We start from the raw sequence: 57,671 nt of genomic DNA, 5'->3' as shown, positions 1-57,671 counted from the left end.
GCGCGTCCAGCACGGTCACCGTCGTATCCGGCCGTTCGGCGACCGTGTGCTGGACGAAGTTGGCTCCGATGAACCCGGCTCCACCGGTCACGAGTAGGCGCACCCATTCACTCTACGTCCTGGTCACCAGGCCGGGCGGCGCTCGGTGGCACCCCGGCGCTCCCGGCCCGGCGGCCGGCCCCGTGCGCCGCGTCGCAGGGTGCTCCGAACTACACCGAGGGTCGATCAGGAACACGAGATTTTCCGAAAGAGCAAGAGTGCGACGGGCTTTCGGTACCCCCTCGGCCAGAGGCCGCTACCGGGCCATTAACCTTTTTGTCTGGATTCGACCGGGCCCCACCGGGCGGTCGCTTCCGTTCGATTGACACGTATCTGTGCCCGCACTCCCATATGAGGTGAATACATCCATGCTCGTCAGGAGTTTGACCACGATGTCGACGCTGCTCATCGCCGCGCTCGGTATCGCATCCGGCAGCGCCCACGCCACACCCACCGCTCGGCCGGCGCCGGTCGGCTTCACCGCGGAGGTTGTGGACGGGCGTTCCGTCGTCACCACCGATTCGGGGTCCATGGTGGTCGAGGACGGTACCTTCAAGATCAAAGCGGCCGATGGCACGGTGGTGGCCGGCACACCGCTGAAATTCCGGCTCGACGATTTCGAGTTCCCCATCGCGGCGGCGATCTCCGGCCACACCGCGACGCTCACCCCGCAACTCGACCCGGACCGAGCGGTGTACCGACCTGCCGCGCTGCCCCATCAGGAATCAGCGCCCTGGAAGACCCCCTACGACCGTGAGGTCGCCGCCTTCACCCGGCTCAAGGACACCATTGCCACCGGAGCCGCGGTCGGCACCGCGGTCGGCGGACTGGGCGGCGCCGCAGTCGGCTGTGTGCTCGGGGGCATCGCCGGCGCGACCGTGGCCGCGGCGACCATCGTCGGGCTCTTCGGTCCGTTCGTGCCGGCCGCGGTGATCGGCTGCCTCGGCGGAATCGTCGCGATCGGTGCCCTGGGCACGGTGGCCGGCCAGCTCTTCGTCACCGCCCCGGTGATCATCGGCGCGGTGATCCAGTACGTCACCACCGTCAACGAACCGTTCCCGCCGACCGGCTCGACTCCGGCTCGGTAACCTGCGGAAATTCTCGTCCGCCACGGTGTCCACCCGCGAAATATTCGCGGGTGGACACGGCGTTCGTCTTGTCATGAGGATCGGCGTCAATACCTTCCTGACCGATGAGGGAATCAGCGGGACCGCACTCGGGCCGGCACTCGAGGAACGCGGTTTCGAATCGCTGTTCCTCGCCGAGCATTCGCATATCCCGGCGAGCCGGGAGTCCCCCTACCCCGGCGGCGGCGACCTCCCGCGGGTCTACTACCGCACCTTCGATCCCTTCGTCGTACTCGGCGCGATCGCTGCGGTCACCGACCGGCTCGTCCTGGGAACAGGGGTCACGCTGCTCGTTCAGCGCGACGTCATCCACACCGCCAAGGAGGTCGCCACCCTCGACCACCTCTCCGGCGGCCGTGCGGTCTTCGGCGTGGGTGTCGGCTGGAACCGCGAGGAGATGGCCGACCACGGCACCGATCCGCGCACCCGCGGCGCCCTGCTGGACGAACAACTCGAGGCGATCATCCGCATCTGGACCGAGGACCTCGCCGAATACCACGGGCGATTCGTCGATTTCGACCCGATCTACGCCTGGCCGAAACCGCACCGGCAACCCCATCCGCCCGTATTCATCGGAGGTGGCGAAGCCGCGGCGCGGCGCGCGCTCCGGCACGGCGTGGGCTGGATCCCCAACGGCGTCTCCGATCCCGCCGCGGTACCGGCCCAGCTCGCGGAGTTCACCGCGAGTGGTCTGCCCGTGACGGTCACCCCGGCGCCGGCGGACCCGGCGGTACTGGACGCCTACGCCGAGGCCGGAGTGGAACGGGTGACCTTGAAGCTGGAAACGCGGCCGGAAGCGGAGTCCCTGCGCGATCTGGACGAACTCGCGAAACTGCTGGAGCGGTACCGGGACTGAACGCTCAGGCGGGCAGCCGGTCGGCGCCCCAGCTGCGGTGCACATAGCCCACCACCCGATCCAGCTCCTCCCGGTCCACCGAGGCCAGTTCGCCGGGCTCCAGCGGATCGAAATGGAAGATATAGAGACGCGAGGCGAACTGTTCGAACGGCAGCGATGCCTCACCGAACCGTTCGCCGTGCCCGGCGGTACCGACCACCACGCCGTCTCCCCAGTCCTGCCCGCTGTCATTGTTCGGGTTGTAGAAATAGACCCGCATCCGCTCCTGTGGGTCCAGCGCAACCCGCAGCACCGTGATCGCATGCCAGCCGACGAATCGGGCGGCGCTGTCGGTCACCGCGATTCCGGCCGGCTGCGGGTGGATCAGCGGCTGGTTGCCGTTGTGGAAGGGGTGGTAGCTCGCGTAGAAGTGCCGCAAGAACTCGTCGAGATCGGTCAGGTTGCCGGTCGCCACGTCGACATTGATCCGGAAGCCGCGCCCGGACCACCACCCGTGGAATTCCGGGTTGATCCAGCGGTGCGGGTCGCCCTCCCGATCCACGCAGCGGCGGCCCATCTCCGCGTAGATCCGGTCCAGATGGGGCACGACCAACAGCGATACCGGGTCAAGGTCCACCGGCAGCTCGGTGGCGACCCCGCCGGCACTGTCGCGCGAGGAGATCGGCTCGCCCTCGAAATGCATGACGACCTCGTCGTCGCGGGCGGCCCAGGCCAGTGTCTGCAGCAGATAGTCGGGGTCGTTGTAGGCCCACATGGACAGCGCTCGCGCGGACTGACAGGTCGGGTTGTCACCCTGGCCGATCCCGAGCGGCAGCCCGAGTACCGACAACATGCCCGCCAGCAACCGGGCGCGGGGAGCCGGGTCCGCTCCGAACGCCTGCGTCAGGCGCTGCCGGGCATGCGCCGACAGTTGCAGCGCCAGCTGCCGCCACAGGGCCGGGGCCACCGGGGGCTGGTACAGGATGCCGCGTTCCAGCATCAGCGCCAGCCCGTAGATACACTGCGCCGTCTCGACATGCACGGCCTCGTCGATCAGCTGCCGCACCAGTTCGTGGTAGCAGAGCAGGCATTCACGCCCGGTGCTGGACAATCCCAGTGCCTCGCCCAATAGGTACTCGCCCTTGTTCAGCAGGAAGCGCAGCAGGACGGCGTGGTACGGCGACACCAGGCCCGTATCGTGCATCGAGCGCGCGAAACCCGCTGTCTCGTACTGCAGGGCGCTGTCGTCCATGGTTTCCAGCCGGGTGCGATACACCTCGACACCGGGATCCTCACGGCAGGCGTCGGTGGTGCCGTACAGACTGCTGATCAGCCGGTCCGCGCCCAGCCCACCGGCGCCCAGATCGATATCCGGATTGCTGCGCGCCACCGCGATCTGGGTGATCATCCGTTTCACCGAGTCGACCTGGATCGGACGCTGCCGCAGGATCCGCCAGATCTCGTCGACCAGATTCTCCAGGACCTTCTCGTAGCCCACCTCCTCCACCAGGTGGCGCAGCAACTCCCGGGGCACCTGGGCCATCCGTCCCTGCTGTGTCCGCTCGGCCTCGGACGGCGGGGTGAACAGCAACGACAGGTTGATGGCGAGCACCTGCGACACATGGTGGTGGGCCTGCTCCGCGGAGATCTGCGGATGCACATACGCCCCCTTGGCGACCTCCAGCAACCGTAGATTGCTCACCGTCTCCAGGACGACGGTGTCCGGATTGGTGCTGCGCAGCGAGCCGCTGCTCAGCGACGGGATGAGGATCTGCGGGCGTGCCCAGTCGGTACCGAGGAACAGTCCGGCGGTATCCAGCCGCGCCGCGCGTGACCGCACCGCGGCGCAGCCTTCGGGCAGCAGCAGTACGCGGCGCAGCGCGCCGAATACTCGCGACAGCTTGACCTGCTTGCCGAAATCACCGGCATCCGCAAGTGCCTGGGTGGCCTCGTCCAATCGGGCCATATGCCTGTCCATGGACTCCCCGCCGCTGTTGAGTGGACTCAATCGCCGAACCTCCCCGACGAACCCGTTGCCGACAACGGATCAAATATAAAAATCGAGCTCTTCCTGCCTTTTCAGCAGGTCCCGGAGAGTGTACGGGTCCTCTCCGAAGAAGTACAGAAGACCCCAATGGTTTCCGAAAGCCGTACGCTTCATCACTTTTTCGGTCAGCGGAGCGGTGAGCTCGTGTGTATCGAAATATTCGTGATCTTCGGTCTCCTCCGGCACCGACAATCGGCTGACCACCCGGCGGCGTGGATAGACTCCGAAGGTACCCGCATGCCCCTTGGCGTCGACCACCTCCTGCGGGAAGAATTCCGTGATCTCGTCTTCCGTCGTCTTGGGGTCGAATGCGAGCACCAACCCGTGGTAGGCATTGAAACCGTACGCTCGCTCCAGCAACTCGAACACTTTGAATCCAGGCGGCCGGTAGGCGACCTCACCGAAATACATCTCGCCGTCGCTGGTCACGAAGTACTCGGGGTGGACGAACCCGAATTCGATATCGAACGTTTTGATGAGCCGCTCCACCTGGCGGGTTATCTCCGGCCTGTACTTCTCCAGTTCCGGGGTCGCCGGGACGAAAACGGAGTAGCCGAGTGTCACATATTCCGAAATATTCAGAAATCGTATCTTACCGTCATGAATCCACGCCTCGACCGCGAACTCCCACCCGTCGAGATGGGATTCCATCAGCACCGGGAATTCGTCGTCGGGGATGGTCTCGATCTCGTCGGGCGTCCGGATGACCCGGTGGCCGAGGCAACCGGCCTTGTCGAAAGCCTTGATGTGGATGGGGTCGTTGGGGTCGCCGTCGAGTTTCATCAAGGTCTGGTTGACCCGTTTCAGGAAACGGATCACGTCATCGCGCTCGTGCGCTTCCTCGAAGATCCCCACCCTGATACCGCCGAGCTGCGCGCGCCGTTTCATCAGAGCTTTGTCCCGCAGCAGCATGGCCTGACCGAAAAGCCGCGGATTGTCCATCAGTACGGAATTTATGGCTCCCGCCCATTCGACGGTTTCCTCGAAGATCGGGATGGCTACGTCGACGCCCATGTCACGTAATGTCTCGGAGATTTCCACCGAACGCTCGTTCAGCCGTTCGAAATTCCAGGGGATATATGGTATCCCGTGCTCCGCACAGTATGCCTCCGCCCATTCCGGGGCCACCACCACGTAACGCCTATCGAAACGATCTATCGCCTCGACCGCATTGAGACTCCAACCCAAAAGCGCTACATACCCCTTCTCCGGGTTTCGTTTTCTCGCGTCCACAGCCGGAACCGACAAAGCCTCTCCCCTCTCAATCCCGTTTCGCACCTATCAGATCTCGAGGGCGCAATATCACGGCCGTACACGGAAAACCGCGGCGGCACAGAATTCGGGCGGATACTCGACCGAATCCTCAACAAAATATCGAGACGGATCTGGATCGGACCCCTGTATCGCCCTCATTGTCGGTGAGTACCCAGAAAGCGCGCCACCAAACGGTGCCGAGGACGCGGTGGACCGGGCCCGCCGCGCGGTCCCGGCCCACCGCATCCGGCGGCGCGGCGAAGTACGCCGCACGCACCCGCTCGCACCCGGGCTGGCACACTGACCGAACATGCGCGGAATCATTTTGGCGGGCGGCACCGGGTCGCGTTTGCATCCGATCACGCGCGGGGTGAGCAAACAGCTGGTCCCGGTCTACGACAAACCGATGATCTACTACCCGTTGTCCACTCTCATGCTGGCCGGGATCCGGGACATCCTGGTGATCACCACACCCGAGGACGCCGCGTCCTTCCAGCGCCTACTGGGCGACGGGGCCCAGTTCGGTATCGCGATCGACTACGTCGTGCAGCCGGTCCCCGACGGTCTGGCCCGGGCGTTCGTACTGGGCGCCGACCATATCGGCCGCGATCCGGCCGCACTGGTGCTGGGCGACAACATCTTCCACGGCCCCGGCCTCGGCACCGGCCTGAGCCGGTTCGCCGCGATCGACGGCGGCGCGATCTTCGCCTACCGGGTATCCGATCCGACCGCCTACGGCGTGGTCGAATTCGCCGACGGCAAGGCTATTTCCATCGAGGAGAAACCCAAGCTGCCGCGATCCAACTATGCGGTCCCGGGACTGTATTTCTACGACAACGACGTGGTGGAGATCGCGCGCGGGCTGCGCCCCTCCGCCCGCGGCGAATACGAGATCAGCGATATCAACCGGGCTTATCTGGAGGCGGGCAAGCTCAGTGTCGATGTGCTGGCCCGCGGTACCGCCTGGCTGGACACCGGCACCTTCGACTCACTGCTGGACGCGGCCAACTATGTCCGCACCATCGAGGAGCGGCAGGGTCTGAAGATCGGAGTGCCCGAGGAGGTCGCGTGGCGAATGGGCTATATCGACGACGAGCAGCTGTGCCTGCTCGCCGACCCGCTCACCCGCTCCGGCTATGGTAGATACCTGCTCGATCTGCTCGAGCGCGGACGAAGTTGGTGAGTGGGTAGATGCGGATCAGTGAGATGTCGGTCCCCGGCGCCTGGGTTTTCACGCCGAAGATCCACGGCGACGACCGGGGCGCCTTCGCCGAGACCTTCCGGGCCTCGGAGTTCGAGAAGGCCACCGGCCGGTCCTTCGATCTGCTCCAGGTCAACACCTCGGTTTCGGCCGCCGGCGTCCTGCGCGGCATCCACTACACCGATGATCCGCCGGGTCAGGCCAAATACGTGACCTGTGGCCGCGGCGCCTTCCTCGACGTCGTGGTGGATCTGCGGCCGGGCTCCCCCACCTTCGGCCGCTGGGACAGCGTGGTGCTCGACGATGTGGACCGCCGGTCGGTGTTCCTGTCCGAGGGGCTCGGACATGCGGTGCTGTCACTGCAGGACGATTCGGTCCTCACCTATCTGTGCTCGCTCGAGTACAGACCCGAGCACGACCATGATCTGGACGCCTTCGATCCGGACCTGGCCATCGACTGGCCGGAGACCGGCCGGGACGGGCAACGGCTCACCTTTCTACGCTCCCCGAAGGATGCCGCGGCGCCCCGGTTGCGAAACCGCTGAAATACCGGCCGGGCGACCCGACCCTTCTATCCGGGAAGCGGCCGAGTTATTCGGCCGCCCGGCGGCAGTGATTTGCCCTACCGCGAGAATTCGACGCTATTACGCGAGTCGCGGTGTTATTTGCGCGACCCACGGCGGAAACGCCAGAACTGCACCGCCCGCACATCTTCGGAGAGCTGGTTCACCGGTTCGGCCACCTCGGACAGCACCTGGAACAGGTCGTCGCGAGATCGCCGATGTGTTCCATCCGGGTCGTCGGCCGGGAGGCGTTCACCAGGAACTCCAGGAAGAGCCGGACCGCGGCGGCGATCGTCACCGCGAAAGGCAGCGCCAGCAGGGCCGCGAGTACCCCGAGCAGCGCCGAGACCCGCTAAGCCGGCACGGTCAACGCCACTGGCACAGTCACCGCGAAGACCAGTCCGAGCAGGTAGACCAGCAGTAGGTGGCGGGCCGGCGGAACTGCACATCCAGCAGTCCGCGGACGGCGTCGGCGCCCCCGTGCCGGACCGTCCGAGCGCCGGCCTCGAGCAGGGCTTCGTCCTCGGCCGCGGCCGCGTCGGCGAAGCGTTGCGCGGCTTCGGCGCGCCAACTGAGCTTCCGCCGGATTCGCCGACCAGACGAATCCGCAGTATCGTCCTCCTCCGGCGGTCTCACTCCCGCGCCGGCCGGGAGAGGAACCGCCGCCTCAGGTGCTCCGGCCGCCGCCGGACCGGTTCTCGGGGATTCGTCCGCTGCCTCGCTGGCCATAACGGAATACTTCCCGGATTGCGCGCGCGAAGCCAACCAACATCCCGACGATCGTCCTGTACCAGTGAATGTCGACTGCTGCCACAAATGAGAGGAAGCCGACAGTCGAAAAAAAATCGCTGGAACGGCGTAACGCCCCGGGCACCCGGCACCGATACGACCCATGAAAGCCGGAGCTTATCTATACCGGGGAATGGAGATGACAGTGCGTACGACGTTTCCGACTTCCGTCTCGGCGGCCGCCAAGTCCGCTGCCGCGCGGGATTACGCCCAGCGTGGCTGGACGGTCGCCGAAACGACCAACGGCCTGTGCCTGATCACCGACGCAGACCTTTCCGCCGTCGAGGTCACCGGGGAGTTGGCCGCGTCGGTCCGCCGGTATCTGCGAGCGAACAACATGACCGGTCCGGTGATCGAGATTCCGGGCGCCGAGCGCCGGGAGATCCATCTGGTCACCGGGATGCGCAAGGCCGGACGCGCCGTCGCGGCGCTGCGGGCCGCCGGTGCGGTCGTGCACACCGACGGCGACGGCATCCCGCTGCCGCCCACCCACCTCTCGGCCGGTTCGGCCAGCTGGAGCGTGGACCCGGAGGAAGCCCGCTGGATCCCGCCGGTGGTCGCGATCGGCGCCGCCGTCCGTTCCGTGCGTGCCCGCCGGCCGCAGCGCCTGGCCAGCGTCGCCTGCGCCTGAGGCGCCGGCCGCGACCACCGCGGCCTCGGGTAGTACCCGACGACAAAACAATAGAAACCCATAGCGATGAGCCCCGGAAGTCCGCGACGACCGGGGCTCATCACTGTGCGCGGGGAACTAGCGGATACGGAAGATGACCAGGCGCTGGACGACGAAGTTGATCACCGTGGCCGTACCCTGCGCGATCACATAGGCCAGCGGAACACGCCACCACAGCCCCTCGTCGAAGGCATGGTAAAAGACCCAGTTGATACCCACCTGGACGCAGAAGGTCAGCGCGTAGAGGATCACCACCGCGGTGAAACGGGCCCGGCTCGGGGCCGCGTTGAAGGTCCACCGGCGGTTGATCAGATAAGCGGTCGTGGTGCCGGCGATGAAACCGATCGCCTTGGCCGGATTCACCGGCAGCCCCACCACCTCGAGCAGCAGCACGTAGAGCCCGAAATCGACCACGGCCGACAATGCCCCGGTGACCGCGAACCGCACCAACTGGGTCACCAGACCGATCTGCGCACCCCCGGATCCGGCATCGTCCGGCTCGCGCACGGCGACAGCCGGATCCTCGGCCGCGACGGGAACATCCCCGGTACCGCCCGGCGTCACCCGGGGGCTCCGGCTCACTGCGTTGCTTTCAGGGCCCACCGACGGAAATGTACTTGTCCGGAGCCGCCCGTGGGCCCGCGGGTGCAGTTGGCCGTCCATAGATCGGCGACCATTGAGCACCTACAGAGTCGTGAACCTACCCAGGTCGACCATGTCCCAGGTCCCCGTGCCGCTCTATCCACTCCGCACAGCCGGCACCCGAGGTCGGGGCCCGCCCCGGTTCTGGAGCGTGTGCGAGTACGGTCGACCGCCCATGGGACGGCGACCATCGAGCACTTACAGTGCCGTGAACCTACCCATGCCGGTCGAGGCGCACATCGGCGCACACCTCTTTATCTACTTCGGATCGTCAGCGTCCGTGGTCGGGGCCCGACCCCGGTTCTGGAGCGACAGAGCGAAGCAGCGTAGCGACTGAGCGTGTGCAGTCGACAGTCCACAGAGCGGCGATCATTGAGCACTTACAGAGTCGTCAACCTCCCCAGGCCGGCCCAGGCGCACGACAGCACCCACCTTCCGCCTACTCCGGATGGTCTGCGTTCATGGTCGGGGCCCGCCCCCGATTCTGGACTGACGGAGCGAAGGAGCGCAGCGACTGAGCGGAGGAGGGAAGAAGCGGGGTCACAGGGCCCGACCCCCGCCGGCGCCGAAGGCGCCGCAAATGAATACAGCCTGTAGCCTCTAAGCCGATGTCCACGAAAGCTCCGACCTCGACTCAGGCGTCCGGTACCGAGACCCCGCCGGCCGGCGATCCAGTTAGCGCCGGTACGGGGTTCACGCTACCCACGCGAACCCGGACGCTCACCGGGTGGGCCCGTACGGCGGCCACCACCGCCGAAGTGCTCTCGACGAGCGACCCCGAACTCATCGCCCGCGCGGTCGCCGCTGTCGCCGAGGACAACGACGGCAAATCAGAGCACCTACGGCGCGGTGTGATCGCCCGCGGGCTCGGCCGCTCCTACGGCGACAATGCGCAGAACGCGGGTGGGCTGGTCATCGATATGACCGCGCTCAACCGGATCCACCGGATCGACCAGGACACCCGGCTGGTGGATGTCGACGGGGGTGTCACGCTCGACCAGCTGATGAAGGCCGCGCTGCCGTTCGGCCTGTGGGTCCCGGTTCTGCCGGGCACTCGGCAGGTCACCGTCGGCGGCGCCATCGGCTCCGATATCCACGGTAAGAACCATCACAGCGCGGGCAGCTTCGGCAACCATGTCCGGTCCATCCAGTTGCTCACCGCGGATGGCGAAGTACAGACCATCGGCCCCAAGAAGAACGCCAAGTTGTTCTGGGCCACCATCGGCGGCTGCGGCCTGACCGGCATCATCCTGCGCGCCACCATCGAGATGACGCCGACCGAGACCGCGTACTTTATCGCCGACGGCGATGTGACCTCCGGCCTCGACGAGACCATCGCGTTCCACAGCGACGGGTCCGAGGACAACTACGAGTACAGCTCGGCGTGGTTCGACGCGCTCAGCCCGATGCCCAAACTGGGCCGGGCGGTGATCTCGCGGGGTTCGCTGGCCAAGCTGGATCAGCTGCCGAAGAAGCTGCGCAAGAACCCGCTGGGTTTCACCGGGAAAACATTCCTGACGTTCCCCGATGTGTTCCCCAACGGTCTGCTCAACAACAAGACGTTCACCCTCGCCACCGAGGTCTGGTATCGCAAGGGCGCCACCTACCGGCAGAAGCCGCAGAATCTGACGGCGTTCTATCACCCCCTCGATATGCTCGGCGAATGGAACCGGGCCTACGGGTCGCGGGGCTTCCTGCAGTACCAGTTCGTGGTGCCGCCGGAGGCGGTGGAGGAGTTCAAGCAGATCCTCATCGACATCCAGGCGAGCGGGCACTATTCGTTCCTGAACGTGTTCAAGTACTTCGGCGAGGGCAACCAGGCGCCGCTGAGCTTCCCCATGCCGGGCTGGAACGTCTGCCTGGACTTCCCGATCGCGCCCGGTCTCAACGATTTCGTCACCGAACTGGACCGGCGGGTACTGGAATTCGGTGGACGGCTCTACACCGGTAAGGACTCGCGTACGACCGCCGAGACCTTCCATCAGATGTATCCCCGGATCGACGAGTGGATCAAGGTCCGCCGCAGCGTCGACCCCACAGGCGTTTTCATGTCCGATATGGCGAGAAGGCTGGAGCTTCAGTGATCAACGCGGTAGGCAATCCGCAGTCCATTCTGCTGTTCGGCGGGACCTCGGAAATCGGCCTCGCGATCGTCGCGGAGTACCTGAAGAAGGGTCCGGCCCGGGTGATCCTGGCCACCCTGCCGGGCGATCCGCTGCGTGATACCGCGGTGGCGCAGACCAAGGCCGCGGGCGCGAGCCAGGTCGATGTGATCGATTTCGACGCGCTCGACACCGATAGCCACCCGAAGGTCGTCGACCAGGCCTTCGCCGACGGGGACGTCGATGTCGCGATCGTCGCGTTCGGACTGCTCGGCAATGCCGAGGAATTGTGGCAGGACCAGCGCAAAGCGGTGCAGATCACGCAGATCAACTACACCGCCGCGGTCTCGGTCGGCGTGCTGACCAGCGAGAAGATGAAGGCGCAGGGCTTCGGCCGGATCATCGCCATGTCCTCGGCGGCCGGCGAGCGGGTGCGCCGCTCCAACTTCGTCTACGGCTCCACCAAGGCCGGCTTGGACGGTTTCTATCTGGGCCTCGGCGAGGCGCTGCGCCCGCACGGGCCCCGGGTGCTGGTAATCCGGCCGGGTCAGGTGCGCACCACCACCACGATCGAGCACTGGAAGGCCACGGGCGCCAAAGAGGCGCCGTTCACGGTCGACAAGGAAGAGGTCGCCGCGTTGGCGGTGGACGCCTCGGAGAAGGGCAAGGAGCTCATCTGGGCGCCGGGCGCGTTCCGGTACGTGATGATGATCCTGCGTCATATCCCGCGGCCGATCTTCCGCAGGCTCCCCGTCTAGTTCCGCTCCGCCGGCTCTGCCAGCACCAGCGGGCAGGGCCGGTGAGCCTGCTCACCCCCGCACAATGCTCGAGGGCCGTCGCGCACCGATTCGATCCGGTGTTCGACGGCCCTCGTCGTATTCGGGTACTTCCGGCGGGCCACCGCGTACAGCGGCCGCAGCCACTGTCACACGCGTGTCATTCGCTGGCCCAGCTCGCGGCGCAGCACCTCCTGGGACGGCAGGCGCCCGAGGACGCGCAGTACCGACGGTCGTAGTTCCCTTTGCTCCTCATCGGTGAGCAAGCCGACGAGATCGCGCAATTCCATATCATCGAAGGCCGAAGTCATGTGAACCAGCCTACGGGCCGTGCTGCGGTTCGTCACCCGTTCGACAATTCCCTCACATGGAGATAAACCGATATGTGAGCCATAACACTTGATAGACGAGTCTCGATGTAGCGCAACCTCGTTCAACTCACTTTGATCGGATCGTCGGTGCTCATACCGCTTCGATCCGCCTCGGTGACGGTCGTTTCGGCCGGTACCGCGTCGCGACGATACGGAGCGAAACGCTCCAGCGAACCCCAGTCCCGGCCCCAGTCGTCGGACAGATAGGTCGCCACTGTATCGGCTTGCAGCAGTAGCTCGGTCCAGCCGAGCGGACCGCCGCCGATACGGTCCTGCCACGCGTTGGAGGCATCGGAACCGACGCGGTCGGGCAGGATCCGCCAGCGCGGCACCTCCGCGACGCCGTGGCTGTGGTCGAACGGCCGCTGGCAGCCGAAGGCCAGTCCGACATGCCAGTCCAGCAGCACCGGGTCGGTGTGTCCCACAACGGAATCCAGCGTGGCCAGCCGCGGCAACCGCGGCGGCGTGACGGCCAGCCACTGCCGTGCCGTGATGTCGTTGTCGACGGCCACCAGACGGACCGCGTTCACCTCCCGGGGCAACCGGTCCAGGGGTACGCGCAGATTACGCCAGGACGGATTGGGGCCGATATCCAGCGGTGTCACCGACCCGAGCACCGTCATGGTGCCGTCGGCGCCGCGCGTCCCGTACTCCACCGTGAGGTCCTGGCCGTAGGTGAGCACGCCGTCGGAATCCACCGATTTGATCCGGCCCGCGGCGGTCAGGGCGAGCACCCGGTAGGCCGGGTCGGTCCGCATCTCGTCGGTGAGATCCAGGCGATACCAGCCGGTGGTGAGCTTCGCCTGCTGCTGGTCGCCGCTCCGGTAGCTGCCGAGCACCGGGGTGCGGGCCGGGTCGAGGCCGAACGGTAGCGCCACCGTGGAACCGTTGATACCGGCCTGCACGGACGTGCCGCCACCGGTCCCGGCACCGGTGGTGTCGGTGGTCTTGTTCTCGGTGTCGGATTCGACGGAATTCGCACCGCCGGAAGTGGTTTCCTCGGCATCGGCGGTCAGATCCTCGGCCACGCCGTCCGGGGTGAATCCGACAGTCCGCGTCTCGGGATCGTTGGAGATCAGGCCATCGGCGGGGTTGCCCTCGTACGGGAGCAGCAGGGAATCGGCGGTATTCGTCTCCACCAGCACATCGTCTGCCAGCCCGCACGGATCGCCGGCCAGCGCACGGGTATTCGATTTGGCGACGGAGTAGGCCGGGTACTGTCCGACGGCCGCCTTGGCCAGCGAAGCGACCTCGAAGAGCACCAGCAATGCCGCCGCCACCGTGAGCGGCGCTGTGTAATACTGCGCCGCCTTCGGCGTCGCGGTTCCGGAGCCCCCTCGGTGCCCCGAACCACGGAGGTACGGCATCCGGTAGTGCATCCACAACGCGGTGAGCAGGGCGAGCACGCTGAGTCCCAGGAACAGGGTGGACAGGCCCTTACCGGCGAGCAGCGGCGCCTTGTCCCACCACGGCACACCGTAACTGGACACGTACCACCAACCGTTGGAGCCGGTGAACGTGATCGCCAGCAGGAACAGCACGGCGGCCGCGAACAGGGCGCGATTGCGCGGTGCCCGGATACCGTTGCTGCCCACCGCGACCGCGGCCAGCGCGGCCAGTGAACCCGCCAGACCCGCGTAGACACCGAAGTGATGGGTCCATTTGGTGGGTGTGAACATCATCAGCAGCAGCGAGGCGAAGACAATGCCCAGGATCCGCACCGACGGACCGCGCGAAGTCCCGGGGATCCGGCCCTTGCGCAGCACCTGCAGTACGCACACCAGCAGGCAGAGCAGCATGAGCAGGACCCCGAACCGCCGCGAGAGCGAACCGTCCGGGGAGAGCATGAGCAACGAATCCCAGCGGGTGCGTTCGTCGAACCAGGCCACATTCGGCCCGACCGCGGTACGGACGCGAGTGGCCTCCAGCACCGTGGTCAGGGTCTGGTCGGCGAAGATCACCACCAACACCAGGGTTCCGGCGGCCAGGCCCGGCAGGACGAGGCTCGCATAGCGCCACAGCGACTCCGCCCGGAAAGCGCCGCCACGGGCGCGGGCGATGATGATCTGGAGCACCGGGCGGGAGCCGGCGATCAATGCGGCGATGCAGATGAGTCCGGTGGGTCCGGCGGCCAGGGAGAAGGCCGCGATGAGCACCGCGATCGCGGCGGGCAGCAGCCGGGCAGTGGCGATCGCGCGTTCGATCGAACACCAGGTGAGCAGCGCACCGGCCGCGATCAGCGGTTCCGGGCGCAGACCGTTGTCGTAGGGCAGCCAGAACGCCAGGAACACCAGGCCCGCGGTCCACAGGGCGATCTGATTGCCCCGTACCCGCGCACCCAGCCGGGGCAGTACCTCCCGGCTGATCACCAGCCAGCACACGATCCCGGCCAGGAGCGTGGGCAGCCGCATCCACGGGCTCGACTCCGAGATCCGCGTCATCCACGCCAGCACCTCGTAGGACCAGCCGAAGGGCGCTTCCGGCACCCCGAACCAGCGGTAGTAGTTCGCCAGATAGCCGGCTTTGTCCGAGACACGGGCCATGGTCAGGATGTAGCCGTCGTCGGAGGTGTTGGCCCCGATGATGTGCCAGCCGGCGAGTACACCGAGCACCGCGCCGTCGGCGAGCCGGAAGCGCCACCAGTGCGCGGGCAGGAAGCGGCGGGCCCGGCGGCCGTCGGTGGTGTCGAGCAGATGCAGCGCGAACAGGGCGAGCACCGTGAACACCACCGCGCCGACGATCGCGGCCAGCTTGAGCGGCGTCGGGGACGAAGTGAAACGCGAGTCGATATCGGCGTGCAACCGGATACCGTCGAGCTGCTCCCGGGGCAGGTCGGTGAACACCCCGACCAGTTGCGGACGGATATCCCGGTCCACCTCCGCGCGGAACGGTGTTCCGTCGGCCCGGGCGGTACCGGTCAGTTCCGCGGTGGTCGCGGCGGCCGCCGAGGTGAGCGTCAGGGCCTGGCAGCCGCCCAGTTCGGCACGCTCGGCCGACAACAGCGGCACATCACGCAGCACCACCGACAGGGTGTCGCCGGTCACCGTGACCCGGAGCCCGCGCGCCGACGACTGGCCCGAACCGTCCGGCACCGTTTCCACCACCGTGCCCTCGGCGGTGTTCAGCACCGGGCACGGCACGGTGAGATCCAGCCGCAGCGGCTGATAGCTCACCAGCGGGGCCTCGACACTCGCCGCGCCGGCCTGCGGCCAGTCCAGCGCGGTCCGGTCTTGGCGCACCGGCAGCAGCGGCGCCGCGACGGCCAGCACGAACCCGATTAGCCCGGATACGAGAGCCAGCAGGCGGATACGGTTCAACGCTCGAGGAGATCGGTCCGGTCGCACGGGGCTCGACTCTAATAGGCGCTGCTGAGCGGAGCTCACCCGCAGACCGGGAGCGGCCGGCTCGGCGGCGCGAGTGCGGCCGGCCGGACACCGCGGGAACCGGGCGGCCGGCGGCTGGCGATACCGCTCAGCGGTTCACGACGATCAGGGTGAACGGGCCGATATCGGTCACAGTGAAACGCGGGTCGTCGAACAATTTCGCGGGGAACGCGACGGTGTAGCGACGGACGTTCGGGTCGTTCGGGTACACATCGGCGGCCAGTCGCAGGGTGTACTCGTCACCACTGCGACGGAACAGGAACGCGTCGGGCGCGCGCCACGGCGCCGTGGACAGCGCGTCGAGAAGTTCGTCCGGTGTGTCCTTTTCGCTCCACTGCTCGATCGCCGCGGACCGATCCGCGTAATCGGCCAGCGGGTTGGCGTAGTGCGAGGTCATGCCCTGGAAGCCGAAGTACGGGTAGTAGGCGAGGAAGGTGGTGTCGCCGGTGAGCAACACTGTTTCCGACGGTTCGCGGCCGGTCTGGGCCCGCAACGCGTCGTCGATGTTGTGGTAGTGCCGGACCGCCGACGGATCGCGCTGGTCGGCCCGCCGGCCGTCCCCGTCGGTATCGGTGTAGGCGGTGGTGATCTCGGGTGCCAGGACATGGGGGATGTCCTGGCAGTAGGCGAGCGCGCCCACCGTCGCCAGCGCTATGGCCACCCAGCGGAACCGCGTCGGTTCGTTGAGCGCCTGGTATACCGCCCGCGCCCCCTCCACGAAACCGAACCCGCCCGCGGCCGCCAGCAGGACCAGCAGCACCGGTTCCAGCCGGAACGACAGCAACGTGGATCCCGCCGCGGTGGCCAGCATCGACAGCAGCGACCACAGGTACACCGCGACCACGCCGAGGCCGAGCGACTGGGCACGGCGGGAGGAGCTCGCGCGCATCACCAGCCAGATGGTTCCGATCAGGCACAGCGCGCCGAGCAGCGAGAAATGCGCCATGGGAAACGGTAGTTCGGATCCGGCCTCGGGCAGGTAGTGGAACGCGCCCCCGGACTGCAGTTTCGGCCGATCCAGCATCCGGACCAGGAACGGCAGGAACACCGGCAGCGCGATCAGGGCGGCGATCACGCCCATCACGATCAGTCGCAGCAGCGGTGCGCCGATAGCCCGGCCGGCGCTACCGACCGGCGCGTGCGACTCCTCGGTGTGTGCCGCCACCCGGCGCGGTGTCCGGGCCGCGTAGCGCAACCGCAGGCCCAGTCCGGCCGCGACCACCGCCATGAGCACGACGGTGAACACCGCGAAGGCGAAGTACAGGGTGTAGCAGGCGGCGGCGAGCCCCAGGAACAGCCCGGTGCCCAGCACCGCGCCCCAGCCACCCGCGGTACGCGTTTCCGCCGCGTCCGCGGTCGGGCCGGCGATCTCGGCGGGGCGGTACAGCGCGCCCCACGCCATCACCAGCACCGGCGGCAACAGAATCGCGATCACCGCGCCATAGGCCTCCGGCGCGGCATAGGTGACGGCCACGGCCGTCACCGCGCTGGTGACCCCCACCGCCCAATCCGCGCGGATCAGCTGGGTCCACAGCACCAGCGATACCATCGCGGCCACCGCGATCGACCCGATCGCATACGGTTTGAACACTTCCCAGCCGTCCATCCCGAGCACATTCGCCACCCGGCCGCCGACCCAGAACCAGCCGGCCGGATAGAACGGCGGCAGATCGGCGTAGGTCATATCGCGCAACGCGGCGCTGTCGGTGAGCCGGGTCAGGTATTCGGTCCGGAACTCCTGGTCCACCGAGATACCGAACAGGTACAGCTTGGTGGCCGCCAGCGGCATCCCGAGAGTGACGGTGACGAACGCCGAGATACCGGTCCAGGACAGCAGTTTCGCGAGCCATCGCGCACGCCGCAGTCGCAGTAGGGCGATGGACCCCGCGATGAGCGCCGCGGCCCCCACCTGACCGACAGTGGTCAGTGCCCGCACGACATTGGAGGAGTTGAACGCGGGCCACTGCACCAGGGAGAACGCGACCAGCCCGACGGCGACCACCACCACCGCGACCACCGTCGCGAGCACCGCTTCGCCGACTCCGGCCCCGACCTGACGCACCAACCGCGCGCCGCGACTCGTAGTCATCGGCGTACTTACCTCCGGCTCCCGATCCACCTACTGGGCGTCGGTCAGCCTAGTGCAGGGGTCACCACCGGCCCGCGTACACACTGACCGCCGACATCGACGGCGTCTGCGAACGGACCGTCAGGAGTCGGAATCGATTGGCCCTTCGTGCACATTGATCTGCTGGAGCTCGACCGACAGCCTGGTCGCGGTGACAAAGTCCGAATCATCGTGCACGACCATCAGACCGTGATGCGCCGCGGTAGCACACACTTGCAGGTCCACTGCCGAGAAGCATTGGTGACTTCCTCGCTCGGCCGCGAAATACTGGACTTTCCCAATCCACTGGCCGGCCCCCTTCGGGACTGTGGCATCTCGGTACAGGGTGTCGAACATACGGCAGAAGTCCGAATATTCCTTCAGATTTCGCGCCGAGGTCAAGAATTCGCTGCGTTGCGGGTAGCAAGAACGAAACTCGCCGTTGGCAAGAGTTTCCCGCCACCGGTCCAGGACCGTGCGGTCCCGAAGGATGCGCCACAACGCCGAGGAGTCGACAAGGTAGCCGGTCACTGGCGAAATGCCCTCTTCTCTGCCGCATGGGCGGCTTCAGCTCCTTCGATATCCCAGTCCTGCGCTAGTTCGAAGTAGTAGTCAACAGCGGCCGCGCGACTCATGCGTTGGTTGTACTGCCGCAATGCCTCGGCGACCGCCGCTGTCTTGGTCTTGTGACCACCCAGTTTCTTGGCGGTCTCCAGTTCCTCGTCGTCGATCTCGATGTGGGTTAGCGACATGAGAACCTCCTGTACAAAATGAGACGACCGGACACCAGAAATTGTACATTCGGTGCCCGGTCGCCGCAGTCGTCAGGAGATCAGAAAACCCGCAGCCTGCCCGGATCCCACAACCCGTTGCGGGTCTCGGTCCCCGTCGCCAGTTCCGCCGGTACCGCGTCGTAGTACTGGTCGTAGCGTTCCAGCGTGCCCCAGTCCCGGCCCCAGTCGTTCTTCAGGTAGGTGGGGATCGTGGTCGACTTGGCCAGCATCTGAGAGAACCCGAGCGGACCGCCGAACTCCTGGGCCTGCCAGGTGTTGGTGGAGCTCACCGCGAGCGGGCGGTCCGGCAGGATGCGGAACTTCGGTACCTCGGCGACCCCGTTCACGTGTCGGAACGGGCGCTGGCAGGGGAACTGCAGGCCGACTGCCCAGTCGAGCAGAATCGGCTGCTCCGAACGCAGGTAGTCGTTTGCGGATTCCAGTTTCGGCAACCGCGGCGGGGTGAACGCCAGCCACTGGTCGCCGATCAGGATCGGATCGCCTGCGACGACCCGGACGGCGTCGGCCTCGGGGGCGATCTCGTCCAGCGGCACCCGCAGGTTGCGCCAGGACGGGAAGGGACCGATATCGCGAGGCAGGTAGGTGCCGAGCTGTGTTACCGAACCGTCCGGCTGCCGTTTGCCGTAATCGACGGTCAGCGACTGGCCGTACTGCATGGCACCGGTGTCGTCGTAGGACAGGATGCGGCCGGCCGCGGTAATGACCACCAGCGGATGGTCGGGCGAGCGTTCCGGCAGTTCGTACCAGCTCGACGAGACGAACGCGGGCTGCTGTACACCCTCCTGGTAGCTGCCCAGGACGGGCGTGGTGGCCGGGTCCAGGCCGAAGGGCAGGGCCACGGTGCTGCCGTTCACACCCTGCGCGCCCTGTCCGCCGCCGGTACCGGCGTTCTGGCCCTCGGCGAACGCCGCGCCCACCGACTGATTGGAGGTGTTGCCGGTACCCGGTTTCACCTCGACCGCGTCGGCGGACAGATCGTCGGGGACGCCGTTGGGCGAGAAGCCGACCGGATCGACGCCGGCCAGCGGATCGTTCGGGTTGGTGGGCGGATTCGCCGGGTCGATGATCGGGTTCAGCCGGCCGGCGTTCGCGTTCGATTCGACCAGCACATCGTTGGCCAGACCGCAGCTCTGCCCGGTCAGCGCATCGATATTGCCGCGGGCCAGCGAATACCCCGGATACTGCGAGTAGGCGCCCTTGGCCAGGGAGAGCACCTCGAACAGCACCATGGCCGCGGCCACCAGCGTGAGCGGGATCGCCGCGAACTTACGGACGCGGCGGCCCCGGGCGGTGCGCGTGGAGTTCGGGGGTTTGGCGTACCCCTCACGCAGGGTGTGCCAGCCGACCAACAGCAGGGCCGCGGCGAACAGCACCAGCATCACGGTGTTGGAGGAGATACCGCCCAGCACCACCCGCTTGTCGAACCAGGGCACCCCGTAACTGGACACATACCAGTAGCCGTTGATACCGGAGAACGCCAGCGCCAGCGTGAACAGCAACCCGGCCAAGAAGATCGCCCGGTTCTTGCGCGCCCGCAGCGCCGAGGCCGATACCGCGACGGCGGTCACCGCGGCCAGCGAACCCGCGATTCCGGCGTAGGCGCCGAAGTGGTGGGTCCACTTGGTCGGGTTGAACATCATGAAGAAGATCGTGCCGAACACCACGCCCATCAACCGCCAGGTCGGCCCGGCGGCGATACCCGGCACCCGCCGCCGGCGCAGCAGCACCAGCATGGTGGTGAACAAGCACAGCAGCATCACCAGGAAGGCGAAGCGGCGCGACAGCGACCCGTCGACGGTCTCGACAAACAGGTAGTAGTACCGCAGGTAGTCCTCGTACCAGGCCAGGTTGGGCCCGGCCAGCTGCCGGATCTGGTTCGCCTCCTGGATACCGGCGAAGGTCTGGTCGCCGTAGACCACGGTGAGTACCAGGAATCCGGCGGCGGCCAACGGCGCGAGCAGCGCGACCGTACCGTGCTCCCGGTGCCGGCGCACGATGATGCGGGTGATGGGCCGGATACCGGCCAGCAGCGCGGCCACACACATGAGGCCGGTCGGCGCGGCGGCGAGGGTGAACGCCGCGACCACCACCGCCACCGCGGCCGGCAGCAATCGCCCGGTCGCGATGGCGCGTTCGATGGAAACCCAGGTGAGCAGTGCGCCGAGCGCGACGATGGGCTCCGACCGCAGACCGTTGTCGTAGGGCAGCCAGAACGCCAGGAAGACCAGGCCGCCGGTCCACAGCGGGACGCTGCCGAACCAGGCGCGTCCCCGCGCACCGCGCAGGCCGTTGCCCAGCCGCGGCACCACCTCGCGACTGATCACCATCCAGCACAGGATCCCGCATGCCAGCGCGGGCAGCCGGACCCACGGACTGGCCGTGGAGACCTGGGCGAACAGCTGGATCACGTAGTAGTACCAGCCGAACGGTGCCTCGGGCACGCCGTACCAGCGGAAGTAATTGGCCATATAGCCCGCGTCCGGCGCCACCCGGACCATGCTCAGGATGTAGCCGTCGTCGGAGGTGTTGGCGCCCAGGAAATGCCAGAGCAGCAGCGTGCCGACGACCCCGCCGTCGGCCAGGGTGGGCTTCAGCCAGTGCGCCGGCAGGAAACGCCGGTGGCCGCGCCCGTCACTGGTGTCCAGTCGCGCCAGCGCCACCAGCGACAGCACCGTGCACAGCACCGCGGCCACGATCGCGGCGAGTTTGATCCAGGTGGGGCTGGAGCTGAACCGGGTGTCGATCGTGGACTCCAGGCTCAGCCCGGCCGGGATACCGCCGGTCATATCGGTGAACACACCGACCATCTGCGGACGCAGATCACCGACCAGCCGGCCCGCGTTGGGTTCGCCGGCTTCGGTGGTGAGCCCGACGAAGGCCGCGCTGGTGGCTTCGATATCGGAATGGATGGTGATGGCCGAACAGTTCGCCATCTCCGCCCGGTCGGCGGTCGCCACGACCGCATTACGGTCCACCACATCCACCGAGGTTTCCGAAACTCGGACGAACAGCGCCTCGAGCGCCGCGCGGTCGCCCTGCGGAGGTGCGGTGGCCAGCAGCATGCCGCCCTGCGGGGGCAGCTGATTCACCGCCGCGCACGGGATGGTCGCGGCGAGATCGATTGGCACCTGCGACATGAGCGGTGCCTGCACATTGGCCAGGCTGTCGTGTTGCGGCCAGCTCAGCGTCGCCGTGGTCTGGGTGACGGGTAGGAAGGGTGTGGCGACCGCGAACAGCGCCCCCAGCACACCGGTGACGATCGCGACGAGACGCGCGATCCGGAAATCCTTCGGCGCGACCTTCGGCTCCGGCTCCGGTGGCGTCTTCGTCAGTACTGCGGTGGCGACTTCTGGCACGCTGGCATGCTACTTGGGCGCGGCGCGCGGGGCCCGGTGGTGCCCCCGGCGCGTACCCGATCCGAGCGCGAACACACCCGACAACCGGCGCATACAAACCACCCGAATGGGGTAAAGACGGGCGGCTGGCACAATCTGCCGGGAAACACCCCCTTAAGCGCGGGGTCCAGCGGCGGTAATGGAAAGGTAGGGGCATGACCAAGGTGAATCTCGAGACGAACTACGGAACCATCGGCCTCCAACTTGACGAGGCGAAGGCGCCGGACACCGTCCGTAACTTCGTCGAATACGTCAAGTCGGGACATTACGACGGCACGATCTTCCACCGCGTTATCCCGGGCTTCATGATCCAGGGCGGTGGTTTCGACGGCCAGATGCAGCAGAAGCCCACGCAGGCGCCCATCCAGAACGAGGCGGCCAACGGCCTGAAGAACAACAAGTACACGGTCGCCATGGCGCGTACCAACGATCCGCACTCGGCGACCGCGCAGTTCTTCATCAACGTCGCCGACAACGACTTCCTCAACCACACCCAGCCGGCGGGCCAGGGCTGGGGCTACGCCGTATTCGGCGAGGTCACCGACGGCACCGACGTGGTCGACAAGATCGCCGGCGTGTCCACCTCGTCGCAGGGCATGCACCAGGACGTCCCGGTGGACAACGTGGTCATCGAATCCGCGGCGATCACCGGCTGAGCAGGATCGGTACGTGACGGTTCGGGTTGTTCCCGCGGAACAACCCGAACCGCGAGCGGCTACAGCGGCAGCAGGTGATGTTTACGCGGGTTACGGATCACGGTCTTGTCCCGCAGCAGATGTAGCGCCCGTCGTAGCTCCAGCCGAGTCTGCGCCGGTTCGATCACCGCGTCGATGAAGCCGCGTTCGGCCGCGACCCACGGCGTGGCCATGGTGGCGTTGTAGAAGTCGATCATCTGCTGGCGTACGGCCGCTTTCTGCTCCTCGGGCGCGGCCGCGATCTGCGCCGCACCGATCAGGCTCACCGCGCTCTCCGCACCCATCACCGCGATCCGGGCGGTGGGCCAGGCCAGATTGATATCGGCACCCAGCTGCTTGGATCCCATCACCGCGTAGCCGCCGCCGTAGGACTTGCGGACAACGACGGTCACCTTCGGCACGGTCGCCTCCACGAAGGCGAACAGGAACCGGCCGCCGCGTTTGATCACGCCGACCTTCTCCTGCTCCACGCCGGGCAGGAAGCCCGGGGTGTCGACCACGAACACCAGCGGGATCTCGTAGGCATCGCAGAGCCGCACGAAATGTGAGGCCTTGTCCGAAGCCCGGGCGTCGAGGGCACCCGCGTAGACCATCGGCTGATTGGCCACCACGCCGACACTGCGGCCGTCCACCCGGGCGAATCCGGTGATGATGTTTCGGCCGGCTTCGGCGCCGTACTCGTGGAAGTGGCCGTCGTCGAAGATACGCAGCAGCACCTCGTGCATGTCGTAACCGGAGTTGTCCGAATCCGGTACCAGGGAGTTCAATTCCCGATCCGAATCGGTGATCTCCGGTTCGAGGCCGGGGTTCACGATCGGCGGCTTCTCCTGGCAACTGGTCGGCAGATAGGACAGGTAGTCCCGGACCCATTCGAAAGCCGCCTGCTCGTCCTTGGCGACATGATGGATATTGCCGTACTGGGCCTGGCTGTGCGCCCCACCCAGTTCTTCCAGACTGACGTCCTCGCCGGTGACCTCACGGATCACCTTGGGACCGGTGACGAACATGTAGGCCGCCTCGGTGGCGACCACGACATCGGTGTTGATCGGCGAGTACACCGCGCCACCGGCGCATTTGCCCAGGATGAGTGAAACGGTCGGGACCATCCCCGACAGCAGTTCCTGCCGGGTCGCCAGCTCGGCGTACCAGGCCAGCGAAGACACCGCCTCCTGCACCCGGGCACCGCCGGAATCGTTGATACCGACCAGCGGGCAGCCCACCTTGGCCGCGTACTCCATCACCGCGGCCACTTTGCGGCCGAACATCTCGCCGACCGAACCGCCGTACACGGTCTGATCGTGGGAGAACACCGCAACCGGGCGACCGTCGACCAGGCCGTGACCGGTGACCACACCGTCGCCGTAGAGCGCGTCCGGATCACCCGGGCGCCGGACCAGAGCACCGATCTCCACGAACGAACCCGGATCGAGCAGCATCTTGATCCGATCACGCGCGCTGGGGATCCCCTTGCGCGCCCGCTTCGCGACAGCGGCCTCCCCTGCCGGTTCCTGCGCCAGCTCCAGGCGCTTACGCAGATCGGCGAGTTTCTCCGCAGTCGTGCTCACTAGCTCCCTTTCCTGGCCGCGCTCGAAGTGATCCGGTCGAGTTTAGCGGTCAGGTCTGTACCGATTCGGCCGATCCTCGGTTCATCGATGATTTGGAGGTGGTCGCCGGGGATGTGCACGATCTCCAGGTTGGGGAGGTACTCGTCCCAGCCGCCGTTGGGCCGGCGCTCGGCATAGCGGGGTTCGAGCTCGATCGCGCCGTCGTGGTAGCGGTCGGCCAGATAGAGCACCACATCGCCCTCGTAGTGCGTGGGCTGGACCCGCTGCAGCGCGCGGTTCTCGATCCACGAGGTCTTCTGGTGTTCGAGTACTCCACCCGGGATCTTGGCCCCGGTCATCCTGATCAGGTCGGTGATCATCTTGAACTGCTCCTCCTCGGAGGAGTCGGCCAGTTCACGGAGCTGGTCGTCGTCGAGTTCACCGGCGACATTGAAGGTCTTCTTGGCGAACACCTGATAGCGCCGCATACGCTCCAGCCGCTCCTGCGGGCTGTTGTCCTCCGGCTGGGCGGGGATCGCGAGGTCGATCAGGCCCACCAGGCGCACATCGGCACCCTCGGCACGGAGGATCTGCGCGACCGCCATCGCCAGGACCGCGCCCAGCGACCAGCCGTAGAGGACATAGGGTCCGTCGCCCTGGAGCTTGCGCAGTTCCGGTACGTACTCTCGAGCCCGTTCTTCGATCGCACCGTCGACCCGCTCGAACCCGTACATCGGCGTGCCTTCGGGCAGCCGCTTCAGCAGTGGCTCGTAGACCAGGGTGTTTCCGCCGGCGGGATGGAAGACGAACACGGGTACTGCATCGGAGTTCTCGCCCCGCGCCCGGATGGGACGGACGAAGCCGTCGACATCGGCACCGCTGTCCTGCAAGGTGCGCACCACATCGGCGAGCTGTTCGATGGTCTCCGAATCGAGCACATCGTCGACGGTGACCTCCGCGCCCACCCGCTCGGTGAGACGGGCGGCGAGCTTCTCCGCGGTGTCCTCGTCCAGGATCGGAAGGGTATTGAAGATCCCCCCGGCCGATTCGCCGGTGATGGTGGCCCAGGTCGCATAGGTGAGGCGCTCGGCAGCGTCACGTGGCGGAACATTGTCCTCGTCCGACCCCGCGGCCCCGCCGCCGAAGAGCGCGGCACCCGCGGCCGGTTCGGCCTTCGGCGCGGCAGGGGCCGGCGCAGCAGCCGGGGTTTCCGAAGCGCCCGTCCCCTGGTTCAGCGCGGCGACCGGGTCCTCCCCGGCCTCCATGGCGGCCTTGGCGGCGTTCACGAAATCGTCGTCCACGCTGAGCGCGCCCGATTCCCCACTGGCCTGCTGGTCGGCCATCGCCTGGACCTCGTCGCGGTGCTCGATCGCGTAGCGGAGCACCTTGCCGACCTCGTGCAGGCTGGCGTCGCGAACCGCGGAGACCTGCAACTGCGGGATATCGAACTCGTATTCGACCCGGTTCTTGATCCGCATGGCCATCAGGGAGTCCAGCCCGAGTTCCATGAGCGGGATCTCCATCGGCAGATCCTCGACCGAGTAACCCATGGATTCGGCGACGATCAGCGCCAGCCGCTCCTCCACCGTCTGACCGCTGTCCGGATTCCAGCGGTCACCGGAACCGGCGGTGTCGATGGCCGTTTCGACGGCCTCGGGTTCGGTGTGCGTGGGCGCGGCGGGGGCCGGTTCGGCGGGCGCCGGCAGCGCGGCACCGGAGGTGACCACCGCGTCGAACAGCAGCCGGAACTGCGCACCGTCGCGCGCGTGCACCTGGATGGACGCGCCACCCGGATGCGGGGTCAGCGTTGTGACGAGTGTGCCGGTGGCGGGCAGCGGCGCGTGCGCGATACTCGCGCCCGGATTCACATCCGCGAGTACCTGGGTCGCGGCCGAACGCACCAGCGTGGGCAGATCGTCGACCGACGCGGCCCGGACCTCCCAGACGTGCCGGCCGTCCGGCAGCGCGACCGACGCACCCGGTACCCGGGCGTTCCCACCGGCCGAGAAGCCACTCATCTTGGGCCAGTACGGTTTCCGGACGAACGCGGTACGCGGGATATCGGCGTACGGCCCGGCCGGTACCAGTGAGCCCAGGTCGACCGCATGGCCGTGCACGTACAGCTGCGCCAGCGCGGCGATGACACCGGCCGATTCGTCTTCCTTGCGCTTGAGCGTCGGAATCAGCTGCGCGTCGGGGAGCCCGGCGGCGAAGGTGGTGCCCAGCACCTGCATCAGCGCCACCGAGTTCGGCGCCAGCTCCAGGAACGTAGTGATGCCGGAATCGACCGCGAGTCGTACCGCGTTGGTGAAGTACACGCTGTGCCGCATGTTCTTCACCCAGTAGTCCTCGGTGTGCACCGGGTCGTGGCCGGGCACGTAGTACTGCTCCTTGTCGACCGTGGAGTACAAGCCGACCTTCGGCTTCGTGGGCTCGATACCGGCCAGTTCGGCGGCCAGTTCGCCCAGCAGCGGGTCCATCTGGGAGGTGTGCCCGGCGCCCTTGGTCTGCAGGACGCGGGCGAATTTACCGGCTTCCTCCACCCGGCCGACAATCGCCGAGACCTGGTCGACCGGACCACCGATCACCGTATTGGTCGGTGCGGCGTACACCGCGACCTCGACATCGGGAAATTCCGGCAGCAGTGCGGCGACCTCGTCGGCACTCATCTCGACCAGTGCCATATTGCGCACATCGGCGTCGGAAAGCATCTGCTCGCCCTCGCCCATCAACCGCGACCGCGCGCAGATGACGCGCACCGCGTCCTCCAGCGACAGGCCGCCGCAGATGTAGGCACCGGCCACCTCGCCCATGGAGTGCCCGACCACGGCCGCGGGTTCCGCGCCGTGCGCCCGCAGCAGCGCGGCCAGACCGAGTTGGATGGTGAAGATACCGACCTGGGAGGTGCCCACGTCGTAGTCCTGGCCGTCGTCGAGGATCATCTCGCGCACCGAGTACCCGGCCTCGTCCTGCACGAGTTCGTCGACCTCGTCGACGGTGCGCCGGAAGATCGCGTTCTCCTGGTAGAGCTGTTTGCCCATCTTCCGGTGCTGGGCGCCGAACCCGGCCATCACCCACATGGGTCCCTGCGCGGCCGGGGCATCGGCGGTGAAAACGCCCTGGCCCGGTTTGCCGGCGGCGATCGCCCGCAGTCCGGCCACGGCCTCGGCGTGATCGGAGGCCAGCACCACACCGCGCGAACGCCAGTGGCTGCGCCGGGCCAGCGACCGGGCCACGTCCACGAGCGGAGTCCGCTGTCCCGCTTCGGTTTCCAGCCAGTCGGCCAGGTCCGCAGCGGCCTGGCGGCGGCGCGACGGCAGATAGGCGGAGACGGCCAGGATCACCGGCAGCGGCTCGGCACGGTCGGCCGACCACTCGGGCTCGGGAGCGGCGTCGGCGGCTACCGCCTCGGCCTCGGCGACCACATCGGTGCTCACCACGTCCAGCGTGTCGCTGTCCGCGTCCGGTACGAAGGGCTCGGAGACCTCCACCGGCACGGCGGGCACGTACTCCTGCAGCACCACGTGCGCATTGGTCCCGCCGAAACCGAAACCGGAGATACCGACCGTGGCGGTACCGCTGTAGCGCGGGAACGGAGTCGGCTCGTCGACGACCTTCAACCGGGCCTGCTCGAACGGGATGTAAGGGTTCGGACCCGCGTAGTTGATCGTGGCGGGCAGCACATCGTGCTGGAACGCCAGGAGCACCTTCGCCAAGCTCGCCGCGCCCGCTCCGGATTCCAGATGGCCGAAATTGGTTTTCGCCGAACCCAGCAGCACGGGTGCGTCGGCGGCGCGACCGGCACCGACCACCTGGCCCAGCGCCTGGGCCTCGAGGGGGTCGCCGACCAGGGTGCCGGTGCCGTGGGCCTCGATGTAGTCGACGGTGGAGGGCACGATACCGGCATCACGGTAGGCGCGGCGCAGTACATCGGCCTGGGCGTCGGGATTCGGCGCGAGCAGCCCGTTGGACCGGCCGTCGCTGTTCACGGCGGAGCCCTTGACCACCGCGAGGATGTTGTCGTTGTCGCGTTCGGCGTCGGCGAGCCGTTTGAGCACTATCAGCCCGGCACCCTCGGAGCGAACCATCCCGTCCGCGTCGGAAGAGAACGCCTTGATCCGACCGTCCTTCGCCACCGCGCCGATCTTGTCGAAACCGAGCGTGGTCATCGGCATGAGCAGCATGTTCACCCCGCCGGCCAGCGCCACGTCGGCGTCACCGGCGCGCAGCGCCTGCACGGCCTGGTGCACCGCGACCAGGGTCGAGGAGCAAGCGGTATCCACCGCGACCGAAGGGCCGCGGAAATCGTAGAAGTAGGACACGCGGTTGGCGATGATGCTGCTGGCACTGCCGGTGATCTTGTAGCCCTCCGCCGAAGCGGGGACGTTCGGATCGGTCTCACCCAGGCTCATCGCGGCGACCAGCTGGAAGTCGGTGGTGGAGGTACCGATATACACACCGACCGACTCACCGCGCAGGTCACTGGCCGGGATCCGGGCGTGCTCGAGCGCCTCCCAGGTGAGTTCCATGATGAGCCGCTGCTGCGGGTCGATCCGCTCGACCTCGACCGGCGACATGGCGAAGAACTCGGCGTCGAATCCGGTGACGACGTCCTGGTCCAGATACCCGCCGCGAGTATTGCCCTCGGCCACTGCCTGCGCCAACTGCGGTTCGCTCAGGAACTCCGCCCACCGGCCCTCGGGCAGATCGCGAATGGCGTCCCCACCGTTGATCAGGAATTCCCAGGTCGACTCCGGGGTGTCGCCCGCGCCGGGCAGCCGGGTCGACAGGCCCACGATGGCGATATCGTGCGCGTCTCCCGGTGCGTATCCGGCGGTATAGAACTGGTCGTCGGTGGCCTCGGCGGTGAGCTCCGGCGGGCCGTTGACGATGACGTCGGCCAGCGAGGCGATGGTCGGGTGTTGGTACACCACGGTCGCGTTCAACACCACACCGGTGAGTTCCTCGATCTCACCCCCCAGCGCGAGCGCGTCCCGGGAAGCCAGTCCGAACTCCTCCATCGGACGGTCCACGGTGATTTTGTCGACCGACTGCCCGGTAGCCTCGGCGACCCAACGCCGCAACCATTCCCGCAGCTCGGCGACCGAGAGTTCGGTGCCCGGGGTGGATTCGCCGGCCGCGGGCGCGTCGCCGGCCCCGGCGGCGCGGCCCTCCGCGGCGGAAAGGTTCTCGGTCGTCTCCGGCGACATGCCCTCGTTCTCAGCCATCAGTCCTCAAGCTACCTGTCTTTACGCGGTGCCCGGCAGCAGCCTCGCATCGCTGTGGTGGATGGGCGCTTCGCTCACTCGAGGCCGCGACCCGGCTCGGTTGTCGGGCTATTCCTCGGGCGCGTCCGGGAACGCCTGCTGGGTGTAACCGCCCCGCAGGGTGCCCTCGACATAGGCGGCCTTACAGGCACGCCGGGCGATCTTGCCGCTGGACGTACGCGGAATGGAACCCGCCGGCACCAGGAGCAGATCGCGCACTGTCACACCGTGCCGCTGCGAGATCGAGGCTCGAACCGCGTCGGCGATCGGCAGCGGATCCGCCTTACCGGCGCCCGGGCCGCGCTCGGCCACGACCACCAGCTGCTCGGAGGCGTCGTCGGCGTCGAACTTCAGACCCGAGTGACTGCCCTGCGCGAACACCTCGGCCGGCAACTGGTTGGCCGGTACCGAGAACGCCGCGACGAAGCCCGGCCGCAGCGCACTGCTGGCCTCCTGCGCGGAGAACTCGAGGTCCTGCGGGTAGTGGTTGCGTCCGTCGACGATCACCAGGTCCTTGACCCGGCCGGTGATGTAGAGCTCGTTGTCGAAATACACGCCGTAATCGCCGGTCCGCATCCAGTACGCATCGGGCGTGGTACCCGCGGCGTGGCTACCCTCCGCCAGCGGGGTGACGATCTTGTTCTGGAAGGTCGCCGCGGTTTCCGCCGCCCGGCCCCAGTACCCGATGCCCATATTGTTGCCGTGCAGCCAGATCTCGCCCACATGGCCGTCCGGCTGCTCCCGGGCGTCACCGTCGACCGATTCCGGATCGACGATCACCGCCCACTGGGATTTCGCCACATAGCCGCAGCTCACCTGTGCGATCGCGTTCTCGGAGTCCTGCTCGACCCGCACCATGCGCCCGGCATTGAGCTCGGTGCGGTCCACATAGGTGACCTTGGCCTCGTCCTCGGCCTTGGTCGCCGAGACGAACAGGGTGGCCTCGGCCATGCCGTAGCACGGTTTGATGGCCGTCTTCGGCAGCCCGTAGGGCGCGAACGCGTCGTTGAACTTCTTCATCGACGAGGTGGTCACCGGCTCACTGCCGTTGATCAGGCCGATCACATTGGACAGGTCCAGCGATTCACCGTTCTTGGGCAGACCGCGCACGGCCGCGTGCTCGAAGGCGAAGTTCGGGGCGGCGGCGAAGGTGCCCGCACCGTCGGAGGCAGCCGCCAGCTCCTTGATCCACCGGTACGGCCGCCGCACGAACGACGCCGGCGACATGATGGTGATGAACTTGCCGCCCACGGCCGGCAGGATCACCGTCAGCAGACCCATATCGTGGAACAGCGGCAGCCAGGTGACACCGCGGGAGTTCCAGTCGAGGTTGATGGCGTCGACCATCTGCAGCAGGTTGGTGCCCACGGCGCGGTGGGTGATCTCCACACCGGCGGGGGTCCGGGTGGAACCCGAGGTGTACTGCAGATAGGCGATATCGTCCACCGCGATATCCGGGCGCGACCAGCTGTCACCGACACTGTCCGGAATCGCGTCCACGGCGATGATGCGCGGCCGCTGCGCGGCGGGCAGCCCCCGGAAGAACTGGCGCACGCCGGACGCCGCCGAACTGGCGGTGAGGATGGCCGACGGTTTGCAATCACCCAGTACCGCGTGCAGCCGGTCGGTATGGCCCGGTTCGTCCGGATCGAACAGCGGCACCGCGATCGTGCCCGCGTAGATGGCGGCAAAGAATGAGATCACATAGTCGAGTCCCTGCGGCGCGAGGACCGCCACTCGGTCACCGGGACTGGTGACCTGCTGCAGGCGACCGGCCACCGCGCGCAGCCGGACCCCGAACTGTTGCCACGTCAGCTCGTGTACCTCGCCATCGCGCTCGCGCGAGTAATCGATGTAGCGGTACGCCAAGGTGGTCGCGTCGTTACGGGTGTGCTTCTCGACGTGGTCGACCAGGGTGCGATCATCGGGAATGGTGATGTTCCCGTTCTCGTCCAGGTAGTCGTCGAAAGTCTCGTCCATTCCTTCTCCTCCGAGGCGCACGCGGCAACGGCACGATTGCCGTTATTTACTGTGTGGCCCCGACTCGCTTTCGCCACGGGCGCTCTCCATTCGAGAACCGACCCTGCGGGTTCTGGGTGCGGTCTGCGCGGTGACCGCTATCGGCTAGATGTTCTCAAACCAGAGACATGTTACAGAGACGAGCTTCTCACTCCTCCCGGAGCAAGGGAATCACCGGCGCGAATGCGTCCATCTGGGTGGGGAATATCCCCACATAGGACATACCGGTGAGCTGCCGCACACGGCGCATCTGGTCGGCGATCTCCTCGAACGTGCCGATCGCCACATACGGCGAGCTCAGGATCTCCTCGACCGAAAGTTTCACGTCGACTTCCAGGTCGGGATGCAACCCGCGCTCGATGGCCGAGAGCGCCATTTCGGCGGTCTTCTCCCGGTCGTCGGTGATGACGATGGCCGTGATCGCCCAGTTCAGCTCGATCTGCTCGAACCGGTCGCCGGCGGCCTCCTTGATCAGGTTCACCTTCTCGATGGTCTTCTCCAAGGTGATCCCCGAGAGCAGACCTTTACCGTTCGACGTGGTGACCGGAACGATCGAGATGATGTCGGCGTGCTTCGCGGCGAGTTTCAGCATCCGGGGACCGCCACCGCCGGTACACAGCGGCGGCCGCGGGCCCTGCCGCGGCCGTGGGGTCCCCTTGACACCCTGCACCTGGTAGTACTTGCCTTCGAAAGTGCATTCCTGACCACGCAGCAGCGTGTCGAGAATGGTCAGTGTTTCGTCGAGTTTGGCCAGACGCACCCCGGGCCGGTCGTAGTCCAGCCCGGCGGCCGCGAACTCGTCGGCCTTCCAGCCGGCCCCGATCCCCACCTCGAGCCGGCCCTTCGACAGCACATCGATGGTGGCCAGATCCTTGGCCAGCACCACGGGGTGCCGAAAACCGTTGGCCAGCACGGAAGTACCGAGGCGGATCCGATCGGTGGCCTGGGTCAGCGCACCCAGGGCCGCGATCGGGCCGATCTGGTCACCGAGATGATCCGGCACCACGAAGGTGTCGTAGCCGTACTCCTCGGCCTGCTGCGCCGTCTGGATGAACTTGCGGGCGCCGCCCTCCTGCTTGTTTCCCTCACCCGCGGCCGCGAAGCGGAACTTACGCAGCCGAGTGCCCAGCGCGCTCAACTCATCCACCGGTGCGGCGGCTTCTGTCATGAACTCATGCTCCTGGATATCGGAAGTCTGCGCATCCCGTGCCGGCGCAGGGCCCGGGATGGCGCGATCACCAGCGCACTTTACAGCCTGCCAGGCAGCGAGGAACACGCTGACTGCGGTGAATTGTCACAAGACGGCCGCCACGGCGACATCCGGGCCGAATCCGCGGATCACGAGTGCGGCGGAGACGGCGCGCTGCCGACCAGACCGACCGCCCAGTCCGCCGCCCACTGGGTGGCGGTCGTGCCGTTCGGATCGACAACGAAGTTGTGGTAGAGGCTGTGTACCGGATTGCCCACGGCCTGCGTGAGCGTGCCGATACTGCCGAGAATATTGGCCGGACTCAGCGCATTGCGGGGTGCGTCGCAGATCAGGTCGCCGGGCGCGCAGATCGTGTACACCCGGTCGGCCAACTCGCCGAAACCCTCCTTACGGACACCGGTCATGGTGATCCCGGGGACCGTCAACCCGGCCAGCGCCACCTCCGCGCCGACCCCGGGCGGCGGCGTACCGACCTGGATCGGCTGCCCGTCACCGGTCTCGCCGGACCGCCGCCCGTCGGCGATCAAGGTGACCCCGAGCACCCGGTCCGCGGGTACCGGACCGTTGCCCTTGCCGATCTGTTCGGCGATATCACCGACGATCACCGCGCCCTGCGAGAACCCGGCCAGCACATAGGTGGTGAGCGGGCACTCCTCATGGCGCTGGGTCAGGAAATCGAAGGTCCGCCGACTGCCCTCGGTGCGGCTGGCGTTGTATGAGGCCTGACCGTCCGGCGGAATCGCCACCGGATTGGAGAACTGCGCGATGTAGGGGACGGTGTAGACGTCGACCCGGCCCTCCGGGAACTGCGCCCGGACCGGATTGCTCACATTGAGCATGAGCGAGGCCGGGTTGGCGGTCGGGTTGTACGGGTCGTCGATGCTGCTGGACTCCCAGGTACCCGGCACCGAGATCATCTGCACATCCGGGCAGCTCGCGGGCTGACTGGTCGGCTTCTCCGGCCCCGGTTCGGGACCCGGGCCCGGCCCGGGTTCCCGCAGGCAGCCGGCCAGCAGATACCAGAGCAGGATCACGATGACGAGCCCGACGACTCCCACCGCGAGCAATGTCAGACAACCCTTCGGCCGGGACCGACGGGACCCGGTACGTCCTCTACTCATCGGCTATCACTGGCAGTAGTGCGCTTTGGCGGTGCTGATGTAGATCTGCCCGGCCTGCTCCACCGGCATCTTCGCGGGATCGAACGACGGATCGGAACCGGCCATCGCGTTCACGAACGTCGCCATATCGGCATCGGAGGTCCCGGCGGCCACGCCCTGGCAGACGTAGTTGCCGATGCTCAGCGCGATATCCGGGGACGACGGCGTGACACCCTGCTTCGTCAGTTCGTCGACGAAGGTCTGCTCCTTCGCGCCGAGGTGCCCGGTATCGGTTTCCTGCGGCGGGACCGGGGCAGGACGCTCCGGCTCCTCGGCCGGCGGCGCCTCGGGCTCGGCCGGCTGTTCGGGCGCGGGCGCTTCGCCCTCCGGCGCGGGCGCCGGTGCCGGGCTCTCGCTCGAGGGCGCGGGAGCCGCACTCGCGGACGTCGTGCCGGCCGAAGTCGACAGCGTCGGGGTGCCGGTCGCGGTCGAGTCGTCGTTGCCGCAGCCGGCGAGCAATCCGGCGGCCGCCACCGCCGCCACCACTCCGAGCAGTGTGCCTCGGGTCCGATACATACATTCCATCCTGTGTTCCGGCGCACGGATGCGCGCGGGTTCACGGCCGCTCGAATCGGGGGCCGCCGAACCACTGGGTTGACGGTCGGGTGTGCGTCCCGGCCCGGCGGGTTGGCCCGGGCCGCGACCACCGAGGGTAGTACTAGACCCGGAATCACCGCTGGACTGCCCGGGGGACGGGGGTCCGACGACTTGCTTCGGGCGGGCGGATCGTGCGGTGAGCGGGGTGGATCGGGGATGGTGTGAAGTCCTGGGTGGGGTGGGAGGTGGATAGGTCGCCCGGGCGGGAGGGGTTCACCTGCGAGGGCGGGGGCCGACTCACCAGCGAAAGCCAAGAGTCGGATCACTCACGAAGACCACGGCGTGGACCTGCTCGCAAAGGCCGAAGCGTGGACCTGCTCGCGGAGGCCGAAGCGTGGACCTGCTCGCGGAGGTGCTGTGTTTTTTGGCGTCGCCTGCGGCGGCGCGGGGTTGAGGCCCCCTTGGTCTCGCCGTTTCGGCCTCGAGACTCGCGCCTGCGGCGCATGCGCTTCGAGGCCGAAACGGCGAGACGGGCCTCAACCCTTTGAGGTGTCTCGCGAAACTCGACACATACGGGTTGCGTCGGCGTCCGGGGTCCGGGGTCCGGGATCGCATGGGGCCCGCGCGGGGAGGAGACCGCTGCAGGCGCTGTGCCGCACGGCGTTCACGCGGTGATGCGGCTCACTTGCGTGCGGGTCAACCGTGGACTTCGGGGTGGTGGTCCTTGATGGTGATGAAACCGCGCTGGAAGTTCTGCTGGACTCCACCCGGGATCGGGAATTCATCGCTGATGGGGAAGCCGAGCCGGCCGTTCTCGTAACCCGCGTCACGCCAGGCGTCCATGAGGGGGCCGTCGCGGACCGCCCATGCGCCGGAGAGGGGGCTCCAGTAGATGCTGCCGCCCTCGAAGCGGGTGAACTGACCGAGGTCTTTCAGCGGGACCTGGGCGGCGGCCGGGAAGCCGAGCCTGCTGTTCTCGAAACCCAGCTCGGCGTATTTGGCCAGGATCGTGCCTTCGACGCGATGTGCGCCGGTGGCGGGACTGAAGTAGAAGGGGCCGCCTTCGAAGGGCTGGACCGAGCCGTCACGGTTCGGCGTTCTCACTTCGGGGCCGACGGGGTAGCGTGCGGGACCGCCCTCGAAACCCTGCCTGCCCCATTCCTCGAGGATCGCTCCCCGCACCACCTGCGCGCCGGTTTCCGGAGTCCAGTAGAGCGAGCCGTGCCGGAACTGCTGGAAGCGGCCGCGGCCGTCCGGTAGTGGCTGTTCGGCACCGGTCGGCAGACCGAGCACGCCGCTGGGTCCGGCTGCCGCCTGGTAGCCCCCGCCGATCCGGCCGGCCACCGGATACGCGCCGCCGGCCGGGGAGTAGAAGACGCGGCCGTGGCGGAAATCCTGGGCCAGCCCGCCGGGCACCTGGTATTCGCCGGTGAGGCAGTCGCCGAGCCAGTCATTGCCACCGACGACCGCGCCGACGGCGCCCGCGACCGCGCATTCGGGTTTCGCGGCGGGTACCCCGAGCGCACCGGCGGCCTGTGACCACGACTGCCGCATTTCGAAATCCCAGTACGGCCACGTGTGGGTGCCCGCGGCCCGGTACTTCACGGTCGCGGGGATTCTCAGTTCGCCGAGTTTGTCCACGAAGTTCTGTGAGGTCAGCAGGGCCAGTGTCTCCAGGCCCATCCCGAACATATTCGTGCTCACGCCCGGAATTTCGCTGCCCTCGTCGTGTTTGCCGGAGACACCGGTCCCGCTGGAGATGTAGAGCGATTTACCTTTCAGCCGATCGGCGAGCAACAGCGGATCGTGTTCTTCCCACTGTGGACTGCCGGGCGGTCCCCACATGGCACCGGAGTCGAAGCCCCCGGCGTCCGCCATTGCCAGTCGAATAGCCTGCGGCATACCGAGGCTGGTGGTGGTGAGAAAGCCCGAATAGGATGCGGCGTATTTCACGAACTCGGGATTGCGCGCGGCCAGGAACATTGCGGCCGTTCCGCCCATGGACAGTCCGGCGATTCCCCTGGTCGAGGTGGCGCGCCACTGACTCTCCAGCAGCGGGGGGAGCTCCTTGGTGAGAAAGGTCTCCCATTTGTAGTTCTTGCCGTTGTCCGGTTGCAGCCAGTCGGAGTAGAAACTCGATCGCCCGCCGACCGGCAGCACCACGGTCGTGTTCTTGTCGGCGTAGAAATCCACCGCCCCGGCGTCCTTTATCCAGCCGTTCTCGTCGTCGGTGGCACGCAGGCCGTCGAGCATGTACAGCACCGGGAACTTCGCGTCCGGCTGGGTATTCCAGTCCCGGGCGAGCAGCAGCCGCACCTGGATGGGGGCACCCATGGCGGGAGAGTCGACCCAGACCGCCACATCGCGGTCGGTGTGCCAGACCACATTCCGGATCGTGGCCGGAGACGCGGCGGCGGCGGTCGGCTGAGCGGAGACGGGGGCCTGTGCCACGGCGAAGGGAAACACCAGGGCGGCGGCCCAGGCCGTCAGCTGTCGCCGGGCGCGTCCGCGGGACCGGCCGGTCGTTCCCCCGTATGCGCGTGTCATCCCTGCCACCCACTGTTTGTACCGCCGTGGCATGCGGATACCCGGTAGGACGCGCGGGCAGCAAACCAGTTCGCAACCGCCGTGTGGGCCTACGACAACGGCGCCACCTGCTTCGATACGAAGCAGGTGGCGCCGTTGGAGAGAACTATCGGTTCAGCGGCAACCGATCAGCATGGGCGAGTCGGGCCCGGAGGCGGTAGCGGAGCGTAACCACGTAGAGCCCTCACCCATGCTGCATCGATACATGCGTACCTTCGCTCACCAGCCGTTGGTGGAATCCAGGAACATCTTGCGCGAGGCGAAGAGCTGGCTCTCCCAGTACTTCCAGGAGTGGGTGCCCACGCTCGGGAAGTCGAAGTAGGCGTTGATGCCCAGCGTCTTCAGCCGCGCCTGGAAGGCGCGGGTGTTCACCAGCGACAGCGCTTCCAGCGCCATGGCGTTACCGGTGTTGAACGCACCGACCGCACCGGCCGGCTTGTCGTGCGGGCCGGGCAGGCCGCTGGCCGCCGAGATGTACAGGGGCAGGCCGCGCAGCTGCGGGGCGAACACGAACGGGTCCATCCGCAGCCACTGCGGGCTCCACGGCGCGGCCATCGAGTCGACATTGAAGCGGCCCGCGTCCAGCATGGCGATACGGATGGCTTCACGCATACCCGGCGCCGAGATGTTCAGGTAGCCGGAGTAGGAGGCGGCCGAGCGGAACTGGTCGCGGTGGTAGGCGGCCAGGGCCAGGGCGGCGCTACCACCCATGGACAGGCCCGCGATCGCGTTGTTGGTCCGCGAGACACCGTGACCCTCGAGGAAGGCGGGGAGTTCCTGGGTCAGGAAGGTTTCCCACTTGTAGGTGAACTTCTGCCCGTTGGTGTTGCTGGGCGAGTACCAGTCGGCGTAGAAGCTCGACTGCCCACCGACCGGCATGATCAGCGAGATGTTGTCGTTGCCGAACTGCTCCAGCGCATTGGTCTCGAACGACCAGGCGTTGCGGTCGTCGCGGGCGCGCAGGCCATCGAGCAGGTAGAGCCCGGCGTTGCCGCCGCGCGCCGCCCACTGGACCTGAACCTTGATCGGACCCATGCTGGAGGGAACCAGCAGCTCTTCGAAGGCGCCGCGTTTGACCGGTGCCGCGGGCGAAGCCAGTGCGGTCGGGGCCGCGACACCTGCCGCGACCGGTAGCGCGAGTACTGCCGCACCGATAGCCAGAATCCGGTTACGCCAACCGCGGGGTGCCCGCGACCGCCCGGTACTTCTCTTCGGGCCGGCTGCCCTGCCGAAACGCATGAATTCTGCTCTCTTTCTGCTGTTGTGGCGTTGTCGCTACCGCTGCGCGGACAACACCCCGTTTCTCCTCGGCGGCGCCGGCGGCCGGTCCCGACCTATCACAGGGCCGACAGCGCTACAACGATCTGGTCACAGATGTGCTCGCTGGACTTTATTCGACCGCGCCGAGCCGGGCAAGGCCGTGCTGATCGAGGGGCCGAAATCCGCCGCGAGAACCGCTGTGATCGCCCCGTGACGATACCTTGCCGGAGCGTTGATGTCTCGGCGGGCCGGGATATTCAACTGTTATCGAAATCGCGCTCCGACCTGGCTTGTGTAACGGAATACGAACCGAGGACGAATTCCTATCGACAGCAGTGTGCCCGCCCCGAACGATTCCTTCCGGGCGGGCACACTGCGCTGCAGTTCGGGGCCCCGCGCACGGGACCCCGAACTGCCGTTATCCGATATTCGCCGACAAATCCGGAAGCATCCGATACACCTCGGCCTCCCAGTAGGTCCAGGAGTGAATACCGGTATCCGGGAACGAGTAGGTGACATTGTTCGCGCCGAGCGACATCATCCGCAGCTGGAACGAGCGGGTGTTGGCCAACGCGAGCGCCTCGAGGCCCATACCGTTGATCGTGTTGCCGTCGAATCCGTCGCCGGGCCCGGGCAGCGCGCTGCCGGCGGAGATCCACAGCCGGGTGTTGTGGTCGCGCAGCAGCGGCGCGAAGACGAACGGGTCCATCCGCAGCCACTGCGGGCCCCACGGCGGCGCCATGGAGTCCACGTTGTAACCACCGGCGTCGATCATGGCGGCCCGGAGGGCCTCGCGCATACCGGGCGCGGAGACGTTCAGATATCCGGAATAGGACCCGGCGAAGCTGAACTGGTCGGGGTGGTAGGCGGCCAGGGCGAGGGCGCCGCTGCCGCCCATCGACAGACCGAATACGCCGTTGCGGTTCGGATTGAAGCCGAGCCGGTCACGCAAAGCCCAACGCAGATGCTGGTTGATGAAGGTCTCCCAGGCGTAGCGGTAACTCTTGCCCGGGCCTCCGGAAAGGACGTTCAGGGCCCCGGAACCGGAGGATGAACCGGTCGGTTCCATCCCGAGGAAGGAGCTGGGCGCGTTCCAGTCCGCGTAGAAGCTGGACATACCGCCGATCGGCATGACGACATTGATATTCCAGTCGGTCAGCGCGTTGGCGACGTTGGTGTCGTTCTCCCAGCCGCTGTGCGTTTCGGGAGCCCGCATACCGTCGAGGGCATAGACCACCCGGTTGGTGTTGCCGTCCTTGGCGCGGAATACCCGCGACCTGATCGGGCCCATTTCCGGGGAGTCGACCCAGAAATCGAAGCCGGCCGGATTGGGAGCCGCCTCGACCCGGGGAGCCACATCGGAGAGAGCCACCGCGAGGGGGGCCAGCAGCGCCACCGCCACCCCCATCACCCATCGCTGTACCCACCGCCGGGTACGCACCGATCCGGGTCTGCGCGCACTTTGCATTCGACTAGACCTTTCGCCTGGACAGCCGGGCAGCAAGTAAATGGCTACATTACCGGCCCCATCTCGGATACATAGATCACGGCGACCATCGGGAGACGGAAGCCGTTATCTGGATACCTGTTCCTGGTGCGTGAAGCGGCTATACCCGCCTCCATGTTGCCAAATAGTGGCGTAGGTCACAATCATTCGCGAGATGGCGCGCAGCTCCGGTGCCGAACCGGCCGACCACACCCCTTGGCAACCATTGCGCAAAGTCGCCGGCCGGACGGCGCCGGCCGCGGCCGGGTCAGCCGATATTCGCCGACAGATCCGGGATCATCCGGTAGACCTCGGTCGCCCAGTACTGCCAGTTGTGCACGCCGACGGCCGGGAAATCGTAGGTCGCGTTGGTGGCCCCCAGCGACATCATCCGCACCTGGAACGCCCGCGTATTGGCCAGCGCCAGCGCCTCCAGCCCCATAGCGTTGATCGTGTCGAAGCTCAGACCGTCGGTGGCGGCCGGCAGGCCGCTACCGGCCGAAATCCACAGCCGGGTGTTGTGCGCGCGCAGCTGCGGCGCGAACACGAACGGATCCATCCGCAGCCACTGCGGGCTCCACGGCGGTGCCATGGCGTCGATATTGAACCCGCCGGCGTCGAGCATGGCCACGCGCAGCGCCTCCCGCATACCGGGCGCCGAGACGTTCAGATATCCCGAATAGGAGCCCGCGTAGCGGAATTGATCGGGATGGTAGGCCGCCAGGGTCAGCGCGGCGCTGCCGCCCATGGACAGGCCGAACACGCCGTTGCCGTTCGGGTTGAAGCCGAGCCGGTCGCGCAGCGCCCAGCGCAGGTCACGGGTCAGGAAGGTTTCCCATTTGTAGGTGGTGGTCCGCCCGACGCCGGCCGCCGAACCCGAGGCCAGGCCCGAGCCCGAATCGGCCGCCGAACCGGTGGCACCGCCGGCACTACCCGAACTGCCCAGTCCGAAGAAATCGCTCGGGGCGTTCCAGTCCGCGTAGAAGCTCGACCGGCCGCCCACCGGCATGACCACGTTGATATTCCACTTGGTCAGTTCCCGGGCGACATCGGTATCGATCTCCCAGCCGCTGAGATCGTCACGGGCACGCATTCCGTCAAGTGCGTACACGACCCGGCCGGTATTGCCGTCGGCGGCGCGGAACACGCGCGATTTGATCGGCCCCATCTCCGAATCGACCCAGAAATCGATACCGCTCGGATCGAACTGCGCCGATGCCGGAGCAGCGGGCCCGGCCACCGAGGCACCGACCGGGAGCAGGGCGGCCAGCGACAACAGCACCGTGCGCTTCAGCCGACCGCCCAGCCGTCGCCCCGGACGCGCGCTCCGGCCATCGCGGCCGATAACCCCTCGCATGTTTCCCGCCCTCCGTCGTGCGACCCACGGCCGCGCAGTACGACTACCGGTCCCCGGCCCGGACGAGCCGGGGCCGGACGCCAGCACTCTAACCCGACCGCAGTCCGACCGACCACCAGGAATGCGAAGACGCGGCGAACAGCCGAACTACTGTCGGGGAAACCGCAGTTCAGCGCACCGGTGGTATCGGATCGACAAGACCACAGCGCTGAATCTCATATTTCGGTACCCGGTCTATGCGGTACGACGCGAAATCGAAAGCGTGCAACAGATTGTGCTTGAACCGTTCGAACGTCAGCGGGCCCTTGTAGGAGAGCTCCAGCGCGTAGGTGTCCGGACACGACATCGCCACCCGGGCCTGCTTGACCCAGTCCTCGTCCATGTACCAGGGCAGCCAGGGCTTGATGTCGACCATGCCGGTCTCCACGATCACCCAGTCCGCGTACAGGCTCTTGTCGTGCCCGATCCGCCCGTCGGTGAGCCGATCGGTGTGCGCGGCCAGCGGGAAGGCCAGACCCATCGGATCGATGACCCGGACGTCCAGGGGGACATTCATGCTGGTCATACCGAGGTTGAGGAAGTAGACCGTATGGCCGGCCCCGCCCGGCGGGATGGGCAGCGGCGGCGGCGCGATGTACCACATCATGAACGACGGCGAATTGAGCAGCAGACCGCCGTCCGGGTTGTTCTCGATCGCTTCCACCATGGGCCGCATCCGGGCGTAGTCGAGGTAGTCCTCGGCGCGGATCGGGTGGTCGTGACCGGTATTGAGGACGTAGTAGATCCGCTCGTCCACGATCCCGGACTTATTGATGTGGGTACCGGTCTTGATGGCGGTGGTGCCCGACGCCAGCAGCGCCCACGCCACCGTGCCCACCAGCGCGACGACCAAGACCGCGAAAGTGGGGGCCTCGCGGCGGGTCAACGACCGCAGCCCGCCCTCGGGCAACCGCACCGGCAGCACCGCGACCGGCAGCAGGAACAGGAACAGCTGCGGCAATAGCATCCGCCCGTGCATGAAGTCGCCGCCGACGCGCAGCGCGTAGATCGTGAGCAGCATCGCGGCGCCGAGCACCAGCGCCACCACCGCCGACGGTGAACGCAACCGCTCCCGGAACTGCCGCAGCCGCCCGGCGGCGGGGTCCACCGCGGTACCGGTATCGGGGCGCACGTAATGCGCCCGCGCGGCCACCAGACCGGCGACCAGCAGGACGGTCAGCGGTACGTAGAGGTAGTAGGGACCGGCCAGATCCCACAGGTAGGTGAAGCCCTGACCCCATTTCGCTCCGCCCGCGTCCTTGGCGACCGCGGTGTTGGGGTAGGGCAGGCCGTAGTAGCCCATCCGCCAGATCTGGTAGAGCAGTGGCACCGCGCCGGCGACGGCCACCACCAGACCCCGCAGCAGCCACGGACGCAGCCGCGATCGCGGCATGGGCGCGAAGAAGATCAGCAGCAGGGCAAGGCCGCCCACCACGGTCATCTCGGGCCGGATCAACGGTGCCAGACCGGCCAGGAAGGCCAGGCCCAGCAGTCCGGGCACGGTCGGCCGTTCGGCCTTGCTCCACCGCACCAGCAGCAGCCACAGCAGCGCGATCCAGCAGATGACCAGGCAGTTCTCCAGGCCGGAGGTCACATAGTCGCGAGCGGGCGGCACGGAGATATAGGCCAGCGCGCCGGCGGGCAGCAGCAGCGTCGAGGAAGCCGGACCCCAGAGTTTGCCGGTGCCGAGCATCGCGAACAGCACCGCCAGCAGCGACAGTGTCAGCGCGACACCGAGCACCACGTATTCCAGCCGCCCCTGGGTGAGCCAGCTGAAGAACCAGACGACATAGGTCCATGCCGTACTGGTGTTGGTCTCCACCCGCTCGCCCGCGTTGAAGACCGGGCCGTTGCCGGCCAGCAGGTTGCGCACGGTACGCAACACGATGAGCCCGTCGTCGGCGATCCAGCGCCGTTCCCAGCCGCCGAAGGCGAACAGGGCGACGGTCACCAGGATGCCGCCCGCGAACACCGCGCGTGAGATCGAACCACCCGGCGAACGCCGCCGCTCGGTGGCGGCACGCTCGTCGGGCTGTTCTGTTTCGGCTACCGCAATCTCGTCAGAAGAGATAGACAGCGACACCTACCGCTCCGATCCAGGCGATGGCGAGCAACTGCAGGACACGATCGCCGAACGCGATCTCCTCGGGTTCACCGGCCTCACCACCGTCGACGTCCACGGCGTAGCGCAGGATCGCGATGGTGAACGGGATCATCGAGAGGGCGAACCATTCGGTGTCCTTGGCCGCACCCTGTTCGAAGGCCCACAGACCGTAGAAGACCACCACCGCGGTCGCGGCCAGGCTCCAGATGAACCGTAGGTAGGTCGGGGTGTAGTACTCCAGCGATTTACGGATCTTCGCGCCGGTGGACAGCGCCAGTTGTAGCTCGGCGTAGCGCTTACCGGCTGCCATGAACAGCGAGCCGAACGCCATGATGAGCAGGAACCACTGGGACAGCGGGATCCCCGCCGCCACACCGCCGGCGATCGCACGCAACAGGAAGCCCGAGGACACGATGCAGATGTCCAGGACCGCCTGGTGTTTGAGACCGAAGCAGTAGGCCAGCTGCACCCCGATGTACACGGCCATGGTGACGGCCAGCTGCCAGGACGCCAGGAACGACAGCGCCAGCGAACCGAGCAGCAGCACCGCCGACAGCGCGAAGGCGAGATTCACCGGGACCACGCCGGCGGCGATCGGACGGAACCGCTTGGTGGGGTGGGCCCGGTCGGCCTCGACATCCATCGCGTCGTTGGTGAGGTACACACCGGACGCGGCCATGCAGAAGACGACGAAGGCGATGGCCACATTGGCGAGCACATCGAGATCGGTCACCGAACCCGCCGCCATCGGCGCGGCCAGCACGAGGACGTTCTTCACCCACTGGCGCGGACGAGCTGCCTTGACCAGGCCACCGACCAGCGTTTTGGGAGGCCCTTTGACTTCGGCTTCGGCCAGATCAGCGCCGGTGGGCTCTTCACTCATGGCGGGCAGCGCCTTTTCGTCTTGTGCGGTCACTGTCGAGTCTCTTTTCGGCGGCGAGCAGGGCGGCGGCGGACGCGGCACCGAGCGCGGAACCGGCGAGCACATCGGAGGGGTAATGCACCCCGAGCACGACTCTGGACAGCAACATCGGCGGTACGAGCACCGCAGGCAAGGGTAGCCCGGTCAATTTTCCGAGTAGCACCGCCGCCGCGGTTGTCGAGGTCGCGTGTGAGGAGGGGAAGCTCAGCTTGCTCGGTGTCGATACGTTGACCTGCACCGATGGTGCGTGCGGGCGGGGCCGACGGACGATCCGCTTGATCACGATGGAGGCCGCGTGCGCCCCCACGGCACCTACCGCCACCCCGGCCCACTGCCGACGCCGGGGTTTGTCGACCAGTGCGCCCACCGCGGCGATACCGACCCAGCCGAGCGCGTGCTCCCCGAAATGCGACATACCGCGTGCCGCCGAGATCACCGGCGGGGTCGCGATGGCACCCTGGACCGCTTCGAGGATCTTGACTTCCGCCGGTGCCCGGCCGGTACCCGAATCCCGCAGGCTCGGGTTCATGGCGTTCACCGCTGGCTCTCCTCGCTGCTGTCTATCCCGAAAACCTTCTCCCACGCGGCCGTACCGGTGAGTTCCGCGTGCGCGGCGCGGTAGCGCCCCCGCATCTCCGGCAGTCGCGCGGCGAGTTCCTTGCGCAACCGCAGCGCTTCCCGGAGCAGGCCGTAGGCCTGGCGGGGATCACGCTTGCGGTACACCACGCCGCGCCCGTCCGCGGTGGTGACGGTGACCCCGTCGACCTGCGAGAGCAAAAACCAGCGCGCGTCCAGCGTGGGTACGTTCAGCTGGGGCCGGTCGTGGTGTTGCTCGTGCGCCGGCCGCAGGTTGTGCAGCAGGCCCTTGCCGAGCCGAAGGATCTTGGCGATCGGATTGGCGGGTTCGCCCACCGCGCCGACCCCGATCCCGCTGGCCAGCGGGAGTTCGGTGGACGAGGGCAGGATCACCGCGTCCGGATACTGTTTGCGCAGTTCGTGTACCGCGCCGAGCGCGCTCGGCAACAGTTCGAACAGACGCTGCGGACCGGCCAGGAAATCGCGGATCGCCAGATTCTGGATCGCGACCGTCGAGTACTCCAGGCAGAGCAGATGTTTGAGGGTCGCCTTGACCGTGTGGGCGATCATGTTCCGGCCGTTGCCCGGCTGGTACAGGGCGGCGACGACCAGGCGATTGCGTAGATGGAAATACGCCTGCCAGTCGATCGCGTCGTCCTTGTCGCTCCACGCCATATGCCAGACCGCGGCGCCGGGCAGGGTGACCGTCGGATATCCGGCCTCCCGAGCACGCAACCCGTATTCGACATCGTCCCATTTCAGGAACAGCGGCAGCGGCTGGCCGAGTTGTTCGGCCACCTGCCGCGGGATGACGCAGGTCCACCAGCCGTTGAAATCCCCATCGATACGCCGGTGCAGCAGTTTCGAATTATCGCGGTCGCGCAGCGGGTATTTCGCGAAATCGTGGTCGTATTCGACATTCGGCGCCGCCGACCACATGAAGATATTGCGGTCGACGACCTCACCCATCACATGCAGATGTGAGCGCTCCTGCAGGTTGAGCATCTGGCCGCCCACCAGTACCGGCGATTTCGCGAAGCGGGCGAACGCCAGCGCGCGCAGAATCGAATCCGGTTCGATCTCGATATCGTCGTCCATGTAGACGATGAATTCGGCGCTGGTGGTTTTCAGGGCCTCGTACATCACCCGGCTGTACCCGCCCGACCCGCCCAGATTCGGCTGATCGTGAATGGCGAGCCGGTCACCGAGGACCGCGGCGGCTTCGTCGAATCCCGGTTCGTCGACGACCTTGCGGGTGCCCTGGTCGGGAATGATCACCGCGTCGATCTGCGCCAGCACCAGCGGATCGGCCCCGAGCGCTTTCAGCGTCGTCACGGCGTCGGTGGGACGGTTGAAGGTCGGCATACCGACCGCGATCCGGCCCTCTCCCGGCGCCTCGATCGGCGCGTACCAACCTCCGGACACCAGGGTGACCGCGGTGTCGGTGGTGATGTCGAACCAGAGCCAGCCGCCGTCCTCGAACGGGCCGAAATCGGCCTCCATCTCGACCGACACCGTCTCCGCGCCGGAGGCCACCGCGAACTCACGGCCCTGGACGTGGATACGGGACCCATCGGCCTTGGATCGGTACAGGTCGACGCGGCCGTGTCCGGCCAGTTCCAGCCGCAGCACCACCGAGTCGAGCATGCTCCAGCGCCGCCAGTAGCTGGCCGGCAGCGCGTTGAAGTAGGTGCAGAACGACACCTCGGACTCCGCGCCGACCGACAGCGAGGTCCGGGTGGTGGCGTGCGCGCGCCGCGCGTTGGTCGCTGATTCCTCCAGGTAGAGGGTGCGCACATCGAGCGGTTCGCCCGGGCGGGGCAGGATCACCCGTTGCAGCAGCGATTTCGCTCGGGTCGCGGACGCACTGTGCGCCAGTGATGCAGAGGTCATACGTCGTTGTTCTCCTCGGCCAGCGGCGCACCCGTCTCCAGGTGCGGACGCAGCACATTGTCGAACATGTTCAGCGCACTCGCGATGGCCATATGCATGTCCAGGTACTGGTAGGTACCGAGGCGGCCGCCGAACAGGACCAACGCGTCGACCGTCTCCTTCTTGGCCAGTTCGCGATACGCGGTCAGTTTGGCCCGGTCCTCGGGGGTGTTGATCGGATAGTACGGTTCGTCGCCGGTCTTGGCGAAACGCGAGTATTCGCGCATGATCACCGTCTTGTCCGTCGGGTAATCCCGTTCCGGATGGAAATGCCGCGGCTCGATGATCCGGGTGTAGGGCGCATCCGCATCGTTGTAGTTCATCACCGACGTGCCCTGGAAGTCGCCGGTGGCCAGCACCTCGGTTTCGAAGTCGATGGTGCGCCAGCCCAGCTCACCCTCGGCGTAGTCGAAGTAGCGGTCCAGCGGGCCGGTGTACACCACCGGGGCGTGCGGGTTCTGCGCGCGCAGTTCGTCGCGGACGTCGAACCAGTCGGTGTCCACCCGGACCTCGATCAGGTCACTCGCGGCCATGTTCTCCAACCACTTCGTGTACCCCTCCTTGGGCAGGCCCTCGTAAGTGTCGTTGAAGTAGCGGTTGTCGAAGGTGTAGCGGACCGGGAGCCGGGTGATATTGCCCGCGGGCAGCTCCTTGGGGTCGGTCTGCCACTGTTTGGCGGTGTAGTCGCGGACGAACGCCTCGTACAGCGGACGGCCGATCAGCGAGATGGCCTTTTCCTCGAGGTTCTGCGCGTCGGAGGTTTCGATCTCGGCGGCCTGCTCGGCGATGAGCGCACGCGCCTCCTCCGGGGTGAAATACCGGCCGAAGAATTGCGACACCAGGCCCAGCCCCATCGGGAACTGGTACGCCTGACCTTTGTGCAGGGCGAAAACGCGGTGCTGATAGCCGGTGAACTCGGTGAACTGCGTGACATAGTCCCAGACTCGTTTGTTCGAGGTATGGAACAGATGCGCGCCATATTTGTGGATCTCGATACCGGTTTCCGGTTCGGGTTCCGAATAGGCATTACCGCCGATATGCGGGCGGCGATCCAGCACGAGGACTCTCTTGCCCAGTAAGTTCGCGCTGCGCTCGGCGACGGTCAGCCCGAAGAAGCCGGAGCCGACGACGATCAGGTCGAACTGTGCGGTGTTATCTGAGTTACCCGGAGACGATGCGGCGGTCACGGGAGCCCAGCGTATCGGAAGCGTTTCCCGGCGCCAGTCGGAGTCGGAAGGTCAGGGGTATTGCCAGGTGAGCGGCTTTCGCGCCGTCCGCCGGCGAAAAGCGCGCGCCGGGGCCGGTGCGAACCGGCCCCGGCGCGGGAAAACCGCCGTTCACCGGCGCCATCAGCGGTAACCGTACGGAGCGACCCCGTAGGCACCGACCGGAACGGGTACGCGGGCGGCCTCGATCCACCGCTTGGTGGGGGCGATGGCGGCCAGTACGAGGGTGAGCACCGCGAAGAGCGGAGCGCTGAGAACGCTGATCCCGACACCGACGGTGACCACACCGACCACGACGACGGTGAGCACGATCGAGAGCACGCAGCCGAGGATGACCATCACTCGTCCGGAATTGCTGCGACGCAGCAGCAGGATGCCGCCGATCAGGAGCAGCAGAGCCAGGGCGCTGTAGGCGATGCCGAGCACCACACCGGTTCCCGCGAGGTCGAAATCGAAATCGATATCGGGACCGCTGGAACTCGAACTCGAACTGCTGCGACGGCGGGCGCCGGTGGCCAGGACGGCGCCGCTGGTGAGCGAACTCTCGGAGGTGGCCGAGGCCAGCACGAACATCCCGAAGGCGGACAACGCGCCGGCGACTCCGCCCAGCAGCGCGAGAATCCCGGCGGTGATGCCGGTCCCCCCACTCGGGGGCGCCTGGTATCCGTAGGTGCCGGCGAACTGCGGTCCCGGCGCGTAGCCCATCTGATGGCCGGGCGCGGCCGGGTAGGCGGGTGGCGGCGAATACGGCGCCGACGGAAAACGCTGCTGCGGCGGCGGCTGACCATACGGATAATTCACGGGACCTCCCCCTCGTCACGGTTTCCGGCACTGTACCCGCGCATCGCCGGTGACCGGCGGTCCGCCGATTCCCCGTAAATGCGAAACACGCTTACCCGCACACGTATTCGTGTGCGGGTAAGCGGCGGGGACCGTCGCTATTCGAGATTGTTCTCGGCGTAGATACGCATCGCGTCCCGGATCAGTTCCGCTGCGCCTTCGGCGTGCACGTCGTAGTTGGCCCCGAAGCGTGCGTCGGCGACATACATTTCACCCAGACCCGTGAATTCCCGCGCGCCGGGACGACGGCCCTGCCGGCCGCCGGTCACCCATTCGTAGTGCCGCGCGGTGATCTCCTGGACCTCGGCGCTATCCGGGGCGAGCCCGGCTTTACGCGCCCGCCCGAAGGCCGCGGCGATATCGAGCTGCGCCTGCTGGAACGCCTGCTTCTCCGCGGCGCTCAGCGAACGCCACCAGCGGTCGCCGCCCTCATAGGCGTCCTTGCCCCAGCGTTCGACGACCTCCTCCTTGTACTGCGTGTGATCGAATTCCTCGAAGACTTCCGCCGCCACGAGTCGTTCACCTCTCTCCAACTTGTCCAATGTGGTGTGTACCGACACGATCCGGCGGCCGATCCGGTCCTGTTCCTGCCGCAGCAGGTCCAGCTGGGCACGCAGCGCGGTGATCGCGTCACGTTCCCCGGCGAGGATCTCGCCGATCACCGGCAGGCCCACGCCGAGTTCACGTAGCAGCAGGATCCGCTGCAGCCGGACCAGCGAGCGCTCGTCGTAGTAGCGGTAGCCGTTCACGCCGATCCGGCTGGGCGGCAACAGCCCCAGCTGCCCGTAGTGGCGCAGGGTGCGGCTGGTGGTACCGGCCGCTTTCGCCAGATCCTGGATGGACCATTCGTCGTTGCGGGAACCCGCGCCCACGACCTTCACCTCTTCCGTTCCGCGTCGGTGTCACCAGCCTGCAAGTTGACGCAACGTAAAGGTCAAGCCGTCCGGCTCGGGCGGCGGCTAGAACACCTCGGTGGTCTCTATTCTCGTCGGGATCCGCTGGGCCCCGGGTACGGCTGCGGGCCGGTCGCCGTCGAGCGTGCCGGACCCGGCGGGCCGGGTGTCGAACTCCGGAGTGCTGTCCGGCACGGCGCGGCCGGCAGGCAGCCGACCGGGAATCGTCGCCGCCTCGGAATCGCCCGCGCCCGGCCCGAAACCGCCGGATTCGCTGTCGGCGGGCACCACGCCGCCGGCTTCGGCACTACCGGCTCCCTCGGTGAGACCGGGTACCAGCTGCATCAGCGTGTCGAAGTCGACCACCTGCGCGCCCAGGTCGGTGGTGTAGACGATGACGCCGTTCTCGTACAGCCGATACTTGCCGGCGTCCTCGGGCAGGGACAGTTCCGGGGTGACGGGCAATCCGAGCGCGCCCTGCATACCGCCCATTTCGGCGTAGGCGGTATCGATCGGCGAGGGGGTCGCGCCCGGTGCGACGCCCGGGAGCGTGCCCTCCGGGGAGACCGGGAGCGAGCCTTCCGGGGTACGCGGTACCGGAGCACCCGATTTCGAGCCTTCCGGCGAGGTCTCGTTCCACGGCTCGGGGGTTCCCGGAGCGGCGCCCTCCGGCAGCGTGTTCACCGGAGGTGGCAGCGGCATCGGTGTGGTGACCGTGAGTTCGGCGGGTGTAGGCCCGACCTCGAAAGTCTGGATATCGGCCGGCGATCCGCCGTCCGGGGCGGCGGAGTACTCGGCGCGCAGGATCCGCCCGTCGCGCAGCAGTACCCGGCCGATCGTGGCCTCCACCGCGGCGGTGGTGCGCGGGTCCTCCTGAGCGGTGCCGCTGTAGACCTGACAGTCGGTGGTATCGCAGGTCTGCGCGTAGGGCCAGCGGGTTTCGGCGAGCGCGTAGGACCGGGCGGCGACCGCTTGGGCTTCCAGGGCGGCGGGCGCCCAGTCCGGCGGCATCTCGGCCGGGACCACCCCGAGCAGATAGTCCTGGATTTCCACCCGGTTGACGGTTCGGGTCTCCCCGTTCTCGGCGGCCACCCCCAGCGACCCGCGATAGGCGCCGCCGCCGCACAGCGTCAGATGTTCCGCCGCCGGGCGGTTCGGGTTGGGGTCGATCGGATAGACCCACGGATCCTGGATCGGGTTCTCCCACAGGACCGGTCCGGCACAGCCCTGGGTGACCACCGCGTGTGCGCCGCCGTCGGCCAACGGTGTGAGCCGGACGGCCTCGCCCGCCTGCAGTTCCTGTCCGGCGAGCCGCATACCGGCAGCGGAGGTGACGACGAGATCGGCACCGTCCTGTTCTTGCAGCCGGACCGATACCGAGGCCGGTCCGATGGTGCCGAACTCGGCGCCCGGATAGTAGTGGGCGAGGATCTGATCGACGTTCTGCCCGTTGTCGGCGTTCTGCAGCGCCCCGTGCTGGCTCAGTCCGCGCCCGTGCCCCGGACCTGCTTCGGCAAGCATCCGGTACACCTCTCCGGCGCCGGGCACCAGCAGCGCCCCGCCGATGGCCAGAGCCGTCGCGCCGCAGGCGAGTAATGGGCCTGGACGAATCCGCCGACCCCTCATCGACTGTGGCAAAACCGCAACTACCAGCGTGTTACCCAGACGCCCTGAGACTTTCGGCCGAGTCATGTTGTTTCGATATGACATACGAGCACTCCCATCGTCAGCCCGGACGCTTTCGACTCGGTACGACGTCGGCATGTCGTTTCGACCGGCCACGCTCCGGGAGCTACATTCGAGCGAACAGGAAAGCCTCAACCTCAGGTTTAGATTTGTGACGAATGTGGCTAGTGTGGTCCGTGGGACTGAAGTTCGCAAGCATGACTTGCTCACCGATCACTGGTTGCAACCCTGATTGGAGAAGCTCGTGCCCTACCGCAAACCGAAGCGTTCCTGTGTACTGCCGGTTGTCGCGCTAGTAGCGGTAGCGGGCCCGATCCTGCTGCCCATGGTCACCGACCTGGGCAAATCGACCGATCAAATCGAACTGACCGCGGTACCGCCCCAGCTCACCGAACTCGCGCTGCGCAGCGCCCCCGATACCGTGCTGCCGCTGGGTGAGCTGACCGGACTCGACCTGCCGGACCTGCGCCTGGGCGATCTGCAGGCACTCGGCGTACCCGACATCACCCCGAACGGTGCGACCACACCCACCGAACCGAGCCGCCGGCTGCCGGAGCGGCAGCCCGGCCCGGGTTTCGTGACCGAAGGCGGGCCACCACCCGCGGACACGCCCGCGCTCACACCCGGCGTCATTCCGCCGGAATTCATGGACGCGGTCGGCGCGCAGGTCAAAGAACTGAACCGGGAACAGCCTTTCAGCATGATCGCGCTGACCGCTCCGGACCTGGCGAACACCACCGTCATGATCCGGGCCGAACAGCCCGACGGCGGCTGGGGCCAGTGGTATGAGGCCAACCCGATCGACGGCGCCGCCGGCGTGGCGGCCGGCGGGCCCACCGGCACCGACCCCATCTACGTCGGCAACACCACCTCGGTGCAGGTGCTCGTAACCCGGAAACCGCAGCAGCACGGGGGTGATCCGCTCGGCCGGACCCCCGCCGCGGCGGGCGGGCCGCAGCAGCCGCCCGACCTCACCGCCGTCCTCATCGATCCCGGCCGCGGCGCGGTCGACGATCAACTCCAGGACATCGCCGCCGCACTGCCCGGCGGCGGCCCCCGGGTCATCACCCGCAACCAGTGGGGCGCCGACGAATCGATCCGCTGCCAGGAGCCCACCTACGACGACGGGCTGGGCGGAATCACCGTCCACCACACGGCCGGCCGCAACGATTACAGCAAATCCGAATCGGCCGGGATCGTCCGCGCCATCTACGCCTACCATTCGCAGACGCTGGGTTGGTGCGATATGGGATACAACGCACTGGTCGACAAGTATGGGCAGATCTTCGAGGGCCGCTACGGGGGTCTGGACAAGCCGGTGCAGGGCGCGCACGCGGGTGGTTTCAACGAGAACACCTCCGGTGTCGCGATCATGGGCGACTACCAGGTAGAACAGCCCACCGACGCCTCGATCGAGGCCACCGGCAAGTTCATCGGCTGGCGTGCCCGGATCGCCGGACTCGATCCCAAGGGCCAGACCACCATGTATTCAGAGGGCACCGAGTTCACCCCGTACGCACAGGGTGAGGAAGTGCATCTGCCGGTGGTCTTCGCGCACCGCGACGTGGGCAACACCAGCTGCCCCGGCGATGCCGCCTACGGGCAGATGGACCGGATCCGCACGATCGCCGCCGGTGAAGCGGGGGCGACCCGGTCGTCGACCCCGCGCAGCCAGGCCTCCCGCTCGGATCTGGCCGCGCTGGCCGATCTCACCGCCAAGCTGCTGACCATGGTGAACGACAATGTGATCGCGAAGTACTGGGTCGCCAAGGGCGGTCCGGACGGGCCACTCGGCCAGGCCGCTTCCGGACCGTTGCCCGCGGCCCAGGGCCAGCAGTACGCGAAATTCGTGAACGGATATGTCTACACCGCACCGGACGGTCAGGTGCACGAGGTCGTGGGCAAGGTCCTGGATCGCTTTCTGGAACTCGGCGCCGACGCCGGTGCGCTCGGCCTGCCGCTCACCGATGCCTACCCGGTCCCCGAGGGGCTGCGCACCGACTTCCAGAACGGCTCCCTGATCCTGAACCAGGTGGCCGATATCGTCACCACCGTCTGGAAGACCTACAACGACACCTACCAGCAGCAATTGCAGGGCAAAGGCGCACAACCCGGCACCGCACCGCACGCAACACCCGGCGCGAGCCCGGCACCGCAGGTGGCGGGCCCGGTTCCGCAGGTCGCGGCGCCGCCCGCACCCGTCGCCGCACCGGCCGAGGAACAGTCACCGGCACCGCAGGTCACGGGCCCGGTTCCGGAGGCCGCGGCACCGCCCGCACCCGTCGCCGCACCGGCCGAGGAACAGTCACCGGTACCGCAGTCCGCGCCGCCGCCCGCCGCCACGGTCGACCCGGCAGCCGCTGCTCAGGACGGCCCACCGCCGGCCGAAGCGGGTCCGGAACCCGCCGCCGAGGCCGGTCCGGCACCTCCGCCGGAGCCCGCTGCGCCGCCGTCCCCACCGGCCGCCTGACCTCCGCGTACCGACCGCGCCGGATCGTGCCCCGCACGATCCGGCGCGGTCGTTTTCGCACAGGCGGTCCGGCGATTCCGCCGCGGCTATCCCTCCCCCGGCCACCAGCGTTCGAGGACCTGCGCGACACCGTCCTCGCTGTTGCTCCCGGTGATCTCGTCGGCGGCCGCGAGTGCCTCCGGGTGGGCGTGCCCCATCGCGACCCCCCGCCCGACCATGCGCAACATCGGGATGTCGTTGGGCATATCGCCGAACGCGACCATATCCGCGGGGTCGACTCCGAGCCGCTCGCCCAGAGTCCGCAGCCCCGACGCCTTGGTGACACCGAGCGCGGAGATCTCGATCAGGCCGTGTTCGGTGGAGTAGGTGATATCCGCGCGGTCGCCGATATGGGCGGCCAGCGTCACCGCCATATCGCCGCTGCGGGCACCGGGTAGCCGGATCAGCATTTTGATCGCCGGGGAGTCGATGACCTCGTCGCGGGCCACGGCGGTGTCGTCGGGATTGAGCCAGGCGTGCTCGTACTGCGGTGAGCTCACGAATTGCGGGGTGGCCGCGTCGTGCGCGCTCGCGCCGATCCGCTCGGCCGCCAGCCCGCATCCGGGCAGTACCTTCTCCGCGATATCGGCAATCCAGCCGAGAGTTTCCACATCCAGTACCGAGGCCCCGAGCACCTTGTCGGTTTCGGCGTCGTAGAGCACGGCGCCGTTGCCGCATACGCACAGCGGTGCGAAACCGAGCCCGGCCACCACCGGGGCGATCCAGCGCGGCGGACGACCGGTGGCCAGCACGAACGGCACTCCGTCGGCGATCAGTGCCGCCACCGCGGCCCGGGTCCGCGCCGAAACCCGCTCGTAGGGATCGATCAGGGTGCCGTCCACATCGGAGGCCACCAATTCCGGTCGGGTCTGCCGCGTTGCGCTCACCCGTCCCATTCTGCTGGGTCGGCCGCGACACCCCGGCGGGCGTACCCGTTCGCGGGGCGAACACGCAGCAGGCCGTCCGTCGCGCATCCCGGAAGATCGCTCCCTATGATCAGGGGCTACACCTGATATCGAGGGGAATGATGGCCGGCTTTCTGCTACGACGGGCGCTCAATTACGTCGTGCTGCTGCTCTTGGCGTCCTTTCTCACCTTCAGCCTCGCTTCGCTGACCTTCCGGCCACTGGACAGCCTGGAACAGCGCAATCCGCGACCGCCGCAGTCGGTGATCGACGCCAAGGCCGAGGAACTGCATCTGAACGAGCCGATTCCGCAGCGCTACGTCACCTGGGTGACGGGCGCGGTGCACGGCGATTTCGGTAAGACGCTCGGCGGGCAGCCGGTGAGCGAGGAACTGGGCCGCCGGATCGGGGTCAGTCTGCGGTTGCTGATTCTCGGTTCGATCATCGGCACAGTGCTGGGCGTCCTCATCGGGGCGGCCGGCGCGATCCGCCAGTACAGATTCAGTGACTATTTCACGACCGTCATATCCCTGCTGATCCTGTCGACCCCGGTGTTCCTGCTGGCGACACTGTTGAAATTCGGTGCGCTCGAGATCAACTCGGCCACCGGAACGCAGATCTTCCTCTACACCGGCGAAACGTCGGCGACCAGTATCGAGGGGTTCGGCGCCCAGCTGGTCGACCGCCTGCAACATCTGGTGCTGCCCACCCTGGCCCTGGCCCTGGGCGGGATGGCCGGATACAGCCGCTATCAGCGCAATGCCATGCTCGACGTGCTGCAGAGCGATTTCATCCGGACCGCCCGGGCCAAAGGTCTCACCCGCAACCGGGCACTCTACAAACACGGCCTGCGGACCGCGCTCATTCCGATGGCGACGCTGTTCGCCTACAGCCTCGGCGGACTGATCACCGGTGCCACCTTCACCGAGAAGATCTTCGGCTGGCACGGGGTTGGGGAATGGCTGGTCGATTCGATCAACGCCCAGGACATCTACGTGGTCGCCACGGTGACCGCCTTCGCCGGGCTGGTGGTGCTGGTGTCGGGCCTGCTCTCCGATATCGTCTACGCGATTCTCGACCCCCGGGTGCGGGTGGGATGAGCGGGTCAGGCCCGGAGGCGGCAGCGAAGCATAACCACGCAGGGCCCCCCGATCATCCCCGAAAACACAGCATGAGCGGGTCAGGCCCGGAGGCGGCAGCGAAGCATAACCACGCAGGGGCGCCGCCCCGCTCATGCCCGAAGACACAGCATGAGCGGATGAGCGAGCACAACCACCGACGTCCCCGCGAATCCCCCGAGGGCACAGCGTGAGCATCAACGAAACCGAGATCCTGGTCCAGGGCGCGCCCGAACCGGCCGCCTCCGGTCGGCGCAAACTCATCCTGCGCCGTTTCCTGCGCAACAAACCCGCGCTGGTCGGCGCCGCGGTGCTGGTCCTGATGTTCCTGGCCAGTTTCGTCCTGCCGTCGTTCCTGCCCTACGACTATCAGGACATCGACTACACCGCTCTGCTCGAACCGCCGAGCCCCCAGCATCCCTTCGGTACCACCGAGATCGGCCAGGACGTACTGGCCCAGACCCTGCGCGGGCTACAGAAATCGCTGATCATCGGCCTGTGCGTGGCGGTGTTCTCCACCACCATCGCCGCCGTTACCGGCGCGGTGGCCGGGCTGCTAGGCGGCTGGACCGACCGCACCATCATGTGGGTGGTCGATCTGCTGCTGGTGGTACCGAGTTTCATCATCGTGGCCCTGTTCGCGCCGCGTACCAAGGGCAGCGGTTCGATCCTGCTGCTGATCATCCTGCTCAGTGTGTTCGGCTGGATGATCAGCGCGCGGATCGTACGCGGCCTGACCATGAGCCTGCGCGAACGCGAATTCGTCCGGGCCGCCCGCTATATGGGTGCCCCGACCCGGACGATCATCCTCACCCATATCGTGCCGAATATCGCCTCGATCCTGATCATCGACACCACGCTCACCGTCGGCGCCTCGATCATGGCCGAAACCGGGCTTAGCTTCCTCGGTTTCGGGGTGCAGCCGCCGGATGTGTCGCTGGGCACGCTGATCGCGAACGGCACCAGTTCCGCCATGACCTATCCGTGGCTGTTCCTCTTCGCGGGTGGTCTGCTGATCATCACCGTGCTGTGCGCGAACCTGGTCGGCGACGGCTTGCGCGACGCCTTCGACCCCGGCGCGAAACGCGCCCGGTCCCGGCCGTCACGCAAGGCGCGCAAGGCGGCGGAGAAGTCCCGGCAGGCGGAGGAAGCGCGGACATGACCGGAGAGACCACGACGGTGCGATCGGCAACGGACCGGGCCGTGCCCGGTGCATCCGGCGCGGGCCAGGGCCGCACGCCCCTGCTGGAGGTATCGGATCTGCGCGTCTCGTTCCCCAGCGAAGAAGGCCGCGTCGACGCGGTCCGGGGGGTGGACTACACGGTCGCCGACGGCGAGGTCCTCGCGATCGTCGGTGAATCCGGGTCCGGGAAATCGGTGTCCTCCCTCGCGGTGATGGGTCTGCTGCCCGAACAGGCCCGGGTCACCGGCTCGATCCGGTTGCGCGGGCGGGAACTGCTCGGCCTCGGTGACCGGGAACTGTCGAAACTGCGCGGCAGCGCGGTGAGCATGGTGTTCCAGGACCCGCTCTCCGCGCTCACCCCGGTGTACCGGGTGGGCGATCAGGTCGCCGAAGCGCTGCTCGCGCACGGGAATATGAGCAAGGCCGAGGCGGCGAAACGCGCGGTCGAACTGCTCGATCTGGTCGGTATTCCCGATCCGGAGTTGCGTGCGAAGGCCTTCCCGCACGAATTCTCCGGCGGTA

At 67.2% G+C, this 57,671-nt stretch carries 42 protein-coding genes (2 of these 42 cut by a window edge); 12 read left to right on the top strand and 30 right to left on the bottom strand.

Features of this window, described 5'->3' with window-relative positions; genetic code table 11:
* Positions 1 to 103 carry the 5' portion of a dTDP-glucose 4,6-dehydratase gene (rfbB, locus tag NGR01S_RS24220; RefSeq protein WP_063040632.1) on the bottom strand. It extends 905 nt beyond the left edge of the window, so the window shows 103 of its 1,008 coding nt (coding positions 1-103); its start codon is at positions 101 to 103; its stop codon lies beyond the left edge, outside the window.
* A 304-nt stretch (positions 104 to 407) separates the two neighbouring features.
* On the opposite strand from rfbB, the gene NGR01S_RS24215 reads away from it, so the two are divergent.
* Positions 408 to 1,127 (top strand): DUF8020 domain-containing protein, encoded by a 720-nt coding sequence (locus tag NGR01S_RS24215; protein ID WP_063040715.1) that lies wholly within the window; start codon positions 408 to 410, stop codon positions 1,125 to 1,127.
* Between the two features lie 73 nt (positions 1,128 to 1,200).
* Positions 1,201 to 2,022, top strand: a complete 822-nt coding sequence (locus NGR01S_RS24210; protein ID WP_063040630.1) for an LLM class F420-dependent oxidoreductase — start codon at positions 1,201 to 1,203, stop codon at positions 2,020 to 2,022.
* 4 nt (positions 2,023 to 2,026) lie between these two features.
* Here NGR01S_RS24210 and NGR01S_RS24205 read toward each other — a convergent pair whose 3' ends face one another.
* Together NGR01S_RS24205 and NGR01S_RS24200 are read right to left on the bottom strand one after the other, a co-directional pair.
* A complete protein-coding gene (locus NGR01S_RS24205; protein ID WP_084481669.1) occupies positions 2,027 to 3,967 on the bottom strand; it encodes a hypothetical protein in 1,941 nt (646 codons plus the stop codon).
* 81 nt (positions 3,968 to 4,048) lie between these two features.
* Positions 4,049 to 5,089, bottom strand: a complete 1,041-nt coding sequence (locus NGR01S_RS24200) for an ATP-grasp domain-containing protein (RefSeq protein ID WP_245664751.1) — start codon at positions 5,087 to 5,089, stop codon at positions 4,049 to 4,051.
* A gap of 523 nt (positions 5,090 to 5,612) precedes the next feature.
* Here NGR01S_RS24200 and rfbA point away from each other — a divergent pair.
* Positions 5,613 to 6,485 (top strand): glucose-1-phosphate thymidylyltransferase RfbA, encoded by an 873-nt coding sequence (gene rfbA, locus NGR01S_RS24195; protein WP_063040624.1) that lies wholly within the window; start codon positions 5,613 to 5,615, stop codon positions 6,483 to 6,485.
* A gap of 8 nt (positions 6,486 to 6,493) precedes the next feature.
* Entirely contained in the window at positions 6,494 to 7,048 is a 555-nt protein-coding gene (locus NGR01S_RS24190) for a dTDP-4-dehydrorhamnose 3,5-epimerase family protein (protein ID WP_063040622.1), read from the top strand.
* A 402-nt stretch (positions 7,049 to 7,450) separates the two neighbouring features.
* Here NGR01S_RS24190 and NGR01S_RS32685 read toward each other — a convergent pair whose 3' ends face one another.
* Positions 7,451 to 7,702: a hypothetical protein gene (locus tag NGR01S_RS32685; protein WP_245664741.1), complete on the bottom strand. Its 252-nt coding sequence runs from the start codon at positions 7,700 to 7,702 to the stop codon at positions 7,451 to 7,453.
* A 286-nt stretch (positions 7,703 to 7,988) separates the two neighbouring features.
* On the opposite strand from NGR01S_RS32685, the gene NGR01S_RS24180 reads away from it, so the two are divergent.
* Positions 7,989 to 8,486, top strand: a complete 498-nt coding sequence (locus NGR01S_RS24180) for a hypothetical protein (protein ID WP_174551742.1) — start codon at positions 7,989 to 7,991, stop codon at positions 8,484 to 8,486.
* A 117-nt stretch (positions 8,487 to 8,603) separates the two neighbouring features.
* On the opposite strand, the gene NGR01S_RS24175 is transcribed toward NGR01S_RS24180, so the two are convergent.
* A complete protein-coding gene (locus NGR01S_RS24175; protein ID WP_063040711.1) occupies positions 8,604 to 9,032 on the bottom strand; it encodes a GtrA family protein in 429 nt (142 codons plus the stop codon).
* Positions 9,033 to 9,775: 743 nt separating this feature from the next.
* Here NGR01S_RS24175 and dprE1 point away from each other — a divergent pair.
* Both dprE1 and dprE2 read left to right on the top strand, forming a co-directional pair.
* Positions 9,776 to 11,251 carry a decaprenylphosphoryl-beta-D-ribose oxidase gene (gene dprE1, locus NGR01S_RS24170; RefSeq protein ID WP_063040620.1) on the top strand — a complete coding sequence of 492 codons (1,476 nt, stop codon included), beginning with the start codon at positions 9,776 to 9,778 and terminating at the stop codon, positions 11,249 to 11,251.
* Positions 11,248 to 12,027 carry a decaprenylphospho-beta-D-erythro-pentofuranosid-2-ulose 2-reductase gene (dprE2, locus tag NGR01S_RS24165; protein WP_063040618.1) on the top strand — a complete coding sequence of 260 codons (780 nt, stop codon included), beginning with the start codon at positions 11,248 to 11,250 and terminating at the stop codon, positions 12,025 to 12,027. The genes dprE1 and dprE2 overlap by 4 nt, the downstream gene beginning before the upstream one ends.
* A gap of 167 nt (positions 12,028 to 12,194) precedes the next feature.
* On the opposite strand, the gene NGR01S_RS31635 is transcribed toward dprE2, so the two are convergent.
* The 6 genes from NGR01S_RS31635 to NGR01S_RS24135 all read right to left on the bottom strand — a co-directional run bounded on the left by NGR01S_RS31635 (position 12,195) and on the right by NGR01S_RS24135 (position 22,056).
* A complete protein-coding gene (locus tag NGR01S_RS31635; RefSeq protein ID WP_168165647.1) occupies positions 12,195 to 12,356 on the bottom strand; it encodes a hypothetical protein in 162 nt (53 codons plus the stop codon).
* Positions 12,357 to 12,478: 122 nt separating this feature from the next.
* Entirely contained in the window at positions 12,479 to 15,733 is a 3,255-nt protein-coding gene (locus NGR01S_RS24155) for an arabinosyltransferase domain-containing protein (RefSeq protein WP_245664740.1), read from the bottom strand.
* A 154-nt stretch (positions 15,734 to 15,887) separates the two neighbouring features.
* Positions 15,888 to 17,888: a galactan 5-O-arabinofuranosyltransferase gene (locus tag NGR01S_RS24150; RefSeq protein ID WP_063040612.1), complete on the bottom strand. Its 2,001-nt coding sequence runs from the start codon at positions 17,886 to 17,888 to the stop codon at positions 15,888 to 15,890.
* 120 nt (positions 17,889 to 18,008) lie between these two features.
* Positions 18,009 to 18,437 (bottom strand): PIN domain-containing protein, encoded by a 429-nt coding sequence (locus NGR01S_RS24145; protein ID WP_063040609.1) that lies wholly within the window; start codon positions 18,435 to 18,437, stop codon positions 18,009 to 18,011.
* Complete coding sequence (locus NGR01S_RS24140; RefSeq protein WP_063040607.1) at positions 18,434 to 18,658, bottom strand: type II toxin-antitoxin system VapB family antitoxin; 225 nt, start codon at positions 18,656 to 18,658, stop codon at positions 18,434 to 18,436. Before NGR01S_RS24140 ends, NGR01S_RS24145 begins: the two co-directional genes overlap by 4 nt.
* A gap of 80 nt (positions 18,659 to 18,738) precedes the next feature.
* A complete protein-coding gene (locus NGR01S_RS24135) occupies positions 18,739 to 22,056 on the bottom strand; it encodes an arabinosyltransferase domain-containing protein (protein WP_084481656.1) in 3,318 nt (1,105 codons plus the stop codon).
* Positions 22,057 to 22,250: 194 nt separating this feature from the next.
* Here NGR01S_RS24135 and NGR01S_RS24130 point away from each other — a divergent pair, with 194 nt between their 5' ends.
* Complete coding sequence (locus NGR01S_RS24130) at positions 22,251 to 22,751, top strand: peptidylprolyl isomerase (RefSeq protein WP_063040605.1); 501 nt, start codon at positions 22,251 to 22,253, stop codon at positions 22,749 to 22,751.
* Positions 22,752 to 22,810: 59 nt separating this feature from the next.
* Here NGR01S_RS24130 and NGR01S_RS24125 read toward each other — a convergent pair whose 3' ends face one another.
* The 18 genes from NGR01S_RS24125 to NGR01S_RS24040 form a co-directional block, all read right to left on the bottom strand.
* Positions 22,811 to 24,355 (bottom strand): acyl-CoA carboxylase subunit beta, encoded by a 1,545-nt coding sequence (locus NGR01S_RS24125; protein WP_063040603.1) that lies wholly within the window; start codon positions 24,353 to 24,355, stop codon positions 22,811 to 22,813.
* On the bottom strand, positions 24,355 to 29,562 hold the full coding sequence (gene pks13, locus NGR01S_RS24120; RefSeq protein WP_084481655.1) for a polyketide synthase Pks13: 5,208 nt from the start codon (positions 29,560 to 29,562) through the stop codon (positions 24,355 to 24,357). Before pks13 ends, NGR01S_RS24125 begins: the two co-directional genes overlap by 1 nt.
* 108 nt (positions 29,563 to 29,670) lie before the next feature.
* Positions 29,671 to 31,581: a long-chain-fatty-acid--AMP ligase FadD32 gene (gene fadD32 / locus NGR01S_RS24115; RefSeq protein WP_063040599.1), complete on the bottom strand. Its 1,911-nt coding sequence runs from the start codon at positions 31,579 to 31,581 to the stop codon at positions 29,671 to 29,673.
* A gap of 187 nt (positions 31,582 to 31,768) precedes the next feature.
* Positions 31,769 to 32,788 (bottom strand): LLM class F420-dependent oxidoreductase, encoded by a 1,020-nt coding sequence (locus NGR01S_RS24110; protein WP_063040597.1) that lies wholly within the window; start codon positions 32,786 to 32,788, stop codon positions 31,769 to 31,771.
* A 170-nt stretch (positions 32,789 to 32,958) separates the two neighbouring features.
* Positions 32,959 to 33,951, bottom strand: a complete 993-nt coding sequence (locus NGR01S_RS24105) for a cutinase family protein (protein ID WP_063040595.1) — start codon at positions 33,949 to 33,951, stop codon at positions 32,959 to 32,961.
* A gap of 6 nt (positions 33,952 to 33,957) precedes the next feature.
* Entirely contained in the window at positions 33,958 to 34,506 is a 549-nt protein-coding gene (locus tag NGR01S_RS24100) for a DUF732 domain-containing protein (RefSeq protein WP_063040593.1), read from the bottom strand.
* Positions 34,507 to 35,223: 717 nt separating this feature from the next.
* On the bottom strand, positions 35,224 to 37,074 hold the full coding sequence (locus tag NGR01S_RS24095) for an alpha/beta hydrolase-fold protein (RefSeq protein ID WP_174551741.1): 1,851 nt from the start codon (positions 37,072 to 37,074) through the stop codon (positions 35,224 to 35,226).
* A gap of 258 nt (positions 37,075 to 37,332) precedes the next feature.
* On the bottom strand, positions 37,333 to 38,352 hold the full coding sequence (locus tag NGR01S_RS24090; protein ID WP_063040591.1) for an alpha/beta hydrolase: 1,020 nt from the start codon (positions 38,350 to 38,352) through the stop codon (positions 37,333 to 37,335).
* A 439-nt stretch (positions 38,353 to 38,791) separates the two neighbouring features.
* A complete protein-coding gene (locus tag NGR01S_RS24085) occupies positions 38,792 to 39,841 on the bottom strand; it encodes an alpha/beta hydrolase (RefSeq protein ID WP_063040590.1) in 1,050 nt (349 codons plus the stop codon).
* Between the two features lie 286 nt (positions 39,842 to 40,127).
* On the bottom strand, positions 40,128 to 41,216 hold the full coding sequence (locus tag NGR01S_RS24080) for an alpha/beta hydrolase (RefSeq protein ID WP_063040588.1): 1,089 nt from the start codon (positions 41,214 to 41,216) through the stop codon (positions 40,128 to 40,130).
* 169 nt (positions 41,217 to 41,385) lie between these two features.
* Positions 41,386 to 43,338, bottom strand: coding sequence for an arabinofuranosyltransferase AftB family protein (locus NGR01S_RS24075; RefSeq protein WP_063040585.1), 1,953 nt, complete (start codon positions 43,336 to 43,338; stop codon positions 41,386 to 41,388).
* Positions 43,316 to 44,242: a decaprenyl-phosphate phosphoribosyltransferase gene (locus NGR01S_RS24070; protein WP_039821477.1), complete on the bottom strand. Its 927-nt coding sequence runs from the start codon at positions 44,240 to 44,242 to the stop codon at positions 43,316 to 43,318. Before NGR01S_RS24070 ends, NGR01S_RS24075 begins: the two co-directional genes overlap by 23 nt.
* Positions 44,235 to 44,810: a phosphatase PAP2 family protein gene (locus NGR01S_RS24065; protein ID WP_063040705.1), complete on the bottom strand. Its 576-nt coding sequence runs from the start codon at positions 44,808 to 44,810 to the stop codon at positions 44,235 to 44,237. The genes NGR01S_RS24070 and NGR01S_RS24065 overlap by 8 nt, the downstream gene beginning before the upstream one ends.
* A 5-nt stretch (positions 44,811 to 44,815) precedes the next feature.
* On the bottom strand, positions 44,816 to 46,750 hold the full coding sequence (locus NGR01S_RS24060; protein ID WP_063040583.1) for a glycosyltransferase: 1,935 nt from the start codon (positions 46,748 to 46,750) through the stop codon (positions 44,816 to 44,818).
* Positions 46,747 to 47,976, bottom strand: coding sequence for a UDP-galactopyranose mutase (glf, locus tag NGR01S_RS24055; protein WP_063040581.1), 1,230 nt, complete (start codon positions 47,974 to 47,976; stop codon positions 46,747 to 46,749). Before glf ends, NGR01S_RS24060 begins: the two co-directional genes overlap by 4 nt.
* Before the next feature lie 162 nt (positions 47,977 to 48,138).
* Positions 48,139 to 48,816, bottom strand: coding sequence for a hypothetical protein (locus tag NGR01S_RS24050; protein WP_157107411.1), 678 nt, complete (start codon positions 48,814 to 48,816; stop codon positions 48,139 to 48,141).
* Positions 48,817 to 48,953: 137 nt separating this feature from the next.
* Entirely contained in the window at positions 48,954 to 49,727 is a 774-nt protein-coding gene (locus NGR01S_RS24045) for a MerR family transcriptional regulator (RefSeq protein ID WP_063040703.1), read from the bottom strand.
* Positions 49,728 to 49,814: 87 nt separating this feature from the next.
* The gene (locus NGR01S_RS24040) at positions 49,815 to 51,269 is read right to left on the bottom strand and encodes a SpoIID/LytB domain-containing protein (protein WP_245664739.1); all 1,455 of its coding nucleotides are present in this window, start codon (positions 51,267 to 51,269) and stop codon (positions 49,815 to 49,817) included.
* 409 nt (positions 51,270 to 51,678) lie between these two features.
* Between NGR01S_RS24040 and NGR01S_RS24035 the strand changes: the two genes are divergently transcribed.
* A complete protein-coding gene (locus NGR01S_RS24035) occupies positions 51,679 to 53,904 on the top strand; it encodes an N-acetylmuramoyl-L-alanine amidase (protein ID WP_063040701.1) in 2,226 nt (741 codons plus the stop codon).
* Between the two features lie 86 nt (positions 53,905 to 53,990).
* Here the strand turns inward: NGR01S_RS24035 and NGR01S_RS24030 are convergent, their stop codons facing one another.
* Entirely contained in the window at positions 53,991 to 54,839 is an 849-nt protein-coding gene (locus tag NGR01S_RS24030; RefSeq protein WP_063040575.1) for a Cof-type HAD-IIB family hydrolase, read from the bottom strand.
* 131 nt (positions 54,840 to 54,970) lie between these two features.
* On the opposite strand from NGR01S_RS24030, the gene NGR01S_RS24025 reads away from it, so the two are divergent.
* From NGR01S_RS24025 to NGR01S_RS24015, 3 genes are all read left to right on the top strand, one after another.
* Positions 54,971 to 55,948, top strand: a complete 978-nt coding sequence (locus NGR01S_RS24025) for an ABC transporter permease (protein WP_063040699.1) — start codon at positions 54,971 to 54,973, stop codon at positions 55,946 to 55,948.
* A gap of 214 nt (positions 55,949 to 56,162) precedes the next feature.
* On the top strand, positions 56,163 to 57,128 hold the full coding sequence (locus NGR01S_RS24020) for an ABC transporter permease (protein ID WP_063040697.1): 966 nt from the start codon (positions 56,163 to 56,165) through the stop codon (positions 57,126 to 57,128).
* A protein-coding gene (locus NGR01S_RS24015) for an ABC transporter ATP-binding protein (protein ID WP_084481652.1) crosses the window boundary here: on the top strand, positions 57,125 to 57,671 show its start. Its footprint extends 1,361 nt past the window's final position; the window shows 547 of its 1,908 coding nt (coding positions 1-547); its start codon is at positions 57,125 to 57,127; its stop codon lies off the right edge, out of view. Before NGR01S_RS24020 ends, NGR01S_RS24015 begins: the two co-directional genes overlap by 4 nt.

Origin of the sequence: Nocardia grenadensis NBRC 108939, assembly GCF_001613445.1 — a bacterium.
In the GTDB taxonomy this organism is placed as follows: domain Bacteria; phylum Actinomycetota; class Actinomycetes; order Mycobacteriales; family Mycobacteriaceae; genus Nocardia; species Nocardia grenadensis.
Note: the sequence above shows the minus strand (reverse complement) of the source record. Positions and strands in the feature narration are given on the sequence as shown.

Bases quoted from the DNA above. Each gene is read 5' to 3' on its own strand.
- NGR01S_RS24065 (WP_063040705.1), bottom strand. From the start codon at position 44,810: ATGAACCCGAGCCTGCGGGATTCGGGTACCGGCCGGGCACCGGCGGAA.
- NGR01S_RS24100 (WP_063040593.1), bottom strand. From the start codon at position 34,506: ATGTATCGGACCCGAGGCACACTGCTCGGAGTGGTGGCGGCGGTGGCG.
- NGR01S_RS24105 (WP_063040595.1), bottom strand. From the start codon at position 33,951: ATGAGTAGAGGACGTACCGGGTCCCGTCGGTCCCGGCCGAAGGGTTGT.
- NGR01S_RS24210 (WP_063040630.1), top strand. From the start codon at position 1,201: ATGAGGATCGGCGTCAATACCTTCCTGACCGATGAGGGAATCAGCGGG.
- NGR01S_RS24150 (WP_063040612.1), bottom strand. From the start codon at position 17,888: ATGACTACGAGTCGCGGCGCGCGGTTGGTGCGTCAGGTCGGGGCCGGA.
- NGR01S_RS24095 (WP_174551741.1), bottom strand. From the start codon at position 37,074: ATGACACGCGCATACGGGGGAACGACCGGCCGGTCCCGCGGACGCGCC.
- fadD32 (WP_063040599.1), bottom strand. From the start codon at position 31,581: ATGGACGAGACTTTCGACGACTACCTGGACGAGAACGGGAACATCACC.
- NGR01S_RS24040 (WP_245664739.1), bottom strand. From the start codon at position 51,269: ATGCTTGCCGAAGCAGGTCCGGGGCACGGGCGCGGACTGAGCCAGCAC.
- NGR01S_RS24190 (WP_063040622.1), top strand. From the start codon at position 6,494: ATGCGGATCAGTGAGATGTCGGTCCCCGGCGCCTGGGTTTTCACGCCG.
- NGR01S_RS24130 (WP_063040605.1), top strand. From the start codon at position 22,251: ATGACCAAGGTGAATCTCGAGACGAACTACGGAACCATCGGCCTCCAA.
- rfbA (WP_063040624.1), top strand. From the start codon at position 5,613: ATGCGCGGAATCATTTTGGCGGGCGGCACCGGGTCGCGTTTGCATCCG.
- pks13 (WP_084481655.1), bottom strand. From the start codon at position 29,562: ATGGCTGAGAACGAGGGCATGTCGCCGGAGACGACCGAGAACCTTTCC.
- NGR01S_RS24025 (WP_063040699.1), top strand. From the start codon at position 54,971: ATGGCCGGCTTTCTGCTACGACGGGCGCTCAATTACGTCGTGCTGCTG.
- NGR01S_RS24060 (WP_063040583.1), bottom strand. From the start codon at position 46,750: ATGACCTCTGCATCACTGGCGCACAGTGCGTCCGCGACCCGAGCGAAA.
- NGR01S_RS31635 (WP_168165647.1), bottom strand. From the start codon at position 12,356: ATGACTTCGGCCTTCGATGATATGGAATTGCGCGATCTCGTCGGCTTG.
- NGR01S_RS24180 (WP_174551742.1), top strand. From the start codon at position 7,989: ATGGAGATGACAGTGCGTACGACGTTTCCGACTTCCGTCTCGGCGGCC.
- NGR01S_RS24140 (WP_063040607.1), bottom strand. From the start codon at position 18,658: ATGTCGCTAACCCACATCGAGATCGACGACGAGGAACTGGAGACCGCC.
- NGR01S_RS24070 (WP_039821477.1), bottom strand. From the start codon at position 44,242: ATGAGTGAAGAGCCCACCGGCGCTGATCTGGCCGAAGCCGAAGTCAAA.
- NGR01S_RS24080 (WP_063040588.1), bottom strand. From the start codon at position 41,216: ATGCGAGGGGTTATCGGCCGCGATGGCCGGAGCGCGCGTCCGGGGCGA.
- NGR01S_RS24215 (WP_063040715.1), top strand. From the start codon at position 408: ATGCTCGTCAGGAGTTTGACCACGATGTCGACGCTGCTCATCGCCGCG.
- NGR01S_RS24110 (WP_063040597.1), bottom strand. From the start codon at position 32,788: ATGACAGAAGCCGCCGCACCGGTGGATGAGTTGAGCGCGCTGGGCACT.
- NGR01S_RS24205 (WP_084481669.1), bottom strand. From the start codon at position 3,967: ATGGCCCGATTGGACGAGGCCACCCAGGCACTTGCGGATGCCGGTGAT.
- NGR01S_RS24030 (WP_063040575.1), bottom strand. From the start codon at position 54,839: ATGGGACGGGTGAGCGCAACGCGGCAGACCCGACCGGAATTGGTGGCC.
- dprE1 (WP_063040620.1), top strand. From the start codon at position 9,776: ATGTCCACGAAAGCTCCGACCTCGACTCAGGCGTCCGGTACCGAGACC.
- NGR01S_RS24090 (WP_063040591.1), bottom strand. From the start codon at position 38,352: ATGCGTTTCGGCAGGGCAGCCGGCCCGAAGAGAAGTACCGGGCGGTCG.
- NGR01S_RS24085 (WP_063040590.1), bottom strand. From the start codon at position 39,841: ATGCAAAGTGCGCGCAGACCCGGATCGGTGCGTACCCGGCGGTGGGTA.